At 64.4% G+C, this 56,943-nt stretch carries 50 protein-coding genes and 2 pseudogenes (2 of these 52 only partly in view); 29 read left to right on the top strand and 23 right to left on the bottom strand.

Annotated features, from left to right (window positions below; genetic code table 11):
• The 6 genes from ACLFKU_RS17820 to garD form a co-directional block, all read right to left on the bottom strand.
• Positions 1-847: the 5' portion of a TRAP transporter large permease gene (locus ACLFKU_RS17820; RefSeq protein ID WP_368585324.1), read on the bottom strand. The gene continues 506 nt to the left of window position 1, outside the view; 847 of the gene's 1,353 nt are visible here — the first part of the coding sequence; the start codon lies at positions 845-847; its stop codon lies beyond the left edge, outside the window.
• 13 nt (positions 848-860) lie between these two features.
• Positions 861-1,370, bottom strand: a complete 510-nt coding sequence (locus ACLFKU_RS17825) for a TRAP transporter small permease (RefSeq protein ID WP_368585323.1) — start codon at positions 1,368-1,370, stop codon at positions 861-863.
• 172 nt (positions 1,371-1,542) lie between these two features.
• Positions 1,543-2,535: a TRAP transporter substrate-binding protein gene (locus ACLFKU_RS17830; protein WP_176105711.1), complete on the bottom strand. Its 993-nt coding sequence runs from the start codon at positions 2,533-2,535 to the stop codon at positions 1,543-1,545.
• A gap of 611 nt (positions 2,536-3,146) precedes the next feature.
• Positions 3,147-4,076 carry an SMP-30/gluconolactonase/LRE family protein gene (locus ACLFKU_RS17835; RefSeq protein ID WP_368585322.1) on the bottom strand — a complete coding sequence of 310 codons (930 nt, stop codon included), beginning with the start codon at positions 4,074-4,076 and terminating at the stop codon, positions 3,147-3,149.
• Positions 4,076-4,927: an NAD-dependent epimerase/dehydratase family protein gene (locus ACLFKU_RS17840; protein WP_018433107.1), complete on the bottom strand. Its 852-nt coding sequence runs from the start codon at positions 4,925-4,927 to the stop codon at positions 4,076-4,078. Before ACLFKU_RS17840 ends, ACLFKU_RS17835 begins: the two co-directional genes overlap by 1 nt.
• Before the next feature lie 99 nt (positions 4,928-5,026).
• Complete coding sequence (gene garD / locus ACLFKU_RS17845; RefSeq protein WP_410849935.1) at positions 5,027-6,616, bottom strand: galactarate dehydratase; 1,590 nt, start codon at positions 6,614-6,616, stop codon at positions 5,027-5,029.
• A 254-nt stretch (positions 6,617-6,870) separates the two neighbouring features.
• On the opposite strand from garD, the gene kdgD reads away from it, so the two are divergent.
• The 3 genes from kdgD to ACLFKU_RS17860 all read left to right on the top strand — a co-directional run bounded on the left by kdgD (position 6,871) and on the right by ACLFKU_RS17860 (position 10,304).
• A complete protein-coding gene (gene kdgD / locus ACLFKU_RS17850) occupies positions 6,871-7,788 on the top strand; it encodes a 5-dehydro-4-deoxyglucarate dehydratase (RefSeq protein WP_368585319.1) in 918 nt (305 codons plus the stop codon).
• A gap of 190 nt (positions 7,789-7,978) precedes the next feature.
• On the top strand, positions 7,979-9,337 hold the full coding sequence (locus ACLFKU_RS17855) for an MFS transporter (protein WP_410849936.1): 1,359 nt from the start codon (positions 7,979-7,981) through the stop codon (positions 9,335-9,337).
• Positions 9,338-9,560: 223 nt separating this feature from the next.
• Positions 9,561-10,304 (top strand): FadR/GntR family transcriptional regulator, encoded by a 744-nt coding sequence (locus ACLFKU_RS17860; RefSeq protein ID WP_410849937.1) that lies wholly within the window; start codon positions 9,561-9,563, stop codon positions 10,302-10,304.
• A 146-nt stretch (positions 10,305-10,450) separates the two neighbouring features.
• On the opposite strand, the gene ACLFKU_RS17865 is transcribed toward ACLFKU_RS17860, so the two are convergent.
• The gene (locus ACLFKU_RS17865) at positions 10,451-12,034 is read right to left on the bottom strand and encodes an aldehyde dehydrogenase (NADP(+)) (RefSeq protein ID WP_410849938.1); all 1,584 of its coding nucleotides are present in this window, start codon (positions 12,032-12,034) and stop codon (positions 10,451-10,453) included.
• 242 nt (positions 12,035-12,276) lie between these two features.
• Here ACLFKU_RS17865 and garL point away from each other — a divergent pair, with 242 nt between their 5' ends.
• The 4 genes from garL (at position 12,277) to ACLFKU_RS17885 (ending at position 15,524) form a co-directional block, all read left to right on the top strand.
• Positions 12,277-13,077 carry a 2-dehydro-3-deoxyglucarate aldolase gene (gene garL, locus ACLFKU_RS17870; RefSeq protein ID WP_368585315.1) on the top strand — a complete coding sequence of 267 codons (801 nt, stop codon included), beginning with the start codon at positions 12,277-12,279 and terminating at the stop codon, positions 13,075-13,077.
• Positions 13,074-14,003, top strand: coding sequence for a 2-hydroxy-3-oxopropionate reductase (locus ACLFKU_RS17875; RefSeq protein ID WP_410849939.1), 930 nt, complete (start codon positions 13,074-13,076; stop codon positions 14,001-14,003). Before garL ends, ACLFKU_RS17875 begins: the two co-directional genes overlap by 4 nt.
• 387 nt (positions 14,004-14,390) lie before the next feature.
• Complete coding sequence (locus ACLFKU_RS17880; RefSeq protein WP_410849940.1) at positions 14,391-15,224, top strand: RNase A-like domain-containing protein; 834 nt, start codon at positions 14,391-14,393, stop codon at positions 15,222-15,224.
• 9 nt (positions 15,225-15,233) lie between these two features.
• Positions 15,234-15,524, top strand: a complete 291-nt coding sequence (locus tag ACLFKU_RS17885; RefSeq protein ID WP_368585312.1) for a contact-dependent growth inhibition system immunity protein — start codon at positions 15,234-15,236, stop codon at positions 15,522-15,524.
• Between the two features lie 379 nt (positions 15,525-15,903).
• Here ACLFKU_RS17885 and ACLFKU_RS17890 read toward each other — a convergent pair.
• The 4 genes and pseudogenes from ACLFKU_RS17890 to ACLFKU_RS17905 all read right to left on the bottom strand — a co-directional run bounded on the left by ACLFKU_RS17890 (position 15,904) and on the right by ACLFKU_RS17905 (position 19,300).
• Positions 15,904-16,879, bottom strand: a pseudogene (locus ACLFKU_RS17890) (MFS transporter).
• A 72-nt stretch (positions 16,880-16,951) separates the two neighbouring features.
• Positions 16,952-17,749, bottom strand: a complete 798-nt coding sequence (locus tag ACLFKU_RS17895) for an NAD-dependent epimerase/dehydratase family protein (RefSeq protein WP_410849941.1) — start codon at positions 17,747-17,749, stop codon at positions 16,952-16,954.
• Between the two features lie 365 nt (positions 17,750-18,114).
• Entirely contained in the window at positions 18,115-18,936 is an 822-nt protein-coding gene (locus ACLFKU_RS17900) for an alpha/beta fold hydrolase (protein ID WP_368585310.1), read from the bottom strand.
• On the bottom strand, positions 18,893-19,300 hold the full coding sequence (locus ACLFKU_RS17905) for a hypothetical protein (RefSeq protein WP_410849942.1): 408 nt from the start codon (positions 19,298-19,300) through the stop codon (positions 18,893-18,895). The genes ACLFKU_RS17900 and ACLFKU_RS17905 overlap by 44 nt, the downstream gene beginning before the upstream one ends.
• A 166-nt stretch (positions 19,301-19,466) precedes the next feature.
• On the opposite strand from ACLFKU_RS17905, the gene ACLFKU_RS17910 reads away from it, so the two are divergent.
• The 4 genes and pseudogenes from ACLFKU_RS17910 to ACLFKU_RS17925 all read left to right on the top strand — a co-directional run bounded on the left by ACLFKU_RS17910 (position 19,467) and on the right by ACLFKU_RS17925 (position 23,216).
• Positions 19,467-20,879, top strand: a complete 1,413-nt coding sequence (locus ACLFKU_RS17910) for a cytochrome ubiquinol oxidase subunit I (RefSeq protein ID WP_410849943.1) — start codon at positions 19,467-19,469, stop codon at positions 20,877-20,879.
• Between the two features lie 22 nt (positions 20,880-20,901).
• Positions 20,902-21,905: pseudogene (cydB, locus tag ACLFKU_RS17915) on the top strand (cytochrome d ubiquinol oxidase subunit II).
• On the top strand, positions 21,880-22,083 hold the full coding sequence (locus ACLFKU_RS17920; protein ID WP_410849944.1) for a hypothetical protein: 204 nt from the start codon (positions 21,880-21,882) through the stop codon (positions 22,081-22,083). The pseudogene cydB and the gene ACLFKU_RS17920 overlap by 26 nt, the downstream one beginning before the upstream one ends.
• Positions 22,084-22,472: 389 nt before the next feature.
• Complete coding sequence (locus ACLFKU_RS17925) at positions 22,473-23,216, top strand: response regulator (protein ID WP_410849945.1); 744 nt, start codon at positions 22,473-22,475, stop codon at positions 23,214-23,216.
• A 38-nt stretch (positions 23,217-23,254) separates the two neighbouring features.
• Here the strand turns inward: ACLFKU_RS17925 and ACLFKU_RS17930 are convergent, their stop codons facing one another.
• Positions 23,255-25,150: an ATP-binding protein gene (locus tag ACLFKU_RS17930; protein WP_410849946.1), complete on the bottom strand. Its 1,896-nt coding sequence runs from the start codon at positions 25,148-25,150 to the stop codon at positions 23,255-23,257.
• A 236-nt stretch (positions 25,151-25,386) separates the two neighbouring features.
• Complete coding sequence (locus tag ACLFKU_RS17935; RefSeq protein ID WP_410849947.1) at positions 25,387-25,545, bottom strand: hypothetical protein; 159 nt, start codon at positions 25,543-25,545, stop codon at positions 25,387-25,389.
• On the opposite strand from ACLFKU_RS17935, the gene ACLFKU_RS17940 reads away from it, so the two are divergent.
• Positions 25,544-26,335: a hypothetical protein gene (locus ACLFKU_RS17940; RefSeq protein ID WP_410849948.1), complete on the top strand. Its 792-nt coding sequence runs from the start codon at positions 25,544-25,546 to the stop codon at positions 26,333-26,335. The genes ACLFKU_RS17935 and ACLFKU_RS17940 overlap by 2 nt on opposite strands.
• Before the next feature lie 266 nt (positions 26,336-26,601).
• Complete coding sequence (locus ACLFKU_RS17945) at positions 26,602-30,018, top strand: alpha/beta fold hydrolase (protein ID WP_410849949.1); 3,417 nt, start codon at positions 26,602-26,604, stop codon at positions 30,016-30,018.
• Positions 30,019-30,076: 58 nt separating this feature from the next.
• On the opposite strand, the gene ACLFKU_RS17950 is transcribed toward ACLFKU_RS17945, so the two are convergent.
• Positions 30,077-31,513, bottom strand: coding sequence for an FAD-binding oxidoreductase (locus tag ACLFKU_RS17950; RefSeq protein ID WP_410849950.1), 1,437 nt, complete (start codon positions 31,511-31,513; stop codon positions 30,077-30,079).
• A gap of 11 nt (positions 31,514-31,524) precedes the next feature.
• On the bottom strand, positions 31,525-32,499 hold the full coding sequence (locus tag ACLFKU_RS17955) for an isopenicillin N synthase family dioxygenase (protein ID WP_368585300.1): 975 nt from the start codon (positions 32,497-32,499) through the stop codon (positions 31,525-31,527).
• A 239-nt stretch (positions 32,500-32,738) separates the two neighbouring features.
• On the opposite strand from ACLFKU_RS17955, the gene ACLFKU_RS17960 reads away from it, so the two are divergent.
• From ACLFKU_RS17960 to hutC (ACLFKU_RS17980), 5 genes are read left to right on the top strand one after another with little or no spacing between them, the layout of a single operon-like run.
• Positions 32,739-33,566, top strand: a complete 828-nt coding sequence (locus tag ACLFKU_RS17960; RefSeq protein WP_176105688.1) for a transporter substrate-binding domain-containing protein — start codon at positions 32,739-32,741, stop codon at positions 33,564-33,566.
• A gap of 55 nt (positions 33,567-33,621) precedes the next feature.
• Positions 33,622-34,272, top strand: coding sequence for an amino acid ABC transporter permease (locus tag ACLFKU_RS17965; RefSeq protein ID WP_368585299.1), 651 nt, complete (start codon positions 33,622-33,624; stop codon positions 34,270-34,272).
• Positions 34,273-34,300: 28 nt separating this feature from the next.
• Positions 34,301-34,963, top strand: coding sequence for an amino acid ABC transporter permease (locus ACLFKU_RS17970; protein ID WP_410849951.1), 663 nt, complete (start codon positions 34,301-34,303; stop codon positions 34,961-34,963).
• Positions 34,964-34,976: 13 nt separating this feature from the next.
• Positions 34,977-35,876 (top strand): amino acid ABC transporter ATP-binding protein, encoded by a 900-nt coding sequence (locus ACLFKU_RS17975; protein ID WP_410849952.1) that lies wholly within the window; start codon positions 34,977-34,979, stop codon positions 35,874-35,876.
• On the top strand, positions 35,873-36,685 hold the full coding sequence (gene hutC, locus ACLFKU_RS17980) for a histidine utilization repressor (protein ID WP_368585296.1): 813 nt from the start codon (positions 35,873-35,875) through the stop codon (positions 36,683-36,685). The genes ACLFKU_RS17975 and hutC (ACLFKU_RS17980) overlap by 4 nt, the downstream gene beginning before the upstream one ends.
• Positions 36,686-36,705: 20 nt before the next feature.
• Here the strand turns inward: hutC (ACLFKU_RS17980) and hutC (ACLFKU_RS17985) are convergent, their stop codons facing one another.
• From hutC (ACLFKU_RS17985) to ACLFKU_RS18000, 4 genes are all read right to left on the bottom strand, one after another.
• Positions 36,706-37,485: a histidine utilization repressor gene (hutC, locus tag ACLFKU_RS17985; RefSeq protein WP_368585295.1), complete on the bottom strand. Its 780-nt coding sequence runs from the start codon at positions 37,483-37,485 to the stop codon at positions 36,706-36,708.
• 112 nt (positions 37,486-37,597) lie between these two features.
• On the bottom strand, positions 37,598-38,278 hold the full coding sequence (locus ACLFKU_RS17990) for a methyltransferase family protein (RefSeq protein ID WP_368585294.1): 681 nt from the start codon (positions 38,276-38,278) through the stop codon (positions 37,598-37,600).
• Positions 38,279-38,301: 23 nt separating this feature from the next.
• Positions 38,302-39,138, bottom strand: a complete 837-nt coding sequence (locus ACLFKU_RS17995) for an arylamine N-acetyltransferase family protein (RefSeq protein ID WP_410849953.1) — start codon at positions 39,136-39,138, stop codon at positions 38,302-38,304.
• An 88-nt stretch (positions 39,139-39,226) separates the two neighbouring features.
• Complete coding sequence (locus ACLFKU_RS18000; protein WP_410849954.1) at positions 39,227-39,904, bottom strand: hypothetical protein; 678 nt, start codon at positions 39,902-39,904, stop codon at positions 39,227-39,229.
• Positions 39,905-40,140: 236 nt separating this feature from the next.
• Here ACLFKU_RS18000 and ACLFKU_RS18005 point away from each other — a divergent pair, with 236 nt between their 5' ends.
• Complete coding sequence (locus tag ACLFKU_RS18005; RefSeq protein WP_410849955.1) at positions 40,141-41,664, top strand: carbohydrate porin; 1,524 nt, start codon at positions 40,141-40,143, stop codon at positions 41,662-41,664.
• 68 nt (positions 41,665-41,732) lie between these two features.
• On the opposite strand, the gene ACLFKU_RS18010 is transcribed toward ACLFKU_RS18005, so the two are convergent.
• The gene (locus tag ACLFKU_RS18010; RefSeq protein WP_176368242.1) at positions 41,733-42,590 is read right to left on the bottom strand and encodes a LysR family transcriptional regulator; all 858 of its coding nucleotides are present in this window, start codon (positions 42,588-42,590) and stop codon (positions 41,733-41,735) included.
• A 102-nt stretch (positions 42,591-42,692) separates the two neighbouring features.
• On the opposite strand from ACLFKU_RS18010, the gene ACLFKU_RS18015 reads away from it, so the two are divergent.
• Positions 42,693-43,625, top strand: a complete 933-nt coding sequence (locus ACLFKU_RS18015) for a DMT family transporter (protein WP_410849956.1) — start codon at positions 42,693-42,695, stop codon at positions 43,623-43,625.
• A 21-nt stretch (positions 43,626-43,646) separates the two neighbouring features.
• Here ACLFKU_RS18015 and ACLFKU_RS18020 read toward each other — a convergent pair whose 3' ends face one another.
• Entirely contained in the window at positions 43,647-44,945 is a 1,299-nt protein-coding gene (locus ACLFKU_RS18020; protein ID WP_410849957.1) for an MFS transporter, read from the bottom strand.
• Between the two features lie 205 nt (positions 44,946-45,150).
• Here ACLFKU_RS18020 and ACLFKU_RS18025 point away from each other — a divergent pair, with 205 nt between their 5' ends.
• The 9 genes from ACLFKU_RS18025 (at position 45,151) to ACLFKU_RS18065 (ending at position 53,676) form a co-directional block, all read left to right on the top strand.
• The gene (locus ACLFKU_RS18025) at positions 45,151-45,921 is read left to right on the top strand and encodes a GntR family transcriptional regulator (protein WP_368585288.1); all 771 of its coding nucleotides are present in this window, start codon (positions 45,151-45,153) and stop codon (positions 45,919-45,921) included.
• 20 nt (positions 45,922-45,941) lie between these two features.
• On the top strand, positions 45,942-47,612 hold the full coding sequence (gene mdcA / locus ACLFKU_RS18030; RefSeq protein WP_410849972.1) for a malonate decarboxylase subunit alpha: 1,671 nt from the start codon (positions 45,942-45,944) through the stop codon (positions 47,610-47,612).
• 2 nt (positions 47,613-47,614) lie between these two features.
• Positions 47,615-48,583, top strand: a complete 969-nt coding sequence (locus tag ACLFKU_RS18035) for a triphosphoribosyl-dephospho-CoA synthase (RefSeq protein WP_410842527.1) — start codon at positions 47,615-47,617, stop codon at positions 48,581-48,583.
• Positions 48,584-48,588: 5 nt separating this feature from the next.
• Entirely contained in the window at positions 48,589-48,909 is a 321-nt protein-coding gene (locus ACLFKU_RS18040; protein WP_176123180.1) for a malonate decarboxylase subunit delta, read from the top strand.
• Positions 48,906-49,790 carry a biotin-independent malonate decarboxylase subunit beta gene (locus tag ACLFKU_RS18045; RefSeq protein ID WP_410849958.1) on the top strand — a complete coding sequence of 295 codons (885 nt, stop codon included), beginning with the start codon at positions 48,906-48,908 and terminating at the stop codon, positions 49,788-49,790. Before ACLFKU_RS18040 ends, ACLFKU_RS18045 begins: the two co-directional genes overlap by 4 nt.
• Positions 49,787-50,602 carry a biotin-independent malonate decarboxylase subunit gamma gene (gene mdcE / locus ACLFKU_RS18050; protein WP_410849959.1) on the top strand — a complete coding sequence of 272 codons (816 nt, stop codon included), beginning with the start codon at positions 49,787-49,789 and terminating at the stop codon, positions 50,600-50,602. The genes ACLFKU_RS18045 and mdcE overlap by 4 nt, the downstream gene beginning before the upstream one ends.
• Positions 50,602-51,300, top strand: a complete 699-nt coding sequence (locus ACLFKU_RS18055) for a malonate decarboxylase holo-ACP synthase (protein WP_410849973.1) — start codon at positions 50,602-50,604, stop codon at positions 51,298-51,300. Before mdcE ends, ACLFKU_RS18055 begins: the two co-directional genes overlap by 1 nt.
• Positions 51,300-52,232 carry a malonate decarboxylase subunit epsilon gene (gene mdcH / locus ACLFKU_RS18060; protein ID WP_410849960.1) on the top strand — a complete coding sequence of 311 codons (933 nt, stop codon included), beginning with the start codon at positions 51,300-51,302 and terminating at the stop codon, positions 52,230-52,232. Before ACLFKU_RS18055 ends, mdcH begins: the two co-directional genes overlap by 1 nt.
• 634 nt (positions 52,233-52,866) lie before the next feature.
• Complete coding sequence (locus tag ACLFKU_RS18065; protein WP_368587470.1) at positions 52,867-53,676, top strand: class I SAM-dependent methyltransferase; 810 nt, start codon at positions 52,867-52,869, stop codon at positions 53,674-53,676.
• Between the two features lie 20 nt (positions 53,677-53,696).
• Here the strand turns inward: ACLFKU_RS18065 and ACLFKU_RS18070 are convergent, their stop codons facing one another.
• Both ACLFKU_RS18070 and ACLFKU_RS18075 read right to left on the bottom strand, forming a co-directional pair.
• Complete coding sequence (locus tag ACLFKU_RS18070; RefSeq protein WP_410849961.1) at positions 53,697-56,453, bottom strand: HAD-IC family P-type ATPase; 2,757 nt, start codon at positions 56,451-56,453, stop codon at positions 53,697-53,699.
• 45 nt (positions 56,454-56,498) lie between these two features.
• Positions 56,499-56,943 carry the 3' end of a polyphosphate kinase 2 family protein gene (locus tag ACLFKU_RS18075; protein WP_410849962.1) on the bottom strand. It continues 503 nt past the right edge of the window, so only the last 445 of its 948 coding nucleotides appear in the window; its start codon lies off the right edge, out of view; the stop codon is at positions 56,499-56,501.

Genomic DNA, 56,943 nt, shown 5'->3' on the forward strand with positions numbered 1-56,943 from the left:
TTTTCAGCGTCAACGTGCGGTACACGACGATGGTCAATATCAGCGAGTAAGCCACGGCGATCGCGGCCGCCTCTGTCGCAGTGGCGATACCGCGCGCCACGCAGAACAGAATGATCGCGATGACCATCAGGCCCGGCACCGCGCCGATGAACGTACGCAGCACCGCCATCCAGCCCGGGAAACGCTGCAGTTGGGTCGAACCGTCGGGACGGCGCGGATAGCCGAACTTGACGGCCTGCCAGTATGCGGCGACCAGCACGAGGCCCATCACCCACAGTACCGGCAACAGACCGGAGAACAGCAGATCGCCGATCGACACGCCGCTCATCTGCTTGCCGTTCAGCACGCCGCTCACGCCTTGCGCCGCGAACGCGTAGATGATCATGTTGGTCGACGTCGGCATCAGCGCGCCGGCGAGCGACGAGTGCGTGGTCACGTTGACCGCGTATGCGGCGCTATAACCTTCGCGCTTCATCAGCGGGATCACGACGCCGCCCATTGCCGACGTATCCGCGGTCGGCGAACCCGACACGCCGCCAAACAGCGTGCAGGCGACCACGTTGGCCATGCCAAGGCCACCGCGGAAATGGCCGACCGTAGCCTGCGCGAAACGCAGGATGCGGTCAGCGATGCCGCCGTGGAGCATCAGCTCGCCGGAGAAGATGAAGAACGGCACCGCGAGGAACGAGAAACCGTTCATGCCCGAGATCATCGCCTGCATCGCGGTCGCGGTCGGCAGACCTTCGAACAGATAGGTCAGGACGCAGGACAGCCCCAGCGCGAATGAAACCGGAACACCTAAAAAAAGGAAAACTAGAAAACTGACGGTGAGGAGGGCAAGTTCCATGATGGCTCTACTTTTATTCCGTGACGGAGAGTTCGAGCGCTGGCTCTTCCCGCTTCCCGGCGAAGAGCTCGAGCAGATGCTCGATCGAGAACAACGCGATGCACACGCTCGCGAAGATCGGAATGCAGTAGCGCACGCCTTCCGGCACGCCGATGATCGGAATGCGGTCGCCCATCGTGGTTTCCGCCATCTCGAAGCAACCGACGAAAACGGCCACCGCGAAAGCAAACAGGCAGAGGTGCTGAATCCCTTTCGCGATCACCTGGCCCTTCTCGGGCAATTTCTTGACGAGCGAGTCGAGTCCGATGTGACCGCCCTCGCGAACCTTCAATGCGGCGCCGAACATCGCGATCAGAATCACCAGCAACAATGCGATGGGCTCCACGTAATCGGGTGCATCGCTAAACACGTAGCGCATCACCACGCTATAAATCACGAGCAGGCAAAGTGCGGCGAGGCTAACCGACGCAACGACCAGCAGCACGCGAAAAAGAAAATCATTTGGGCGTTTCAGGAAACTCATGACCCTGTCCTTGCTTACGTCCGACCTGTGCTTAAAATTCAGCCGTCCCGAAGCGACGCGATCCGCGCGCGCGAAACTGCGCGGCGGAAGGTCTCGCGAGTTTCCTCGCGGACCATTCACGCCGCTGCTGCGACAAACGTTGCTATTGCTGATTGCGTCCGGGACGCGAGACTTACTTGATTGCCTGGATCTCGTCGACGATCTGCTTCATCTGCGGGGTCTTTTCGTACTTCGTCCACACAGGCTGCATCACCTTCACGAAAGCCGCACGGTCGATCTGCGAAGCCGCGACCACCGTTGCGCCGCCCTTCGTGACGGTCTTCTGCGCGTCGGCTTCACGCGCGGTCCACAGCTTCTGGTAGTACGGCACCGAGTCGGCAGCGGCCTTCTTGATGATCTGCTGCTCTTGCGGCGACAGCGTGTCCCACACCTTCTTCGAGAACACCAGCACTTCGGGGGTCATCGAATGCTGGGTTTCCGAGTAGACCTGAGCGACTTCGAAGTGCTTGGTTTCTTCGTACGACGGGATGTTGTTTTCGGCGCCGTCGACGAGGCCGGTCTTCAGGCCCGTATAGACTTCCGAAAACGGCATCGGGGTCGGCGTGCCGCCCATTGCCTTGATTTCGTCGACCATCAGGTCGGACGGCTGCACGCGAACCTTCAGGCCCTTCATGTCAGCCGGCGACTTGATCGCCTTCTTCGCGTACATCGAGCGTGCGCCGCTCTCGTAGAACGTCAGCGCGATCATGCCCTTCGCGGTGAACGCGTCGAGGATCTTCTGGCCTTCCGGACCGTACATGACCTTGCGGAAATGGTCGACGTCGCGGAACAGGAACGGCAGCGACGGGATCATCGATTCCGGCACGATTTCGTTGAACGCAGCACCGTTGGCGCGCGTCATGTCGAGCGCACCGATACGAACCTGGTCGATCGTGTCGTTTTCCGAGCCGAGCGCGCTGTTGCCGAACACCTTCACGGAGTCCTTGCCGTCGGTCGCCTTGCTGATCTGCTCGCCCATGTACTTCACGGCCATGTTGGTCGGGAAGGTGTCGCCGTGCACATCGGCAACGCGGAACACGCGCGCTTCAGCCGACATCGTGCTGAACGCCAGCGCCGCGGCTGCGACGATCATCGAAACACGGGAAGAGGCAAACTTCTTGTTCATCGTGACATTCCTTGAAAAATAGACCATCCCAGCAACAGCGGATGTGACATGGTTTTGACGCGTCTCCGGCTTCGCGCCCGCTACCTTCTCAGGCGCGGGCGCTGGCCGTACTGGCTGTGCAATTTCCCCGGCACAGTTGCCCCAGCACTCCAGTCGACAACTCGACTACTTACTTCAATCACGGCGGCCGGCTTCGGACATGCATGCGGCATTGACCACAGCCGCACCACTCGCCTGAAACCTGCCGAATTGCGCTTGTCACACATACATAGAAAGCCGTTTGTTTGGGCTTATATGTTGTACGACGACATACGAAGTCTATAAAAGGGGTTTTAACTTGTACAGACGGTATTTACCCGCATCAAGAAAAGCTCCTGCAGCTATCGGCGAAATGGCACGCCGCCAAGCCCCACGCCGTCTGGCACTGAATGAGCGGAAACCGGCCTAGTCTGCGGAACTGTTGTATTTTTGCCGAACAAAGATGCGGGAATGGGGTCCTTACGTCAAATGTTGTATGACGAGTGACGAATAAAGGGCCACACGAATGACCCTGAGAAATGAAAACGCCGGGCGAAAAACTTCGTCCCGGCGCATGTCTTATGTAAGCAAGATTACAGTTGTCCTGCAAATTCGGGCTCAGGCAGCCCGCGCACGCCTGGCCGCAGCGCGAACACATGGCCGTCGTGCTCGCTCGCGCCGTTGGCCGGGCGAATCGACGTGACGAACAGCGTATCCAGGTCGCGGCCGCCGAATGCGCACATCGCAGGCTTGATGGCCGGCACTGGAATCTGCCGGTCGAGCTTGCCTTGCGGCGTGAAACGCAGCAGCAGACCGGCGTCGTTCGCGCAAATCCAGTAGCAGCCGTCGGCATCGACCGCCGCGCCGTCCGGACGGCCCGAATAGTGATGCAGATCGGCGAACACGCGACGGTTGCGCGGCTCGCCGGTTTCGACGTCGTAGTCGAACGCCCAGATCAGCCGGCGCAGCGGATGCGAGTCCGACAGATACATCGTCGTCCCGTCCGGCGACCAGCCGAGGCCGTTCTGCGTGATCAGCGAATCGACGACCGGTGCCGACAGCACGCCCTTCTCATCGAAGCGGTACAGCGCGCCGCCCGGGATCGCCGCCGCCATGTCCATCACCATGGTGCCGGCCCAGAAGCGCCCTTGCCTATCGCAACGGCCGTCGTTGAAACGCATGCCGCCGTGCGGGAATTCTGGCGCCGCGAGCTTGCGCAGCGACGCTGTCAGCGGCTCGCCGCCCGGCGCATTCGACGCGTCGGCGAGCGTGACCGCGAACAAGCCGGTCTCGCAGCCGGCGAGCACGGTGCCGGCGTGATCGAACGCGATGCAGGCAACCTGCTCCGGCAGCAGCCATTCGGTGCGCTTGCCGGTTTCGAGCGAGCCGCGCACGATCTTTTTCGCCGGAATGTCGACCCAGTACAACGCCTGCCCGGCCGCGCGCCAGACCGGGCTTTCACCGGTGGCTGCGGGCAACGGACCGGCCGCTTCGAAGCGTTCCACTTGCGGATTCGCACTCATTATTTAGGCTCCCGCTTCGGCTCCATCGGACCGGCGAGTACGAACGGGCCGCCCTGGTACAGCTGGGTCGGATCGTCGAAGCGCGTGTCGGGGGCGCTCGGCGGGAACAGATGTTCGAACTGCGCCGAGCTGTCTTGCGGACGGTAGCCGAGGAACGCGGCGTTGGTGTTGTCGACCCACGCGGTGCGGTTGTTCGACACGCCGTAGACGATCGCGTGGCCGACGCGATTCGTGAACAGCGAGCAGCGCACGAGCTCGATGAAGTCGCGGTAGCTCAGATACGTGACGAGCATGCGCGCGGTCTTCGGCTGCTCGAACGACGAGCCGATCCGCAGACACACGGTTTCGAGGCCAAAGCGGTCGAAGTAGTAGCGCGACAGCGATTCGCCGAAGCACTTCGACACGCCATACATGCCGTCCGGACGCAGCGGCGCGTCGGTGCCGAGCACCGACGTCACCGGATGGAAACCCACCGCGTGATTCGAGCTCGCGTAGACGATGCGCTTCACGCCGTGCTTCTGCGCCGACGAGTACACGTTGTACAGGCCGCGGATATTCGCTTCGAGGATGTCTTCGAACGGCGCTTCGACGGAAATGCCGCCGAGATGCACCACCGCGTCCACGCCTTCGAGCAGCGCGTGCACGGCCGCTCCATCGGCGAGATCGACGACGGCGGCTTCCTCGTGCGCGGCGACTTCGCCGAGCGGCGCGATATCGGATACGCGCACGATGTCGGCCCATTGCGCGAGCGCGGGACGCAGTTGCTTGCCGAGGTTGCCCGCGGCGCCGGTGAGCAGCAGACGGCGGAAGGGTTTCTTTGCCGCGGAGCGGTCAACGTTCAAATCGGTCATGTCTCTTTGCTGTTGTGATGCGATCGGGTCTTCTGAACGGAAAAGCGAGCGCCGGTTGGACCGGCGCTCGCCTGAGATTGGATGGTGCGGGTTGCCTGATCAGGTCACCGGCGCCGGGTTGAAGAGGGTCAACGCATTGTGCAGCCCGAGCTTCTCCGCGCAGGTTTCCTTGCGGCCGCTCGCGACATCGAGCATCAGGCGGAACAGTTCCCAGCCCACCTCCTCGATACTGGAGTCGCCGGTCGCGATCGTGCCGGCGTTGATGTCCATCAGATCATGCCAGCGGCGGGCGAGATCGGAACGCGTCGCCACCTTGATGACCGGCACTTCGGCGAGGCTGTACGGCGTGCCGCGGCCGGTCGTGAAGACGTGCAGCGTGATGCCCGAAGCAACCTGCAGCGTGCCGCAGATGAAGTCGCTGGCCGGCGTCGCCGCGTAGATCAGGCCCTTCTGATTGACCTTCTCACCGGGCGACAGCACGCCGGAGATCGCCGAGTTGCCCGACTTGATGATCGAGCCCATCGCCTTTTCGACGATGTTCGACAGGCCGCCCTTCTTGTTGCCGGGCGTCGTGTTCGCGCTTCGGTCCGCGCCGCCGCGCTTCAGATAATCGTCGTACCACTGCATCTCGCGGATGATCGCCGCCGCGACGTCCGCGTTGGCCGCGCGCGCGGTCAGCTGATCGACGCCGTCGCGCACTTCGGTGACTTCCGAGAACATCACGGTCGCGCCGGCGCGCACCAGCAGGTCGGTCGCGAAGCCGACGGCCGGGTTCGCGGTCAGTCCCGAGAACGCGTCGCTGCCGCCGCACTGCACGCCGACCACCAGATCCGACGCCGGACAGGTTTCGCGACGGCGGTTGTTCAGGCGCTTCAGATGCCCTTCGGCCATCCTCATGATCGACGTGATCATCGACTGGAAGCCGACGTGCGATTCGTCCTGCAGCACCACGACGTCGCCGTTCTGATCCAGCGCGACATCGCCGATGTCCGCGACGTCGTCGACCACCGCGGCCGCGGCGATCGGAATCGTGCCCGGCGGCATCAGACGCTCGGGCTGCAGCTTTTCGCAGCCGAGGCTCACCATCATCACTTCGCCGCCGAAGTTCGGGTTCAGCGCGATGTTGCGCACGGTGCGGATCGGCACCATCGCGTCGGGCGCGTCGATCGCGACGCCGCAGCCGTAGGTGTGGCCGAGGCTCACGACGTCGTCGACATTCGGATATTTCGGCAGCAGCTCGGCCTTGATGCGCGTGACCGCGTGTTGCACGACGTCGGCGACGCACTGCACGGTGGTCGTGATCGCGAGGATGTTGCGCGTGCCCACCGAGCCGTCCGAGTTACGGTAGCCCTCGAACGTGTAGCCTTCGAGCGCCGGCATGTCCGGCACTTTGGTCGTGGCGATCGGCAGGTCCTCGAGTCCCGGCGGGCTCGGCATGCGGATCACGTGCTCGTTGATCCAGCTGCCCTTCGGCAGCGGCTTCAGCGCATAACCGATCACGACGTTATAGCGGATGACCTCGTCGCCTTCGGCGAGATCGGCCAGCGCGACTTTGTGGCCCTGCGGCACACGCTCGCGCAGCCTGAGCCCATCGGCAAATACCGCGCCCTCGCCCAAACCGCCGTCGTTGACGACGATCGCGACATTGTCATTGGGATGAACGCGGATGTAGAGCGGGGTTTGTTCCATTGATAAATCCTTGAGGCGCGTAGGCCTGCTTCGCCAGAAATCATACGTCATCCTACAACGCCGGCGTTTGCCCGGGTGTTCCGTATTTACCCTATAGACAGCATTATGCCGTGAAAACCCCGTTGAGTTACGGGATTCATTGTTGTACGATGACGTATAAGAAATCTGATTTCAAAGATTTTCTACTAGTACGACGTCCGTCGTACTAGTTGGATCCTACTAACGACCCCATCCGACGCCTGGATATTTAGATCATGACGACACCGCAGGAACTCAAGCAGATCGTTTCGGAAGGCCTCCTGTCCTTCCCCGTCACCGACTTCGACGCTAAAGGCGATTTCCGCGCCAACACTTACGCTGAGCGCCTCGAATGGCTCGCTCCGTACGGCGCTTCGGCGCTGTTCGTCGCCGGCGGCACGGGCGAATTCTTCTCGCTGACGCAAGACGACTACACGCAAGTCGTCAAGACCGCGGTCGAAGTCTGCAAGGGCAAGGTACCGATCCTCGCCGGCGCAGGCGGCCCGACCCGCGTGGCGATCGCCTACGCGAAGGAAGCGCAGCGCCTCGGCGCGCACGGCATCCTGCTGATGCCGCACTACCTGACCGAAGCGAGCCAGGACGGTATCGCCGCGCACGCCGAAGAGGTCTGCAAGGCCGTTCCGGGCATGGGCGTGATCATTTACAACCGCGCGAACTCGAAGCTCAACGCCGACATGCTCGAGCGTCTGGCCGACCGTTGCCCGAACCTGATCGGCTTCAAGGACGGCGTGGGCGAGATCGAAAACATGGTGACGATCCGCCGCCGCCTCGGCGACCGCTTCTCGTACCTCGGCGGCCTGCCGACCGCGGAAGTCTATGCTGCTGCGTACAAGGCGCTGGGCGTGCCGGTGTACTCGTCGGCGGTGTTCAACTTCATCCCGAAGACGGCGATGGAGTTCTACCGCGCGATCGCCGCCGACGACCACGCAACGACCGGCAAGCTGATCGACGAATTCTTCCTGCCTTACCTGAAGATCCGCAACCGCCGCGCAGGCTACGCGGTCAGCATCGTCAAGGCTGGCGCGAAGCTGGTCGGCCACGACGCAGGTCCGGTGCGCGCACCGCTGACCGATCTGACTCCGGAAGAACTCGAACAGCTCGACTCGCTGATCAAGAAGCTCGGACCGCAGTAAGGAACCGGCGTCGGGGCTTCGAGCGAAGAAGCTCGCGAGCCTCATCGACGAGGGCTGCATAGACGGCCCCGTTGCGAACGCCCGGCACGGCAACGTTGCCGGGCGTTCGTGCATTTGCGCGATAGGCAGGCGGTCTGCGGACCGCCCGGCGTAGAGACCACACCTCGCCCAACAATACAGGAGATGACCCATGGACTTGAGCCGCACGGCCAGTTCCACCGACGCCGCCTCTAGCGCGGCACGCACCAAGGTCCGCTACGGGATCCTGGCGCTGATCTTCGTGATCACCACCCTCAACTATGCCGACCGCGCGACGCTGTCCGTCACCGGTTCCGCGATGCGCACCGCGTTCAGCCTCGACGCGATCCGCATGGGCTATATCTTTTCCGCATTCAGCTGGGCCTACGTGCTGTCGCAACTGCCGGCCGGCTGGCTGCTCGACCGTTTCGGCGCGCGCCGCGTGTACGCGGCGAGCATCTTCTTGTGGTCGCTGTTCACGCTGCTGCAAAGCTCGGTCGGCCTGCTCGGCAGCGCCGGCGCGGCGATCACCGCGCTGTTCGCGCTGCGCTTCGTGATGGGCGCGGCCGAGTCGCCGGCGTTTCCGGCGAACGCAAAGGTGGTCGCGAGCTGGTTCCCGACCAACGAGCGCGGCACCGCGTCGGCGATCTTCAACGCCGCGCAATACTTCGCCGCGGTCGTGTTCACGCCGCTGATGGCGTGGCTCACGCATGCGTTCGGCTGGGAGACGGTCTACGTCGTGATGGGCGTGGTCGGGCTGCTGCTCGCGCTGACGTGGCTGAAGGTCATGAAGAATCCCGCCGATCACCCGGGCGTGTCGCGCGCCGAGCTCGAGTACATCGAGCAAGGCGGCGGCCTCGTCAGCGGTGCGCGCAAGACGGGTCCGGACGACGTGTCGAAGAGCGGCGGCTGGACGCTCGTGCGTCAGTTGCTCGGCAACCGCATGCTGCTCGGCGTCTATCTCGCGCAGTACTGCATCAACGTGCTGACCTACTTCTTCCTGACGTGGTTTCCGATCTACCTCGTGCAGGCGCGTGGGATGACGATTCTGAAGGCGGGTCTCGTGGCCTCGCTGCCGGCGATCTGCGGCTTTCTCGGCGGCGTGCTCGGCGGCGTGTTGTCGGACGGGTTGATCCGCCGCGGCTGGTCGCTGACCGTCGCGCGCAAGGTGCCGATCGTCGGCGGCATGCTGCTGTCGACCTGCATCATCGGCTGCAACTACGTGTCGACCGACTGGATCGTCGTCGCGCTGATGTCGCTCGCGTTCTTCGGCAAGGGCATCGGCGCGCTCGGCTGGGCGGTCGTCGCCGATACGGCGCCGAAGGAAGCGCTCGGTCTGTCCGGCGCGATCTTCAACATGTTCGGCAACATCGCCGGCATCGTGACACCGATCGTGATCGGTTATCTGGTCGCGCGTTCGGGCTCGTTCAATGGCGCGCTGGTGTTCGTCGGCGCGAACGCCCTGATGACGGTGATCAGCTATCTGGTGATCGTCAAGGACATCCGGCGAGTCGAGTTGCGCTCAGCGTGAGCCCGCTATAGGCTCAGTTTTCGTTACGGTTATCGTACTTCCGGCCGGCGGACGCCCGGCGCCTTGCGCGAGCCGTGCGCACCGAGGCGCCAAAGTTCAGGCATCCGCCGATACATGTGACAATCGCGCCGAATTCGATCCGGCGCTTATATAATCAGTCGTCAGACGACGATATAATAAAATGCAGGATTCCCAGCGATCTTCCAAACAAGGAGCGTTTTCGATGGCTACACCACTAGCATCCGCGGCACCGCCACGACGCGCTCGCAATCTTGCCGAGTTCGTCGTCAATTACGTCACCGAGCAGATCGCGGCCAACGTGCTGAAGCCGGGCGACAAACTCCCGACCGAATCGCAGCTGATGAACACGCTCAGCGTGAGCCGCACGGTGATCCGCGAGGCGATCTCCCGCCTGCAGGCAGGCAAAATCATCGAGACGCGGCACGGTATCGGCAGCTTCGTGCTCGAGCCGCAGCGCGAAAAGCTCGGCATCGACATGGTGCCCGCCACCACGCTGCGCGACGTGCTGTCCATTCTGGAGCTGCGCATCAGCCTCGAAACCGAATGCGCCGGTCTTGCCGCGCAACGCGCGAAACCGGACGACCTCGCGCACATGCGTACCGCGCTCGACGCGATCGAAGCCACGCGTCACAACGGGCTCGACAGCGTGGAGGCCGATCTGCAATTCCACATCTCGGTCGCGCGTGCAACCGGCAACCGCTATTTCGTCGACATCCTGTCGCAGATGGGCAGCGCGCTGATTCCGCGCAACCGGCTCGACTCGGCCGGCATTGCGCGCGCCGATCCTGATGCGTATCTGTCGCTCGTGAACCTGGAGCATGAAAGCATCCTCGAAGCGATCAGCCGGCACGACGCCGAAGGCGCGCGGGCGGCGATGCGCATGCATCTGTCGAATAGCCGCGAGCGGCTGCGTCGCGCGAATGAAGCGAACGACGCGAGCAGCTGATTTGCGCGAAGAAGCACGCGGGCGAAAAAAATGGCCGGGGAATTCCCGGCCATTTTTTTTTGTGATTGCAACCGCCCTTTCCTTCGATGCGCGCCCATGCCCATATCGGCACGACGCGCGCATCCGTTCAGGACGGCGTCACGCGATCAACCGCGCGTGAGTTCGCCATCGCGACGACGCCACAGTTCCAGCGGATTGCCGTCGGCCAGCGTTTGCGGCAGCAGCTCGGCCGGGAAGTCCTGGTAGCAGACCGGGCGCAGGAAGCGGTCGATCGACGTGGTGCCGACCGAGGTCGCGCGGCTGTCCGAGGTTGCCGGGAACGGGCCGCCGTGGACCATCGCGTGACACACTTCGACGCCGGTCGGGAAGCCGTTGACCAGAATGCGGCCGGCCTTGCGCTCGAGAATCGGCACCAGCTTCTTCGCAGCCGCCACGTCGGCGTTGTCCATCTGCAGCGTCGCGGTCAGTTGGCCCGCGAAGTGCTCGGCGACCTTCAGCATTTCCTGCTCGTCCTTGCAGCGGATGATCGTCGACACCGGGCCGAACACTTCGTCTTCCAGCGCCGGGTTCGCGAGGAACGTCTGCGCGTCGGTCACGAACAGCGCCGCGCAGGCCTGGGTCGGGCCGGTCGCGGGGACGCCGCGTGCCACGACTTCGACGCCCTTCGTTGCGGCCAGCTTGCCTTCGCCGTCTTCATACGCGGCGTGGATGCCCGAAGTCAGCATGGTCTGCGCCGGCTTGGCAGCGAGCGCTTCCGATGCCGTCGCGACGAAGCCCTTCAGCGCGTCGCTGTCGATCGCGATCGCGAGGCCGGGGTTCGTGCAGAACTGGCCTGCGCCGAGCACGAGCGAGTCGACGAAACCGCGCGCGATGCTGTCGCCGCGTGCGGTCAGAGCGTTCGGCAGCAGGAACACCGGGTTGATGCTGCTCATTTCGGCGTAGACGGGGATCGGCTCCGGACGTGCCGCCGCGACGCGCATCAGCGACGTGCCGCCCGCGCGCGAACCGGTGAAACCGACCGCCTTGATGGCCGGGTGCGCAACCAGCGCCTCGCCGACCGAGTTCCCCGCGCCGACGATCATCGAAAACACGCCTTCGGGCAGATCCATTTCCTGCGCGACGCGCTGGATCACACGACCCACCAGCTCCGAGGTGCCGAGGTGCGCGCGGTGCGCCTTCACGACGACCGGGCAGCCGGCAGCGAGCGCCGCAGCGGTGTCGCCACCCGCGACCGAAAACGCGAGCGGGAAGTTGCTCGCGCCGAACACGGCGACCGGGCCGAGCGCGATCTTCTGCATGCGCAGATCCGAGCGCGGTAGCGGCTTGCGTTCCGGCAGCGGCGAATCGAGCGTCGCGTTGAGCCACTGGCCCGCACGCACGGTTTGCGCGAACAGCTTCAGCTGACCGGTGGTGCGGCCGCGCTCGCCTTCCAGACGCGCTTTCGGCAGGCCCGATTCAGCCATCGCGCGTTCGATCAGTTCGTCGCCGAGCGCGGTGATGCCGTCCGCGATACGATCCAGAAACTCGGCGCGCACTGCGAGCGGCAGCTGGCGGTACGCGTCGAACGCCTGTTGCGCGAGCACGCAGGCCTGCTCGACGTTCTCGACGGTGCCGCTGCCGAACACCGGCTCGGCAATCTCGGAACCCGTGGCAGGATTGAACGCGCGCAGCGGTTTTTCTTCGCCGCGCACTGCTTTGCGACCGATCAGCATTTCACCGGTAATAGGCATTTTTTGGCTTTCCTTGAATGAAGGCTTCAGATATAGGTCATCCTACAACATTCCGGGGGCTCCATGCAACCCGAAACGCTTGTCGGACGGGGTCATTCGGGTATACACGACCGTTACAACGGAGGGGCTCGGTGCTAATCTGCCGTTAGTCATACGACGACTTATAACCTCGCGTTCTGCGCGGTTTTACTGCGGTCGTCGAAGCGCTATTCCCGATCCATCGTCGTTCGAGGAGACCCCGCATGCCCGCCGTCACGCCTTACGAATCCTTGCCGAACCGCTTCCGGCGCGCGGTGCGCGAGGGAAAAACCCAGATCGGCTGTTGGGCATCGCTTGCCAGTCCGATCGCCACTGAACTGCTTGGCACGGTCGGCTTCGACTGGATGCTGCTGGACGCCGAACACGCGCCCAACGACGTGCTCACGCTGATCCCCCAACTGATGGCGCTCAAGGACAGCGGCAGTGCGCCGGTCGTCCGACCACCGGCTAACGACAGCGTCGTGATCAAACGATTCCTCGACAGCGGCTTCTCGAACTTCCTCGTGCCGTTCGTCGACAGCGCCGAGGACGCCGCCCGTGCGGTCGCCGCAACGCGCTATCCGCCGCAGGGCATCCGCGGCGTGTCGGTCGGCCATCGCGGCAACCGCTATGGCACCGTGTCCGACTACTTCGCGCTCGCCAACGACAACATCTGCGTGATCCCGCAGATCGAAAGCCGCAAGGCGGTCGAGGCGATCGACAGCATCCTCGCGGTGGACGGCATCGACGCGGTTTTCATCGGTCCGTCCGACCTCGCGGCATCGTATGGCCACCTCGGCAACGCGAGCCATCCGGACGTGCAGCAGGCGATCGCGCATGTGTTCGAGCGCGCGCAGGCGGCCGGCAAGTCGAGCGGCATTCTCGCGCCGGTGCAGGCCGACGCGGAACGTTATCTGTCGATGGGCGCGCGCGTCGTCGCCGTCTGCGCGGATCTGGGGCTGCTCAAGGGCGCCGCTCAGGCGGCGCAGAAACACTTCATGCAGAAACCGGCGGGCGAAGCTTGAACGCGGCCGCCACGACATCTTCGGAGCATTCCATGAAAAAAGCAGGCTTTATCGGACTCGGCATCATGGGCAAGCCCATGGCCGCCAACCTTCTGAAAAACGGCGTACCGCTCGCCGCGTTCACGCGTAGCGGCGTGCCCGCCGAACTAACGCAGGCCGGCGCCGTCGCATGCGACAACCCCGCCGCGGTCGCCGCCAACGCGGACGTGATCTTCATCATGGTGCCGGACACGCCGGACGTCGAGCGCGTGCTGTTCGGCGAAAACGGCCTCGCGAGCGCGCTGCGCGCCGGCCATACCGTCGTCGACATGAGCTCGATCTCGCCGATGGCGACCCGCGACTTCGCGGCGCGCGTGCGCGAAACCGGCGCCGACTACCTCGACGCACCGGTGTCGGGCGGCGAAGTCGGCGCGAAGGCCGGCTCGCTGACCATCATGGTCGGCGGCGAACAGGCCACGTTCGACAGCGTGAAGCCCATGTTCGACATGATGGGCAAGAACGTCACGCTGATCGGCGCGGTCGGCGCCGGTCAGGTGTGCAAGGTCGCCAATCAGGTGATCGTCGCGGCGACCATCGAGGCGGTCGGCGAAGCGCTGCTGCTCGCGTCGAAGGCGGGTGTCGATCCGGCGCGCGTGCGTGAGGCGCTGATGGGCGGCTTCGCGTCGTCGCGCATTCTCGAAGTGCACGGCGAGCGTATGACCAAGCGCACGTTCGATCCGGGCTTCCGCATCGAACTGCACCAGAAGGATCTGAACCTCGCGCTGTCGACCGCGCAGGCGCTCGGCGTGTCGCTGCCGAACACCGCCACCTGCCAGGCGCTGTTCAACGCGTGCGTCGCGCACGGCGGCAAGGCGTGGGACCACTCGGCGATGGTGCGCGCGCTCGAAGTGCTCGCGAATCACGAGATTGGGCAGAAGACTGCGTGATTTGAGGTAGGTTCGAACATAGTTGCGATCGGGTTGTCCGTCGGTGTTCATGTGACCGATGGGCGGCTCGATTGCACTCTGCATTTCTGGGCGTCGTGCGTAGTTCGCGCATGCTGCCCTTTCCCTCTTCCGGCCGTAGAGTTCTTTCGCCGCCTAACGCGACACGTTCGTATCGTGCTTAGCGATGGCGACTCCCCGCCCCGTGTCTCCTCGGATTGCCGTCTGCTCCCGTGCGTTAAGCCGCGTGGCTAGTGCATGACTACGAGCGATATGCAGTCAATGACTCGCAGCCATCGGATTAATGGGACACAAGAATCATCCATCGCCCATTTCCTGTGCCTTTGGTCGACAGCTATCTTGGCGGCCTCAATCACAGAGGGATACCGAATGTCGGGCGAACAAGATGGAGACGGCGTGCGTGTCGTGGTGAGTGCGCCGCAACTAGCGGCGGTGCTGCCCCGTCAATCGATCAGCCACAGCGAAATGATTTCCAACCGGTTATGGGGCGGATTGCAACTTGTCGGCGGTTTGCTGGAAATGGTCGGGGCCGGCGCGCTGTGTGTGATGCCTGAACCGACCATGGCGAGCAAGACTGGATGCGTTGTGTTCGGCGTACATGGCTCGGACACGGCGGCCGCTGGCTTGCGTCAGATCTGGACGGCGCGAGATACGGCGACGCTGACCCAACAGGGCACGACGAAACTCGCGCAAGCGATGAAGGCCAGCCCCGATATGGCGAACAATATCGGTCTGTGGCTCGATATGGTCGTACCGTTTGGCTTTGCTAGTTCCATCAAGGCTATACGGGCTTCGCGTATCGCGATGGGCCGGATCAGTCTGGACATGCACGAAGCGAAGGCAGGGAGCGGGATTGGCGGACACACGCTCTTGAAGCATGTCGGACGGACCGAAGCGCAGTTGCGAGAAAGACTCAAACTCGAGCCGCGTCGAGAGAAGGTTTCGTCGTTCACGAACCTCGAGCGGGCCGAATCAGCCATCTCAGAAGTCATGCGTGCCAATGCGACCATCATTCGGGAATGGGCGCAGTCTTCGGGCAGAGGCGGCCCTCTCGCTTTGACGCGGCGCGTGGCGGGTAACGTCGGCTATGGCATAACGAGGGAGACAGGGAAACTGACGCCCATGAATGAGGTTGTAGTCGTTCTGAAATATCAAACCTACAACGGAATGCCATACTATATTGTTACTGCTTACATTAAATAGAGAGAATTTATGCTGTCAACTCGCTACCCCAAAATGTATCAGCTGTTTGGCGCATACCTGAATGAGGATTTCGATATATGGGGAGATACGATTCCCGAAATCATCGCTTGCTACAAGAGAGACTGCCCACGCGAGAGCCACCTCGAAATGGTTCACGAAATCAATTCATTCATGAGCGAGCACCGGGAGGATCTGGATTCGGCGTTCAGAAACGACTATGGCCAAGATTTTTCTCCGGAGTTATGGGGCTACACGACTGCCTCATTTCTTGACGAATTAAAAAGGCTTCTCAGCGAGTAATTTGTCGCGATGCTCGCACCACCGCTCTGCATCCGGTCAACCGCCTCAGATCCCTCAAATGACGAACGAAGAGTCATATCCTCAGTTCCACGCCCTGTTTGGTGGATATCTGAACCAGGGTAGCGATCTGTTAGGCGACAAAAATCTTACGAAGACTATGGATTTAATTTTTATCGGAAATTGTGGGGATACATAACCGCATTGTTCTTTGACGAATTAAAACGTCTGCTGGGCGATTAATCTGTTTGCGCCTGTAACGCTCGGGGCGCAAGACTGCAATCTCGCAATCGGCCGCAAACCTGACGAAAGAAACGGCACCTACTCTTGCGCGCCGCTTCTTTCGCCGGATCGGCCCACACGAGCCGACCGTACTTTCGCCTTACTTCGCCGTCACCGCATCCGGCGCGACCCACATCGGCTCCGGCCTCTTCTCCGAACTCCTGGCCAACAGACACACCACGACCGCGGCAATCAGATCAAACACTGCCAGCACGACGAACAGCGGGCTATACCCGATCTGCGTGACGAGCACACCGAACAGCGCAGTGAACGCGGCAGCGCCCAGATACCCTGCCATGCCGCCCATGCCCGTCGCGGTCGCGACTTCGTGCTTGCCGAACATGTCCGACGTGATCGCGTACAGCGCGCCCGACAGCGTCTGGTGCGCGAAGCCACCGACGCACAGCAGCGCCACCGCCATGTACGGGCTCTCGACGAGACCGACGCAAGCCGGCCCGATCATGAACAACGCACCGACCACGAACACCATCTTGCGCGACGTGAACAGCGACACTTTCGCGTACTTGTGAAACAGCGGGCTCAGATAACCGCCGAGCACGCAGCCGATATCAGCCGCAAGGAACGGCATCCACGCGAACATCGCGACTTCCTTCAGGTTCATGTGACGCTCGGTCATCATGTACAGCGGAATCCACGCATTGAACGTTTGCCAGGCGACGAGCCGATATTGAACCAGCCGATCGCAACCGACCGCTCCTTCGCCGGGAACCACTCGCTCGTCGCCTTCACGCCAGCCGGAATAGCCGCCGATTCGGCGAGTCCGAGGAGACCGCGGAACCCGCGAGGCTGCGCCAGCCCGTCGCCCATGCCGCCGCCGCGCAAGCCACCGACCATGCAAGCGCAAAGACCGCGAAGCCGATCTTGGTGCCGATCGTGTCGAGCACGAAACCGGCGACCGGCTGCATGAACACATAGCAGAGCTGCCACGCCACGACCACGTGCGCGTACTGCTCGGTCGTGATGTTGAGCTCCTTCATCATCGTCGGTGCCGCGACCGACAACGTGTTGCGCGCCAGGTAATTGATGATCAGGCCGACCGCGACCAGCGCGACCATCCACCAGCGAATACCCTTGATCTTCGTTACGCGATCTCCTCGTGATGCATTGCCCGTCGAACTGCCCGGGACTTATTCCTTGCGCGAGTAGTCGATGCCGACGAAGCTGCCGCCCTGAAAGCGCTGGCCCAGTTCATCGAGCGGATTCGGGCGCGACAGGATGTCTTGAGCGTAGTCCTCGGCGTTCTGCTTCGGCTCGTAGCCCAGACGCGCGGCGCCGACGCTGTTGTCCCACCAGCTGCGCGTATTGGCCGACACGCCCCAGATGGTCAGGAAGCCGACCTCTTCCGCTTCGATGCAGCGATCGAGGAAATGCATCAGGTCCTGATGGCCGAACCAGGTGCTCAGGTGACGCTGCTCGGTCGGACGCTCGAGGCAACTGCCGATGCGCACGCACACGCTTTCGATGCCGTGCTTGTCCCAGTACATGCGCGCGAGCGCTTCGCCCCACACCTTCGACAGACCGTAAAAGCCATCCGGGCGCAGTTCGCAGTCGAGGCTCAGATGCTCGGTGACCGGATACATGCCGATCGCGTGGTTCGAGCTCGCGAACACGATGCGCTTCACGCCGTTGCGGCGCGCGCCTTCGTAGACTTCGACGAGGCCGCGCAGGTTGTTCTCGATGATCTCGGGCAGCGGACGCTCGACGCTCGTGCCGGCGAAATGGATCAGCACGTCCACGCCGTTCAGCAGACGGTCGACAACCGCCGGATCGCGCAGGTCGCCGTTCATCACGTCTTCGCCGTCGACGAGCGGCGTCAGCACTTTCGAGCCAGCGGCCGAGCGCAACGGCACGCCGCGCGCGACGAATTCAGCACGTACCACGGAGCCGAGTTGGCCGCCGGCGCCACTCAGGGCAATCTTCTTCATAGGGGTTCCTTTAACTGCGCCGCGCGCGAGGTCTACAGAGAACAGACAGAGGGATCGAGCGGCCCGCGGATCGCGCTGTGCGCGTCGCATAACACACCCAGGTTGTACGATAACGTACTATCGATGATGAACCGGCGGATTTCAGCTCCGCATTTACCCTTAAATTGCATATGAGGCGTTTGGTAGCCTCTTAAAAAACAAAGACATACGGATATCGCCTTCATGCGACATCGTATGACCATGAGGGGTTTTTTGTTCGAGAAGTGAATCGCCTGACGCCCGCGGTCGCCCGGCATTCGGCGCGGGCGGCCTCTGTACGCCGCCCGCGCAGTCAGCAAATCACCTGATTACGCGTTTCTGATCGCTCAAGCGCCGATGAATTCGAGCAGGTCGGCATTGACCTTGTCGGCCTCCACGGTGCACATGCCGTGCTGGCCGCCCGCATAGACCTTCAGCGTCGCGTTCCTGACGATCTCCGCGGTGCGTCGGCCGGCTGCGTCGATCGGCACGATCTGGTCGTCGTCGCCGTGCAGCACCAGGGTCGGTACGTCGATCTTCTTCAGATCTTCGGTGTAGTCGACCTCGGAGAACTGCTTGATGCAGTCGTATAGCCCCTTGATCGAGCCGGCCATGCCCTGGCGCCAGAACGAATCGATCACGCCCTGTGACACCTTCGCGCCCTCGCGGTTATAGCCATAGAACGGCACGGCCAGATCTTTGAAGAACTGCGAGCGATCGTCGAGGACGCCCTTGCGGATGCCGTCGAACACGTCGATCGGCAGGCCGAGCGGATTATCGGCGGTCTTCAGCATCAGCGGCGGCACCGCGCCGATCAGCACGGCCTTCGCGACACGCCCCGTGCCGTGTCGGCCGATGTAATGCGCGACTTCGCCGCCGCCAGTCGAATGGCCGACCAGCGTCGCGTCCTGCAAGTCGAGATGTTCGATCAGTGCGGCAAGGTCGTCGGCGTAGGTGTCCATCTCGTTGCCGTCCCACGGCTGCTCCGAGCGTCCGTGGCCGCGCCGGTCATGCGCGATCACGCGAAAGCCCTTGCTGCCGAGAAACAGCATCTGCGCATCCCACGCATCGGCGGTCAGCGGCCAGCCGTGCGAAAACACGACCGGGCGACCCTTGCCCCAGTCCTTATAGAAAATCGAAGTACCGTCTTTCGTCCTGATCGTGCTCATCTGCTAACTCCTTGTCGTTGAAGTTTGCCGTCGCCGGCAGGTGGATGAAGCGGAAGCTGCTCACGAAGCATGCGCGCGACGCATGACAGAACGCCGTGCGAATACGGCAATGAATCACGGAACTACGGAAACGGCCGAATCGTAGAGATAAAAAAATCGGCTGACTAGCGCGCGAACCGACGAAGTCGGCTTGGATGTATCGATTGTCGGCTGACGACGGGCACCGCTCGCGACCTTGCCGCGCAAGGCTGCGCGACAAGCATTGCTGCAGCGCGGTCGATTGACGCAGCACATGCAACGACGCACACGCGGCCCTGCCTCGGCCGCTAAAGGAAACTTGAGACTCATCAACGGCTTGCCTCATCGACTCGTGCATTTCGCAGAAAACAAGGCGGTTTTTTGACGCACACCGCATTGCAACACATTTTGTTTCGATCCCCTACTCTTGCGCCATCTGCCAAGCGCAGTGCGCACCGACATCGGTCGACGCGCGTAATTCAGCTCACGCGGCAATCACGCACAACAGGATCATGAACTCGGCACTATCGGCATTCGATCTCGCGCGCATTCAATTCGCGTTCACGGTTTCTTTTCACATCGTTTTCCCCGCGCTCAGCATCGGTCTCGCCAGCTTCATTGCCGTTCTCGAATGGCGTTGGCTGAGAACCGGCAAGGCCTACTACAAAGATCTTTGTCTGTTCTGGTCGAAGATCTTCGCAGTGGCCTTCGGCATGGGCGTCGTCTCCGGTGTCGTGATGGCCTATCAGTTCGGCACCAACTGGTCCGGCTTCTCGAGTTTCGCCGGGCCCATCACCGGTCCGTTGCTGATGTACGAGGTGATGACCGCATTCTTTCTCGAAGCGGGCTTCCTCGGCATCATGCTGTTCGGCTGGCAGCGCGTGAGTCCGCGCGCGCACTTCGGCGCGACGCTGATGGTCGCGATCGGCACGCTGATCTCGACCTTCTGGATCCTCGCGTCCAATAGCTGGATGCAGACGCCGCAGGGTTTCGAGGTCGTCGACGGCCATGTCGTGCCGCTCGACTGGTTCAAGATCATCTTCAATCCGTCGTTCCCGTATCGGCTCGCGCATATGGCGCTGGCGGCGTTCATCGTCGCGGGGCTGGTGGTCGCGGCGGTCGGCGCGTGGCATCTGCTGCGCGGCCGACGCGATCCCGCCGTCAAGAAGATGTTCTCGATGGCGCTGTGGCTGCTGCTGATTCTGACGCCGATCCAGGCATTCATCGGCGATCAGCACGGCCTGAACACGCGCGAATATCAGCCGGCGAAGATCGCGGCGATCGAAGGCATCTGGGACACCGAAAAAGGCGGCACCGCGCTGAATCTGTTCGGCATCCCCGACATGAAGGCCGAAACCACGCACTACGCGGTGTCGATCCCGCACCTGGGCAGCCTGATCCTCACGCATAGCTGGGACGGCGAAATCCGCGGGCTGAAGGAATTCCCGCCAGAGGACCGGCCGGATTCGGCCGTGGTGTTCTGGAGCTTCCGCATCATGGCCGGCCTCGGCGTGCTGATGATCGCAATGTCGATCGCGGCCTGGGTGCTGCATCGCCGTGGACGTCTGTTCGAAGCGAAGTGGTTCCAGCGGCTGTGCGTCGCAATGGGCCCGAGCGGCTTCATCACGCTGCTGGCCGGCTGGGTCACCACCGAAGCGGGCCGTCAGCCGTGGGTCGTCTATGGCGTGATGCGCACGTCGCAGGCCGTGTCGCCGCTGACCACGCAGCAGGTCGGTCTGTCGCTGATGACCTTCGTGGTCGTCTACTTCCTCGTGTTCGGCACCGGCATCTACTACATGCTGAAGCTGATGCGCTCGGGTCCCGCGCTGCCTGGCGGCAAGCCGCACGACACACCGCAGCCGACGCCCGCGCAGACCGCGCGCCGCCCGCTGTCCGCCGCCGATCAGATAATCGACGTCGTCTAACCCACGCTACGAGAGAAAGAATATGGACGTAACCGTCGTTTGGGCCGCGATCATCGCGTTGGGCCTTTTCATGTACGTCGTGCTGGACGGCTTCGACCTCGGCATCGGCATCGTCTTTCCGTTCTTCCCCGACGAGAAAGAGCGCGACCTGATGATGAACACGGTCGCGCCAGTGTGGGACGGCAACGAAACCTGGCTCGTGCTCGGCGGCGCCGCGCTGTTCGCGGTGTTTCCGGTGGTCTACTCGACCGTGCTGTCGGCGCTCTATCTGCCGCTCGTGTTCATGCTCGTATGCCTGATCTTTCGCGGCGTGTCGTTCGAGATCCGCGCGAAGTCGCGTCGCACGAGGCACCTGTGGGACCTCGCGTTCATCGGCGGCTCGGCGGGCGCGACGTTTTTCCAGGGCATCGTGCTCGGCGCTTTCCTGCAAGGCATTCCGGTCGTCGATGGCGCGTATGCCGGCGACGCGTTCGGCTGGCTCACGCCGTTCAGCCTGCTGACGGGCCTCGGGCTCGTCGCGACTTACGCGCTGCTCGGCTGCTGCTGGCTGGTCGCGAAGACCGAAGGCGACCTGCAGCGCCGACTGCATCGCGTGGTCTGGCCGCTGACGCTGGTGCTGCTCGGCTTCATCGCGCTCGTGAGCCTGTGGACGCCGCTGATGGATGCGGGCATCGCGCAACGCTGGTTCCATGACGGGATCTTCTATCGTCTGCTGCCGGTGCCGTTCCTCGTCGCGATCTGCGCGTTCTTCATGCATCGCGCGGTGCGCGCGCGCCACCACAACACGCCGTTCGTGCTCGCGCTGGCGCTCGTGCTTCTCGGCTATCTCGGGCTGCTGGTGAGCCTGTGGCCGTACGCGATTCCGTCGAGCATCACGCTATGGGAAGCCGCCGCGCCACGCACGAGCCAGACGTTCACGCTGGCCGGCGCGGCTGTGATCCTGCCGATCATCGTCGCCTATACGACGATGGGTTATGGGTCTTTCGAGGCAAGGTGCGTCATGACGACCAACATCACTATCACTGAAAAGCGGGGTGTCCGCGCGTCGGCTCCCGCTGCCAATGCCAATGCGGCAGCGCCCGGCCGCAAGCTGCCGGGCTGGCTCTGGTTCATCGCGCTCTGGTGCTTCGGCGTGGCCGCGGCGATGTCGCTCGGTTTCGCCTTCAAGCTTCTGATGAAAGCGACGCTGTTCGCGGTCGGATAGCGGCGCGCGAACCCGCGCCGATCCGGCGGGCATAACCTGCCGGATCGCGCGCCAGCGCTTCAAAAAAGCTGCGCACGGCTCGTCTACGTAGCAAGCCGGAACCTATGCGCGGGAGACCTGCCTTAACATCACGAAGCGCATCGAACGATGCCGGCAGCCGGCCACGCGCGTCGCAGCCCAGCCGAGCGGCGCGCGGCACGGCAAGGGAGCGGGACCCTGGCGAGTTGGAACGTGCCGGGGTCCGTGGGATCGACCAAGAAGCGCGGAAAACCGGCCATGATGTGTGTCATGAGTACCGCAGTTAATTGCGCTGCAAGTGCGCAGCCCGCCAGGGCGGAATGTGCATCGGCGGCAGCCCTCAACGGACTGGCTCGACTCGCGGAGACATCATGAAGTTTCTTGTAGCCGACGACCATGAACTGATCCGGCAAGGCGTCAAAGGCATGCTGCTCGGCTTCGATCCCGACGCCCAGTTCGACGAAGCCGACAGCTGGGAAACCCTTGCGACCGCCGCGCGCCCCGACGCCAATCACGATCTGGCGATCGTCGATCTGCATATGCCGGGCATGAGCGGCGCGACGTCGCTCGAATCGCTGCTGAAGGCGAATCCGGCGCTGCCGGTGGTGGTGCTGTCCGCGGAGGAATCGCCCGACGAGATGCGCGCGGTGCTCGCGGCCGGCGCGCTCGGTTTCGTGCCGAAGCGCCAGCCCGCCAGCGTGATGCTGAAGGCCATCGAACTGGTGCTTTCCGGCGGCGCTTATGTGCCGATGGAAGCGCTGAGTCTGCTCGGCACGCGCGAAACCCAGGCGGCCGGCTGCGCGGGGGCCGAAGCGGATGCATCGGCAGGCGTGCCGCCTCCGAGCGTCGCCGCGCAGACCGAACCGCTCAGGCCGGCGCCGTCGCTGAAGCCGCACCAGCAGCATCTGCTGGAGAACCTGTCACCGCGTCAGCAGGACATCATGCGGCTCGTGCATCGCGGCTGGACCAACAAGATGATCGCGCGCGATCTCGGCGTCGCCGAGGGGACCGTGAAGGTGCATCTGTCGGTAATTTTTCGCGCGCTCGGCGTGCATAACCGCTCGACGGCGATCGCGGTAATCAATGGATGGCTGGAGGCGGGGAAAACGCTATAGCGCTGCGCCGCAGCGTCAACCATCTCTGCTTCCCGTTGCTAAGGCTGCGTTTCGCTTTGCGCCCCGGAGCCCGCTTCGGTTTGCGGCGAGCCGCCCCCTGCCGGCGACTGCGCTGAACCAACCTCTCCCGACGCGTCTCCCAACACGACTGCGCCCGCCGGCCGCCCCTTGTCGAGTTCGGCCTGTTGCCACAGCATTTCCAGCGTGCGCCGCAGCCGCGCCGGCGTGACCGGCTTGTGCAGCACTGGAATCCCCTGCAACGCGAGCGCCGCCAGCTCCGCCGACGCCATATCGCCGGTGATCAGCAGCGTAACCACATTGCCGTGCCCCTCGCGCGCGAGCGCGCCGCGCATCGCGCTGAGCGCCTGCGCGCCGGTGCGGTGATTGGCGAGCTGGTAGTCGCACAGCACCGCGTCGGGCACGAAGCCGTCCGCGAGCGCGGCGAGCGCACCGGCTTCGTCGCGCGCGCCGCGCACCTCGCAGCCCCAGCGCTCGAGCAGGCTCGCGAGGCCCTCTAGTATCGACGGCTCGTCGTCGATGCACAGCACACGCCGCCCCAGCGAAGCCGGGCCGCCCGCGACCGGATCGTTCAGACTCGCGACGATGCCGCTCGCGTCGCCCGCCTGCACCGCGAAGCGGAACACCGAGCCGCGCCCGGGCGCCGAGCGCAGCTGCAACTCGCCGCCGAGCAGGCCGACGAGCCGCCTGACGGTCGGCAGGCCAAGCCCGTGCCCCTGACGCGCGTCGCGCTGCGGATTCTCGACCTGGTAAAACTCCTCGAAAATACGCCCGTGCTCCTCCGGCGCGATGCCGACGCCCGAATCGCGCACCTCGATATAGCCGCCCTTTTGTCGCCCCGCGCGCCGGAAGCCGAGCCAGATCGCGCCTTGCTCGGTATAACGCACCGCGTTCGACAGCAGATTGCTCAACACCCGTTCGAGCAGCACAGGATCGTCGTAGACGACCATCGAAGTCGGCGCTATGCGCAGCGCGAGCCCCTTCGCCGCGGCCTGCGGACGATATTGGCTGCCGACCCGCTCGAACAGCTCGGAGAGCCGGAAGTGCAACCGGATCACCTGGGTCACGCCGCTTTCGAGCCGGGCGAGATCGAGCACCTGGTTGAACAGCTGATTGAGCGCCTCGACGTTATAGACGATGTGCCCGGCCGTCTTCGCGTGCTGCGCGGGCGTCGCCGCAGGGTCGTTCAGCGACGCCGCGAGCAGGCCGATCGCATGCAGCGGCTGGCGCAGATCGTGGCTTGCGGCCGCGAAAAAGCGCGTCTTCGCGAGGCTCGCTTCTTCGGCGACGCGCTTTTGCGCGGCCAGCGATTCCGCGAGGTACTGCTGATCGACACGCGCCTGCACGACCTGGCGAAACAGCTTGCGATAGCTCATCGCGTAGACGTTGATCGCGCAGAAGAAGAACGCGAGCACGATCGCAAGAATCGTGCGATCGAACGTATGCGAACCGAAATGCAGCACGATCGATGGCAGCAGCAGAAACGGAATCGACGTCGAAAAATTGAGGAGATCGAACCCATTCGACATGAACACGCCGGCCGCGAGCGTCACCAGCAGCACGGTATGCAATAGCGGCAGATCGGTTTGCGGACTCTGGAACGCGAACCACACCGCGAAGCCCGGCCCGCTGTACAGGAGCACGCCACGCAGCGCGTGCAAATAAATCCAGTCGCGCGGCGACACCAACTGCGGATAGCGACGATTGCAGATCCACAGCGCGAGGCCCGCGCAATTGGCGAGCGCATAAAAAACGAAACACGCGATAAACAACGGCGGCGCCGGCACATGCGGCCAGTAGATGGCCACCAGCACCGCGATCGAAAACCAGTGCGAAAAGAACGCGATCGGGTCCTGCGCGTAGAGCACGCGCACGAGGTCTTCGTCGATGGCACGCTGGATCGGGTCGGCCCGCATCGGGCGGTCTCCTCTGTCGGCGTTAGCGCGATAGCGCCTGATCCGATCCCGCGCAGCTTGATCGCGGGGGCATGGCAACTTCGTTGAGACGAAGCACTGGCCAGGCGGCGGTGCTCCGGGAAACCCGCGGGTCGGAACCGGGCGACCAGACGCGCCGCCCGAGCGGTTCATTCTACGGCGAATGCGCACGCTTCTGACGAATCGTCAGCATTCCGTCAGAAGGTTTACCCGGCGGTTTACCCATCGGCTAACACTTCTTCCATATAGGCGAAGGCCTTGCCGCGAACCATACTGCATTCACGTTTCAGCGCGGCATTACAGGCAACTTCCCTCGCTTCGCGGCCCACGCGCCGCGGCTCACCGCGCTCCCTGTCAACCGTGACGGAGGTTTCCATGGGCGCAGTCCCGAGCTACGAGTTCGCCCGCCAACTCGACGACGCGATCCTGCCCGACCTGTGGCGCAGACGCACCCGCCTCTCCGCGGACGAAATGGTGTCGATGGTCGAACTGGTCAAGCGCGCGTTGCGGACCTATCACCCGCTCGAATTGCAGGCGCTCGGCGAGGACAAGGAAGAACTGGTCGCGCAGTTCATCTACGCGAAGGTGTTGCGCCTCGCGCCCGGCCACACCGAAACGAACGCCTGCGCCGACAGCGCGCCGTCCAACAGCTACGCGGTGTGCGCGTATTTCCGCCGCTATCTGATCGACTGCCTGCGCAGCGCGTGCCATCAGCGCAACGTGTCGATGGAGACCGAGGGCGTCGCGCAGGAAATCGATCTGCACGCGCACGCGCTCGAAGACCCGGTGGAAAGCGTGCTGCTGCAATACGGCCTCGACGAACAAAGCGTGCGGCGCGCGGCGCGCGAGTTCATCGAAGGGCTCGACGAACCCGAGCGGATCGTGCTGGCCGGCAGTCTCGGCTGGTGCTCGGAAAGCAAAGGCGGGCTTTCGGCGGTCGCGGCGCAGCATCGGGTGCCCTCTTATCACTATCGCGCCGTCAAACTCGGCGTCACGATGAAAAAGACGGCCGGCGCCGCGGAATTTTCCAACACCAAGATCGGCCGCTGGCTCACCGACGCGCTCGGCATCGAGATCGACGTCGACAATCGCGCGGCGATTCTGGTTGCGCTGAATCTGCTCGCGGCGGAATCGAGCGATAGCGAATGCAATGAAGTGGCCGCGTAACAATTCGGAGAACCAACAGGCCACATAAGAAGCGAAGTAAGAGCGCATGCCCGTACGGGCGGGTACACCCGGCAACGGCCGGCGGGCATGCCGCTCTGAACGTCGCACGCTACGACTTCGGCGCGCCCCTCCATGGCGCGCTTTTTTTGCATCCGCTTTTTTTGCAGCGATATTCCGCCTACGATAAAAAAGCTGCCGCAGCACGCCGTCTTTGTTCCGAAGCCGCGCTTCCTTTCCCGCATCCGATTCCAGACGAGGTGGTCCTGATGAACCGCTTATCGAGCGCGCCGACGGCGCTGCAACGGCATTACGAGGTGGTGGTGATTGGCTCGGGCTACGGCGGCGCGATCGCCGCGAGCCGCATGGCGCGCGCGGGCCGTCGCGTGTGCGTGCTCGAGCGCGGCCGCGAATTCATGGCCGGCGAGTATCCGCGCACGCCCGTGCAGGGCGTCGAGAATATCCAGTACAACACCGCCGAGGCGCAGATCGGTTCACCGCTCGCGCTGCTCGAAGTGCACGTGAACGAGGACGTCAACGCGGTGGTGGGCTGCGGGCTCGGCGGCACCTCGCTGATCAATGCGAACGTCGCGCTCGAGGCCGATCCGCGCCTGTGGGACGACCCGCGCTGGCCGGCCGCGCTGCGCGCCGACAAAGCCGGACGCGACGACGGCTATGCGCTCGCCCGGACAATGCTGTCGCCGTCGCCGGTGCCGGACGACTTTCCGCCGCTGCCGAAGCTGCAGGCGCTCGAAAAATCGGCGCAGGCGCTCGGCATGGCCGACCGCTTCAGCCGTCCGCCGATCACGGTCACCTTCAGGAGCGGCCCGAACGCGGCGGGCGTCGAGCAGCAGCGCTGCGTCGGTTGCGGCGATTGCAACTCCGGTTGCAACTACGACGCGAAGAACTCGACTCACATGAACTATCTGCCCGACGCGGTCGCCCACGGCGCGCAGATTTTCACCGGCACGGCCGTGCATTCGGTGCTGCGCGATCCCGACACGCAGCAATGGAAGGTCAACTTCCAGCTCGTGAAGCTCGGCCGCGAAAGCTACGACGCGCCCGATCTGTTCGTGCTGGCCGATATCGTCATCGTCGCGGCGGGCACGATCGGCTCGACCGCGCTGCTGCTGCGCTCGCGCGACGCAGGCCTGAGCACGTCGGACATGCTCGGCCAGCACTTCACCGGCAACGGCGACGTGCTCGCCTTCGCGTACAACACGAAGGACCCGATCAACGGCGTCGGCTGGGGCGAGCACAAGCCCGGGCAGATTCCGCCTGTCGGGCCGACCATCACCGGCCTGATCGACAATCGCGCCGCCGAGAAAAACGTCAGGGATGGCTTTGTGATCGAGGAAGGCTCGCTGGCCGGCGCGGTCGGCGAAGCGCTCGTCGGCATGCTCGGCGCGGTCGCGCCGCTCGAAGGCGTGGATGCGGCGGGCGCCCCGTCGCTGCTCGAGCGCGCGGCCTACGACGCGCGCGCGATCGAGAGCCTGATCCGCGGCCCGTACCACGGTGCGCTCAATCACACGCAAAGCTACCTCGTGATGGCGCACGACGACGAAAGCGGCCGCATCAAGCTCGGTGATAAAGGCCGTGCGCGCATCGAATGGAAAAAGGCGGGTCGCCAGCCGATCTTCCAGACCGTCGAGGACGTGCTGATCGACGCGACCAGGCCCCTCGGCGGCAAATATCTGCGCAACCCGATTTCGACGAAGATCGCCGGCCGGCACACCGTGACCGTGCATCCGCTCGGCGGCTGCGGCATGGGCGAGGACGCCGCGCATGGCGTGGTCGATCATCTGGGCCGCGTGTTCAGCGGCACGGACGGCGCCGCGGTGCATGACGGCCTCTACGTGATGGACGGCGCGGTGATGCCGATGTCGCTCGGCGTCAATCCGCTTCTGACCATCTCCGCGCTCGCCGAACGCAATTGCGCGCTGCTGGCCAAAGCGCACGACTGGTCGATCGATTACGCGTCGAAGGGCACCGCCGCCGCGCCGCCCGCCCAGAAGATCGGCCTGCGCTTCACCGAGACGATGGTCGGCACCTACACGCCCAAGGTGGCGGGCGAAGCCGCCAAAAGCCCGATCGAATTCACGCTGACGGTCGAGTCCGACGATCTCGCCGACATGCTGAGCAACCCGAATCACCTCGCGCGCACCGCCGGCACGCTGAGCTGCCCCGCCCTCTCCGCGCAACCGCTGACGATCAGCGACGGCACGTTCAACCTGTTCGTCGTCGACGAGTCCGACGTCGACGAGCGCAACATGAACTACCGGATGACGCTCGACGCGGCCGAAGGCAACACCTGGTATCTGACCGGCAAGAAGATCATCACGCGCACGTCGCCGATCAACCTGTGGGAGCAGACCAACACGCTGTATGCGGAGATACGCGCGTCGGATAGGGACGATGCGCCCGCCGTCGGCACCGCCACGCTGATCATCACGCCGGAAAACTTCCTGAAGCAGCAGCGCACGCTCGAAGTCACGCACGCGCCCGACCTGAAGACGCGCCTCGAATGGACGCTGAAGTTCGGCAAATTCTTCGCGGGCGTGCTGTTCACCGAATACGGTGGCGTGGCCGCGCCGCTGCAGTTCTACGATCCCTACACGCCGCCGCGCGCCAAGCGCACGCTGCGCGCGCCGGCGCCGCAGGTCACCTACTTCGATACACCGGACCGTACGCGGCTCAAGCTCACACGCTACTTCGATCCTGCCGCGGACAAAGAGTCGAAGCCGATCCTGCTGATCCACGGCTCGGGCGTCTCGAGCCGCATCTTCTCGACCGATCTGATCTCGACCAACCTCGTCGAATATCTGTACGCGTCGGGCTACGACGTATGGCTCGTCGATCTGCGCGTCAGCATCGAACTGCCGAGCGTGCTCGTGCCGGCCAACGTCGACATGGTCGCGCGCGAGGATATTCCCGCCGCGGTCGCGAAGATTCGCGAGGTGACCGGCGCGCCGAACATCCAGGTACTCGGCCACTGCCTGGGCGGACTCGCGCTCAGCATGTCGCTGCTATATGGACTCGAAGGCGTGCGCTCGGCGGTGATCTCGCAGGTGTCCGTACATCCGGTGCCGGGCACGCTGCAACGGATCAAGGCCGGCTTGCATATTCCCGACCTGATGCAGCATCTGCGCATCCGCGACCTCACTGCCTATACGCAGGAAGACTCGTGGCCCGCGAACCTGTTCGACGAAGCGCTGCGTCTCTATCCGGTCGATCACGACGAGGGCTGCGGCAATCCGATCTGTCATCGCGCGACGTTCCTGTATGGCCTGCTCTATGAGCACGACAAGCTTAACGAGACGCTGCATGCGAACCTGCAGGAACTGTTCGGCATTCACGACATGGCCGTCTTCCAGCATCTGGCCACGATGGTGCGCGCGGGCCATGTCGTCGATGCGCGCGGCGACGACGTCTATCTGAGCGGCGCAAACGGCATGAAAGGACTCGAGGGGATGCGTCTGCCGATCGGCTTCATTCACGGCGAGAAGAACGAAACGTATCTGCCGGTCAGCACCGCGCACACTTACGACCTGCTGCGCGGGCGCTTCCCCGAGCAGCCGTACGAGCGGCATCTGATTCCGGGCTATGGGCATATCGACTGCATCTTCGGCAAGAACGCGGCGGTCGATGTCTATCCGCTGATCGTCAGCTATCTGAACGCGCACTGACGGCGCGGCATCGCCGATGCGCCACGCGTGATCCGCGCGTGGCGGGTGCTCGTCGCTATCAGAACAGCTTGCCCGGATTCAGAATGCCGTGCGGATCGAGCGCATGCTTGATCGCGACCATCGCGGCGAGCTCGGCTGGCGAGCGTGAAATCGGCAGGAACTCGCGCTTGAGCGAACCGATGCCATGCTCGGCCGACACCGACCCGCGCAACGGCCCCAGCATCTCGTAGACGAACGCATAGACCGCGTGATGATCGACGCCGGGGATCGAATGGCCATCGACGGTCAGATGCAGATTCGAGTCGCCGATATGCCCGAAGAAATACGCTTGGTTGCCGGGCCAGCGCTGATCGAGCGCCGCGCGGCAACCGTCGACGAACGTGCCGATCTCGCCGATCGGCAGACTCACGTCGAAGTTGATCGGATCGAGCTTGAGCGGAAACTCCGCGGTGCACTCGCGGATCGCCCATAGCGCGCGCGCATCGGCAACCGATTGCGCGATCACCGCGTCGCGCAGCGCGCCCGCCTGTAGCGCGTCGGTTAGCGCTTGCGCAAAACGTTCGCCAGCGTCGTCGGCATCGAAACCCGCGTGCTCGATCAATGCATAGAGCGGATGTGCGGCGTCGAACGGCGAGCGCGCGCCGGTCAGCTTCACGCCGAAATCATAGAAGTCCGGCCACATGATCTCGAACGCGCCGATGTCGTTGCCGAAGCGCGTCGCGAGACGGCGCAGCAGGCTCACCGCGGCATCGTAGTCGTTCAACGCGACGCGCGCCGTATGACGCGCCGCGCGTCGCGGATGCAGCCGCAACACCGCGCGGGTGATCACGCCGAGCGTGCCCTCCGAACCGATGAACCAGTGCTTCAGGTCATAGCCGGTGTTGTTCTTGACCATCTTGCCGAGCGAACTGAGCACGTCGCCATTCGCGAGCACCACTTCGAGACCGAGCACCTGATCGCGCGCGGTGCCGGACTGGATCACGCGATTGCCGCCCGCGTTGGTCGCCAGATTGCCGCCGATCTGGCATGAGCCGCGCGCGCCGAGATCGAGCGCGAGTTCGAAGCCCGCTTGCTCGGCGGCTTCCTGTGCGGCCTGCAACGTGGTGCCGGCACGCACGGTCAAGGTAGCCGACGCCGCGTCGAGTTCTTCGACGCCGCTCAAACGTTCCAGCGACAACGCGACATCGTTGGCGCGCGCGATCGCGCCGCCCGCGAGTCCAGTCATGCCGCCTTGTGGCACCACCGGCTGATGCGCGGCGTGGCAGATCGCAAGTGCGCGCGATACCTCGTCGGTCGTGCGCGGCAGCAGCAGCGCCGCCGGACGCGTCGGCTCGTGGCGCGTCCAGTCGGTCATCGCGTGTTCGCCGATCTGTTCGCCGACGCGCACCGCGTCGGCGCCGAGCGCGGCGCGCAACGCTTCGAGTGTCGACGCGAGCGGCGCGGTCGCGCTTGCGATCGGGGTCTTCTTCTCTTCGGTGATGCTCTGCTCTGTCATGCAGGATTTCCTTACTGTGCCGTAGCGGCGAGTTTCTTGCGATAGCCCATCGAATCGTTGATGCGGCCGAGGATATAGTCGCCCGCGGCGACCGGCTGATATTTGCTTTGTGCGTCGCTCGCGCCGAGCTCACGGGGATCGACGAGCGCGCCATAGGTCGGATCGTAGAACGTCGCGATCGAATAGCGCTCGCGCCCCGATGCATTGATCACGCGATGCAGCGTCGAGCGAAAGCGATCGTTGGTCCAGCGTGCGAGCAGATCGCCGACGTTCACGACGAAGCTGCCTTCGACGGGCGGCGCCTCGACCCACGTATCGTTGGCGATTTCGCGCACCTGCAGGCCGCCGACCTGATCCTGCCACAGCAAGGTGATGCAGCCGTAGTCGGTATGCGGCGCGACGCCGAACTGATCTTCATCCGATTGCGGCGGCTGTGGCGGGTAGTAGACCATTTGCGTGCGCTGCATGCGCTTCGTGTAGCGCGGCACGAAGAAATTTTCTTCGATGCCGAGACTCACCGCGACCGCGCGCAGCAGATCGGCGCCGCACGCGCCGACCGCCTCGTAATAGTCATACAGCACCGGCCGCAACCCGGGCATGAAATCCGGCCAGTTGTTCGGCCCGCGTAATGCCTGCCCCGCCAGCACGTCGGGATCGTCTTCCGGCAGTTCGAGGCCGATGCTGAAGAACTCCTTGTAGTCGGGGCGCTTGGCCTGGTACATCGTCGCGTCGCCGAGCGCATTGAAACCGCGATGCCGATGATTGACCGCCGCGCGTCGTTTCGTGTCGACCGGAAACTCGAAGAAGGTGCGCGCGGCTTGCGCGGCGGCATCGATCGTCGCTTGCGGCACACCATGGTTGACGATGTAGAAAAAACCGATCGTCGTACACGCTTCATGAATTTCCTTCGCGACGCGTCGCAGCGCCTGCTGATCGCCCGCGCGCACGCCGGCGACATCGATGATCGGAATGCGGGTCGCGGGCATCGCGCTGCTCCTTCGAGGGATCGGTATTGCAGTGGTATATACCGCCAAAAGCAGTGCTGCAAGTTGCTTCGCGCGCCTCAATATCAGGGCTTTTCTCTACTCGCGCGAGCATTTATTTTTCGCCGGAAACGCAGTATATACTGCCCAGCAGGGCCCGCACCTGGCGTCGGCGCGGCGGGTCCACAACGAAGACTTCGACACGCCGGCCACCCAACACCAATTCGCCCCCGGAGAACCCCATGCGTATCCTTGCAGGCTGGAAATGTGGTCTGGTCGTGCTGGCGCTGTGCGCGGCAAGCGTCGCAGCGCACGCCGAAGACCAGCTCGCCAAAGTGAAGAAAGCCGGCGAACTGGTGGTCGGCACCGAAATGCAGTTCGCGCCGTTCGACTTCCTCGAGAACGGTCAGCAGGCCGGCTTCAACAAAGACCTGTTCGCGGAGATCGGCAAGGAAATCGGCGTCAAGGTGCGCTTCATCGATCTGCCGTGGCCGAGCGTGCTGCCCGGTCTCGAAGCGGGCAAGTTCGATATGGTCGGCGGCCCGTTGACGGTCACGAAGGCGCGCATGGAACGCTACACGTACACGCTGCCCGTCGCCGATGCGACCGACGCGCTGCTCAAGCGCGCGAACGATGCGTCGATCAAGCAATCGGCGGATAGCGCGGGCAAAACGATCGGCGCGGGCAAGGGCTCCGCGCAGCTCGATCAGCTGAAGAGCTACGCGGCCACGCTGCCGAAGCCGCCGGAAATCCGCGAGTACGTCGACAACAATCAGGCTTACGCGGACCTCGCGGCAGGCCGCATCGCCGCGGTCGCGAACTCGATGACCAACATCGCGTATGTCGCCAAGCAGCGCCCCGAGATGTTCGCGGTCGTGCAGCCACCGTTCGGCGCGAAGGTGTACTTCGCATACGCATTGCGTAAGGACGCCGACAGCAAGCCGCTCGCCGACGCGTTCAATGCCGCGCTCGTGAAGATGCAGAAGGACGGCCGCCTCGCCGCGTTGCAGAAGAAGTGGTTCGGTGTCGCGATGGAGATGCCTTCCACGATGCCCACGCCGAACTACTGAGCGTCCTTAGCGTGGGCGCCACGCATCGCCCTTCCAGTTCCACCGGCCGCGATCCATGTTCAACACGACCGTCTTCGTTCAGGGCCTGCCGCTGCTGCTGCACGCGGCGCTCGCTACCGTCGGCATTTCGCTGACGGGGCTCGTGATCGGCTTCTTCGTCGGCATCGGCGTATGCACCGCGCGGCTGTCGCAGCATCGCGCCGCGCGGCTCGCGGGCGGCGCCTATGTGTTCTTCTTTCGCGGCGTGCCGATGCTCGTGCAGTTGCTGCTCGTGTACTACCTATTGCCGTTCGCCGGCATCAACGTGTCGCCGATCGTCGCTGCGATCAGCGCGGTGTCGTTGTGCTCGGCCTCGTATATTGCCGAGATTCTGCGCGGCGGCTTTCTGAGCATTCCGCCCGGACATCTCGAAGCCGCGCGCATGCTAGGGCTCTCCCGGCTCGATACGCTACGGCGCATTCTGGTGCCGCAAGCATTCCGTTTGACGCTGCCGTCGCTCGTCAACGAAATGGTGCTGCTGATCAAGGCTTCTTCGCTGATCTCGGTGGTCGGCGTCGCCGAGTTGACGCGCACCGCGCAGAACATCGCCGCGAGCACTTACCGGCCGCTCGAAGCGTATGTCGCGGCCGGGCTCATCTACTTCGTGATCTGCGGTTCACTCGCGCTCGTCGCGCATGCGGCCGAGCACCGTTTGCAGCACACCTGAATCGACTCACGTTTAAGCCAACCTCGCCATGCAAACGTTCGATCCGACCGTCATCACGCACAACCTGCAGCCGATCGCCGCCGGCCTCGCGACGACGCTCGGCAGCTGGGCCGCGGGCGTCGCGATCGGTCTCGTGATCGGCTTCCTGATCGCGGTGCTGCAACTGTTCTGCGGACGCTGGCTGCGCGCCGCGCTGCGCGTCTATATCGAACTGCTGCGCGGCACGCCGTTTCTGGTGCAGCTGTTTCTGCTGTACTACGGCGGCCCGTCGATCGGCCTCACGCTCGAACCGATGACGGCCGGCATCGTCGGCCTGGGTCTTTACGGCAGTGCGTATTTCGCCGAGGCGTTCCGTTCCGGCTTCCAGTCGGTGCCCAAAGGCCATCTCGAAGCGGCGTCGTGTCTCGGCCTCACGCGCTGGCAGGCGATCGTACGCATCCAGGCGCCGCAAATGCTGGTGCTGATCGTGCCCGCGCTGACCAATCTGATCATCGTGCTGAGCAAGGAAACGGCCGTGCTGTCGATCGTCACCGTCCCCGAACTGACGTTCGTGCTGACCGGCATCGGCTCGGCCACTTTCGCTTTCGTCGAAACGCTGCTGGTGCTGTGCGTGTGCTATCTCGCGCTGGTCGAGCTGATCTCGCGCGCGGGCATGTGGGCCGAAGCCCGCCTCGCACGCTTCATGGCATGATTCCGGGACCCCTATGAACGCCATCGCCGACATGCACTCCCCCGCGCAATCTTCCGCGCAATCTTCCGCGCCGTCCGCCAGCGCAACGGCGAACGCATCGAATGCCGCGCCGCTGATCGAAGTGCGCGATCTGCGCAAACGCTTCGGCGATGTCGAGGTGCTGCGCGGCATCGATCTCGAGATCGCGCGCTCGGAAGTGGTCTGCATCATCGGGCCGTCGGGCTCGGGCAAGAGCACGCTGCTGCGCTGCCTCGCCGCGCTCGAAACCTACGATCACGGCGACGTGCGCATCGAAGGCGAACTGCTCGGCTATACCGAGCGCAACGGCAAACGCGTGCGCGCGTCGCATGGCGAGATCAACCGCGTGCGCCGCAACGTCGGCATGGTGTTCCAGCAGTTCAACCTGTGGCCGCACATGAGCGCGCTCGGCAACGTGATGGAAGCGCTGCTGCGCGTGCGGCACCTGTCGAACGACGAAGCGCGCCGCCGCGCGAACGCGATGCTCGAGACGGTCGGCCTCGCGCACAAGGGCGATGCGTATCCGGCGAAGCTGTCGGGCGGTCAGCAGCAGCGCGTCGCGATTGCGCGCGCGCTCGCGATGGAGCCGCACATCATGCTGTTCGACGAACCGACTTCGGCGCTCGATCCGGAGCTCGTCGGCGAAGTGCTGCAGGTGATGAAGCAGCTCGCGCGCGACGGCATGACGATGGCGGTGGTCACGCACGAAATGGGCTTCGCCGCACAGGTCGCCGACAAGGTCATGTTCATCGACGAGGGCCGCATTGCCGTGCAGGGCAAGCCGCGCGACGTGTTTCACGGTGCCGCGCAGCCGCGTCTGCGGCAGTTTCTGCAAAACTATTTCGACCGCAATGCGTTCTGGACGCGCGGCCCCGACGACAGCCAGCCGCTATGAGCACCACCGCTCGCAACAAACCTCACGGCAAATTCTCAGCCAGCGCGGCCCGCGCCGCGGCCAGAACCGCGCGCGGCAGTGAGGAGGCGCCCGCTGCGCGCTACGAGCAGGTCAAGCAGCACATCCGCCAGATCATCGTCTCGGGCGAACGCCAGGCGGGCGATCGTCTGCCTTCTGAACTCGATCTCGTCGGGACGCTCGGCGTATCGCGGATGACGGTCAACCGCGCGTTGCGCGAGCTCGCCGACGCGGGGCTCGTCACGCGCGTATCGGGCGTCGGTACTTTCGTCGCGCCGAACAAGCCGCAATCCACGCTATTGATGATCGCCCATATCGGCGACGAGATCCGCTCGCGCGGCCACGCATATCGTTGCGACATGGTGCTATTGCAGCGCGAGACCGCGTCGGTCACGGTGTCGAACGCATTGGGACTGGCGCCGGGCGCTTCGGTGTTTCATGTGATCTGCGTGCATCGCGAGAACGGCCTGCCGGTGCAGCTCGAAGATCGCTATGTGAATCCGGCCGTCGCACCGGATTTTCTGCAGCACGATTTTTCGGCGCTGAAGCCGTCCGAGTATCTGCTGACGGCCGTGCCGATGCACGATCTCGAACACGTGGTGGACGCCGCGCTGCCGACGCCCGCCGAAGCCGAGCTGCTCGAAATTCACGCGGAGGAACCGTGCCTGACGCTGACGCGCCGCACGTGGACGAGCGGCGTCGCGGTGACGTTCGCGCGTTTCGTGCACCCGGGTTCGCGCTACCGGCTCGGCTGCCGCTTTTCGCCGAATACGTCGCAGCGCCAGGGATGAAGCGCGCTTCGGAAACCGGGCTACACGGTCCCCGCCAGATGAAACCGCGACGCCGGATGCCATAGCCGCACCGATGTCGCGACGTTTTCGCCGACCCACGTGCGCCGCCACAGCAGCAGACACGGCTCGCCGATATCCATCATCAGATGACGCCGCACATAGGCGTCTGGCTTCTGCGCATAGATGCGGAACTCGGCGCGCTGCACCGGCGCGAGCCGCACCATGTAGTGATTCGGCGTTTCGACCGAGAAGTCCTGCTGCAGATACTCGGGGAACACCTTCGGATTGACGTAACGGTCCTCGTACTGGATCGGCTCGCCCTCCTCGCTGTGCACGATGCACGAATGAAACGCGGGACCGCTCGCGAGACCGAGCGCTTCGAGCGCATCGGCGTCGTCGCTCGGTTCGAGCGTGAGCACGCGCGCCGAATGACGATGACCGCGTGCGGCGATTTCATCGGCGATATTGCGGATCTCCAGCACCGTCGATTCATACCGCTGCGGCGCGACGAAGGTGCCCGAGCCTTGCACGCGCGTGAGCACGCGCTCGGCGGTCAGCTCGCGCAGCGCGCGCGACACCGTCATGCGCGCGACGCCGAACTCCTTGACCAGCTCCGTTTCGGAAGGAATCAGTCCGCCCGGCTTCCATGCGCCCTCGCTGATGCGCTTGAGCACGTAGCGTTTGATCTGCTCGTAGGCGGGCATCGCCTTGACCGGCGTGTCGCGGTTGCGATCGGCGGCGTCCTGGTTCTGCTCGGTCTGTGCGGCGGGCGCGATGCGCGCCTGTGTAGTTGTTTTCACTCCAAACCTCGTCGGTGGTTCGCCGGTGTTACATCAGGTACACCGTGGCCGGTTCTCCGGCGGCCGGGAGCCATCTTACCCGCTTCGACGGCGGCGAGACCACCCGGACGCGCTACCAGATGAACGGCACTAAACGGTAACGCACGCGTTGCAGGTACGCCGTATAGCCGTCGAGCTGCTCGGTGAGCAGCCGCTCCTCGCGCACCGCGCGCCAGCCCATGCCGTACGCCATCACGGGCAGCGCCACGAGCCCCCACCAGGAGCCGAGCATCAGCGGCGTGCCGATGAAGAACACCAGCGCGGCCGCGTACATCGGATGACGGACGTACGCGTAGGGTCCGGTATCGGCGACCTTGTGCCCGCGGCTCGCCTGAACCTTGACCACCGGCGCGGCGTAGCTGTTCGCGCGAAACACGAAGCGGCACATGAAGATGCACAGGAACACGCATAGCGCGCCGAAGCCCATCAGCCACAAAGGCAGCGGCGCGGACCAGCGAAACCGCATCGCGTCGAAGCCCATCAGGATCAGCCAGCCGCACCACGCGGCTCCGATCGCGACCATGAACACGCGATCCCAGCGGCTCTGCTGCGCCTGCACGAGCGGCGCGAGCCGCTCCGCGAGCAGCGCGGGATCATGGCGCGCGAGCCACGAGCCGAGCCACAGGCTCAACACCGCGAGCTCCAGCAGATACCACCACGCGGCCGGCCACGCGAGCGTGCCGGCCGCGCCGAACAGCAGCACGCCCATGAACGCCAGCCAGGCCAGCGATTGCAGGATCATACGTGCGACCATCGCGGCTCCTTCATCGGCTCGGCTTATGCGGCCGCATCACGCGTGCGCACGCGCTCGAACACGGCGGCGATATCGATGTCCTCCAGGTTCAAGCCGAAGCGCTCGCGCAGGCAGTCGGCGAGTTCGGCGGCACTCGCGAGGCGCCGTTCGCTAACGATCTGCCCTTGCGCGTCACGCTCGTTCAACTGATCGTTGAATAGCGCGAGGCGCAGTTCGGGTAGCACGCGGCACGCCAGCAGGTTATTCACGAACTTCGAATCGGGCGACGTCGACGTGTACCAGTTCGAGAGTTCATAGTCGACCCACTCGACCGCGCGCAGATCGACGTGATAGACGCGCGACCAGGTCTCGTCAGGCGCCAGCACCTCGAGATACACGGTGTCGTGCCCCGCGTCGGCGAGACGGAACGTGCCGAGCGGAATTGGTTGCGCAAGGCCGGCGGTCAGGCGCAGCGGCGCGGTCAACGTCACGCCGCCGAAGCCGACGTCGGCGATCCATTCGTCGCCGTCGATCTCGACACGCAGCACCATGTGCGTGCGCGGCGAGATCGTGCCGGGCTCGCGGCCCCATACGACGCGCGCAAGCATCGGCGTGACCTTGAAGCCGAGTTGCATCAGCACGTTCGCGAGCAGAATGTTCTGCTCGAAGCAGTAGCCACCGCGCTTTTGGGTCACGAGCTTGCGTTCGATCGCTTCGAGCTCGAGCCTGACCGGCTGGCGTGTCAGCGGGTTCAGGTTCTCGAACGGAATCGCGGCGGGATGGAGCCGGTGAATCGCCCGCAGCACGTCGAGCGTGGCGGCGCGCGGGCCCTGATAGCCGATGCGGGCGAAGTAGTTTTCCAGATTGACGGCGTGGGACATCGGCGGAATTCCAGTTGAGTTGCGGGTTCGACGCGATCATAGCGGCTTTCGGCGCTGAATCGACCGCGCCGGGCGAAGCGAAACGCGCCTACATTCCCTTCAACGCCGACGTCGCGATCGACGGCACCGTAATGCCGTGGCTCGACGCGAACTGCACGGCCGAGCTCAGCGTCGACATCAGCGACTGCAACTGCCCCGGCGCCGACTGCGCGATATACGAAGCGCTTTGCGCGGTCTGCGGATTGAGGCCCGATTGCAGCAGCGACGACGGACTCATCTGACCCAGGCTGCCAAGCCCCGACTGCAAGCTCGCATACTGGCTCACTCCCTTGCCGAGCGACGACAGCCCCTGGGTGAACGCTTCCTTGTTGACCGGCGTCGCCGAGGCTCCGCCACTTGCATGATTTGCAAACGCATCGGTGAGCTTCTGCGACAGCGACTGCTGCGTGCTGCCGACCTGCGTCAACTGGCTGACCGACGGCGTGCCGCCGGTGAGGAGCCCCGCCGCCTGCTGCGCCTGGCCGGCCGCACTCGTCATGCCCATCGCCGACGCGAGGCTCGATTGCCCGCTCAGCACCTGCTGGTTCGCGCCCACATAGCTCTGCAGCAGCTGCGACACACCGCCCGACGCCGCCCCGGCACCCGCCGAGCTGTCACCGCCCCCGCCGATACCGAACTGCTTCAGATTCAACTGCGCGTGCGGGGCGCCGCCCAGCAACAGACCGCCACTCGCCAGCAACGAAACCAGAAGAATGCGCTTGCTCATTTCGACTCCTTACATTGACTTTCAGGGTTACTTCGAGCGCTTCGACAACTTGCCCTTTGTCGCGTTCGGTATGGCTACGTCAATTCGGTTTCGTTACGTTTTCGTTAACACCGGATGACGCGCCAGCGAGATTGATGCGAATCGTTCTCATTTGTTTGACTCTCGCAAGTCGCCTGCGTACGATCAGGCCATTACCTGCTTCGGCATCGGACGAAACAACACCAATAAGGATCTCGATGAAGTTCGCCCAACTTAAGGGACTGCGCGCCGGCGCGCGTCCGGTTTGCGACCCTTCAGCACGTACCGCTGCAATTCATCGTACGCTTTTGCCTTCTATGCGGCGCGTTGCACTGTGTACGGTCTTCGCGTCTGCCTCGTTGACCGGCCACGCGGCGCTGGCCGAAGCCAATCCCGATGCGAACCCGGAAGCGCCCGAAGCCGACGTGAACACTGAGGCGACGCAGACCAAAGAGTCGACCGGCTTCTGGGATCGTCAGCAAATGCTCGGCGACATGGGCGGCCTGCGTCCGTGGCTTGGCAAGTACGGCATGACCTTCACTCTGACCGAGACCAGCGAAGTGCTGGCCAATCTGCGCGGCGGTCTCGCGCGCGGCGCCGACTACGATGGCCTCACCACCGCCACGTTGCAGATGGATACGCAAAAGGCGTTCGGCCTGCAAGGCGGCCTCTTCAACGTCAGCGCGCTGCAGATTCACGGCGCCAACCTGAGCGCGAACAAGCTCGGCACGTTGAATACCGCGAGCGGCATCGAGGCCGACAACGCGACGCGTCTGTGGGAGCTCTGGTATCAGCAGTCGTTCCTGAACAAACGCGTCGACGTGAAGATCGGTCAGCAGAGTCTCGACCAGGAATTCATCACCAGCGCGTATGCGGCGCTGTTCCTCAACACGATGTTCGGCTGGCCCGCGCTGCCCTCATACGATCTGCCGTCGGGCGGTCCCGCCTATCCGCTCGCGGGTCTCGGCGTGCGCGTGCGCGGCCAGATCACCCCATCGTTGACCGCGCTGGCCGGTGTGTATTCGGGGGACCCGCTCGGCAACAACCCGAACAACATGAGCGGCACGAACTTCAACCTGCATAACGGCGCGTTGTGGATCGGCGAGCTGCAGTACGCGATCAACCAGCCGTCCGAAGGCGAAAGGGGCGGCACCGGCGGTGGCGGTCTACCAGGCACTTACAAGCTCGGCGTCTGGTACAACACCAACAAATTCGCCGATCAGCGTTTCGACAATATGGGACTGTCGCTCGCGAATCCTGCGTCGACCGGCATCGCCGCGAATCACAGCGGCAACTACAGCTTCTATGCGGTCGCCGACCAGATGGTGTGGCGCCCCGACCCCGACGAACCACGCAGCCTCGGCCTGTTCGCGCGCGTGATGGGCGCGCCGGGCGATCGCAATCTCGTGCAGGTCGCGGCCAACCTCGGCGTCGTGCTGAAGGCGCCGTTCAAGGGCCGTGACAACGACAGCGCCGGCCTCGCGCTGACCTACATCAAGGTCGGCGGTCACGTGAACGGACTCGACAGGGACTTCCTCGCATTCAACGGCAGCCCGTACGGCGTGCGCACCAGCGAAACCACGCTCGAGGCGACCTACCAATACCAGATCAATCCGTGGTGGCAGGTGCAGGCCGACGCGCAATACACGTTCAACGCCGGCGCGGGCCAGAACCCGAACGACCCGACGCAGCCGCTGCGCAATACGTTCGTCGTCGGCGTGCGGACCAATATCAACTTTTGATGCCGCCCGCCGCGTGCTGAGCGGATCGTCGTCCTTGGTGATGAAGTTGCCGACCGCGTCACGCTCGGCTACCGCAACGACAGATCCTGCACCATCTGCTGCGCCAGATAATCGCAGGTCGGCCGATCCGATTTCGCGCTGCGCGCGACCACGATTTCGAGCGGCGCGATTTTCGGCAGGCCTTGCGCGTCGCCGAGAATCGCGAGCCGCGGCGGCACGCTGCAACGCGTGAGCGCGATCACCGACAAACCGGCATCCACGGTCGCGACGAGTCCCATCAGGCTCGCGCTGCTGAATGCCGCGCGGTAGCGGATGCGCGCGCCATCCAGTGCGGCGAGCGTATGCTGGCGCGCGACGCAGCCTGGCTCGTACAACCCCACCGGCAACGGCGACGCCTTCAACACCGGCGTATCGACCGACGCTCCCACCCACACCATCGGCTCGCTGCGCACGAATTCGCCGCGCAGCTTGCGGTCGCGCGTGACGAATGCGAGGTCGATCTTGTTGTCGGCGAGCATCGGCGCAAGCGCCGTGCTTTGCGCGCAGACGATCTCTATCTCGACACGCGGGTACAGCGTCGCAAATCGCCGCAACACCGGAGACAGCAGCGACGACACGTAGTCGTCCGGCGCGCCGAGCACCACCCGCCCGGTCACCTCGGGCCGCACGATCGCCGACCACGCCTCCTCCTGCAACGCGAGCGCGCGCCGCGCGTATTCGAGCAGCGTATTGCCGGGCCGCGTCAGCGACAGATTGCGCGTGTTGCGCGCGAACAGCGTCGTGCCGAGCATTGTTTCGAGCCGCTTGATCTGCATGCTCACCGCCGCCTGCGAGCGATGCACGCTCGCCGCCGCCTTCGTGAAGCTGCCCGCCTCCACGACCGCGACGAAGCTGCGCAACAGATCGACGTCGAATTCAGGGTTCACGATTTATCAACTGAGCTTATGGAATTGCTCAATTTAATTCGTTTGTGATAAGCCCGCAAGCGGCGCAATACTCGCAGGCATGATCTAACGGAGCCGTTGCGCATGTCCCTCACCTCACGTCAACAAGGCGCGATCACGCTGGCGAGCGGCGGGCTGCTGATGGGCACGATCGGCGTTTTCGTCGAGGAGGCGCGGCTCGATGCGCTGACGCTCGTGTTCTTCCGCTGTCTGTTCGGCTTTCTGTCGCTGGCCGCCTATTGCGCGTGGAAGGGCTTTTTCACGCGCGCGCAGTTCACACGCCGCACGGTCGTGCTCGCGCTGATTTCCGGCGTACTAATGGTCACGCAATGGGTCGGCTTTTTTGACGCGATTCATCGCACCAGCATCGCGGTTGCCACCGTCGTGTTTCATGTGCAGCCGTTCTGGGTCGTGCTGATCAGCGCGGCGCTCTTTAACGAACGGCTCGGCGCGGATCGGCTCGGCTGGATCGCGACCGCGTTCGTCGGGCTCGTGCTCGCATCGGGGGTCATCGCGGCCGGCAATCTGCAGGGCCACACCAGCTATCTGATCGGTTTGGGCGAAGCGCTGTTCGGCTCGCTGCTCTATGCCAGCGTCACGCTGATCGCGAAAAGCCTCGGCGAAATGCGCCCGCACCTTCTGACGCTCATGCAATGCGCGGTCGGCGTGATCTGCCTGCCGCTGATCGCGCCGCTCATCGCGCCTTTGACGCTCACGCATATCGGGCCGATGCAGTGGGTCTGGCTGATCGGCATGGGCGTGCTGCACACGGGATTGTCGTACGTGCTGATTTACGGCGCGCTGCCGAAGCTCAGCACGCCGGTGATCGCGGTGCTGCTGTTCGTTTATCCGCTGACCGCGATCGTCGTGGATGCGCTCGTGTATGGCCGTGCGCTGTCGCTGTCGCAACTGGCCGGCATGGCGCTGATCGTCGCCGCGAGTCTCGGCGTCAATCTCGGCTGGCCGTTGCTGACGCTGCTGCATCCGGCCGGGCGGGCGCGCAGTCACGCGAAGTAACGCGCGCCGCCCGCCTGGTTCTCACTGCGGCAGCGTCTCGCCCTTCGTCTCCGGCGCGAACGGAATCACGAACAGGCCGAGCACGAACGCCAGTGCGGTCAACGCAATCGGTACGCCGAGGGTCTGCATGTGCAGCACCGCCGCGCCGAGCAGAAAATTGACGCCCGCGCCGACGAAGCGCCCGAACGACGTGCAGAACGCAAACGCGGTTGCGCGTACGCGGGTTTCGAACTGCTCGGGCAGCCACAGGCTGAACAACGCGAAGTTGCCGCCGAAAAAGCCCAGCACGAACAGCCACGCGATGAACGGCGCGAGCCCGTTCGGCAGATAGAACGCCCAGCCGAAGCTCGCCGCGATCGACACGGCCATCCCCGCGAAGTACACCGCCAACGTCATCTTGCGGCCGATGCGCTCGGCCAGCGGCGGCAGCGCGAGACAGCCGAGGATCGTGCCGATCGACAGCAGGCCGGTAGCCAGCGACGCCGTGCGCATCGAATCGCCCTTCGACATGCCCGCGCGCGTCGCGAGCTGGATCACCGCGGACGGCTCGTACACGGCGCCTGCCCACAAGCCAATGATGGCGATCGTCAGCAGAATGCACGCGACCCATGTGCGACGCCGGTAAGCCGGCCCCATGATCTCGCGCAGCGGCTTCACGCGCACCGTCTTTGCGTCGGCCTTCTGCCACTTCTCCGGCTCCTTCACGCGCAGCAGAATCAGAATCGCGACGACGACCGGCACCGCGCCGGTCAGGAACATCGCGCGCCAGCCGAAGTGCACGCCGATCGTGTAATTGAGTGCGGCCGCGAGAAAGAAGCCCGCGTAGTAGCCGGTCTGCAGATAACCGGCGCCCATCTTGCGACGATCTTCGGGCCAGGCCTCGGCGACGTAGGTGCCCGCGAGCGCCCATTCCCCGCCGATCCCGACGCCCGCGATGAAGCGAAAAATCCCCAGCTCCCAAACGTTGCTCGCGGTAGCGGACAGTCCGGTGAAAATCGCGAACGTGAAGATCGTCGCGGCGAGCACCTTGGTCCGGCCGAAGCGATCGGCAAGCGGTCCCCAGATGAAGGACAGCCCCCAACCGACCAGGAACAGCGCAAACAGGATCGATCCCGCGAGGCCGACATTCGACGGCGTCGCCGCAAAGCCCGAACGCGGCAGCAGCTCGGTCAGCGCGGGCGTGAGCACCAGCGCGTAAATGAACGAGTCCATGCCGTCGAGCGTCCAGCCGGCCCACGCGCCCCAAAACCCTGCGATCTGCGAACGATTGAGTGGTGTGCGCTGACGCGCGACCGCTCGTCGGTCGGTCAATGTATTCATCTTGCTCCTCCAGCCTACGATGGTTGAACGTAACGAAAAACGACGGGCGCGCTTGGGGTTGGATCGACGACGTTGATTGATCGGCGATGTCCTCGTACAACTAATTCAGAGGACGACGCGGGGAAATTGCCGGATTGTGGTTGCGGCCCCGTCCGGGTTTGCCCGCGCTGAAATACGCGTCTTTTCATATATAATATTTGATACTATGACCGACGCAACTGAAGGTTTTCCCCTGGACGCGCCCGTGACCGGCTCGTTTCTTCCGGCCGCGGCACCTCGCGAAAGCACTTCGCACATGATTGCGGAGGCGCTGCGCGCGGCGATCGTCGACGGCACCCTCGCGCCCGGCGCACCATTGCGCCAGGACGCGATCGCCCGGCATTTCTCCGTCAGCGCGATTCCCGTGCGCGAGGCGCTGCGCCAGCTCGAAAGCGAGGGCTGGGCGCGCGCGGCAGTCCACAAAGGCGCGACCGTCGCGCCGCTGTCCGCCAACGAAGCGCGCGAAATTTACGAGATCCGCTCGGCGCTCGAAAGCCTCGCGCTCGGCCTCGCGATTCCGAATCACACCGCCGCGACGCTGCGCGAAGCCGCGCAGTTGTGCAGCGCCGCCGAGCGCGAGGAGGACCCGTCGCTGTACGTGACGCGCAATGCCGCGTTCCATATGTGTCTCTACGCGCCCGCCGGCCGGCCGCAGCTGGAGGACATGATCGGCTTGCTGCACCGGCGCGGCGAACGCTATCTGCGGCTGAAGTTCGGCTTGCCGTCGTACAAGGGCGAGTCCGACAGTGAGCACGCCGCTCTGCTCGAAGCCGTCGAGCGCCGCGATATCGCGACCGCGCAGTCGCTGGTGGTCGCGCATCTGCTCGGCACCGGCGAGCTTCTGCATCGTTTCCTGACCGAGCGCGCGCGCGAAGAAGCGCTCGCGCATCAACCGAAGCCGCGCGGCCGACGCCCGCGCGTCCACACCGGGAGCTGACCGCACCGATGACCGAGCCGATGAACCACCTCGCCGAAGCCGCCTCATCGCGGTCCACTGCCCGCTCATGGACGACTCGACGCGACGAAAAGAACCGCCGCCTCGCGGCCATCGCGCCGTGGCTCGAAGACGGCGTGCTGCCTACGCACCGCATCGTCGATGCGCTCGAAACGCTGATCCAGCCCGGCGAGCGCGTCGCGCTCGAAGGCGACAATCAGAAACAGGCCGACTTCCTGTCGCGCTCGCTCGCGAAGGTCGATCCGCAGAAGCTGCACGACGTGCATCTGCTGATTTCGAGCATCAGTCGTCCTGAGCACCTGACGCTGTTCGAGCGCGGCATCGCGCACAAGGTCGATTTCTCGTTCGCGGGGCCGCAGAGTCTGCGCGTCGCGCAACTGCTCGAAGACGGCCAGCTGGAAATCGGCGCGATTTATACGTATGTCGAGCTGTACGCGCGCATGTTCGTCGACCTGACGCCGCACGTCGCGCTGCTGTGCGCGGACAAGGCCGACCGTCACGGCAATCTGTACACCGGCCCGAACACCGAGGACACGCCGACCATCGCCGAGGCCGCCGCGTTCCGTCACGGCATCGTGATCGTGCAGGTCAACGAGATCGTCGACGACTTGCCGCGCGTCGACATTCCGGGTTCGTGGGTCGACGTGGTCGTGCAGGCGGACCGGCCGTTCGCGGTCGAGCCGCTGTTCACGCGCGATCCTCGTCATATCGGCGACTTGCAGGTGCTGACCGCGATGATGGTGATACGCGGCATCTACGAACCGTACGGCGTCACGTCGCTCAATCACGGCATCGGTTTCGATACCGCGGCGATCGAATTGCTGCTGCCCACCTACGGCGAATCGCTCGGCCTCAAAGGCAAGATCTGCCGCAACTGGACACTCAATCCGCACCCGACGATGATCCCCGCGATCGAATCGGGCTGGGTCGACAGCATCCATTGCTTCGGCAGCGAGGTCGGCATGGAGGCGTATATCGAGGCGCGCCCCGATGTGTTCTTCACCGGCAACGACGGCAGCCTGCGCTCGAACCGCGTGCTGTGTCAGTTGGCCGGCCAATACGGCGTCGATCTGTTCATCGGCTCGACGCTGCAGATCGACGCGGACGCGAATTCATCGACGGTCACGCGCGGACGGCTCGCCGGTTTCGGCGGGGCGCCGAACATGGGCCACGATCCGCGCGGCCGGCGTCATGCGAGCGAGGCGTGGCTGAAGCTGTTGAAGGGCGACGGCGCGATATCGCGCGGCCAGAAGCTCGTCGTGCAACTCGCGGAAACGTACAAGAAAGGCGGCGAGCCGACCTTCGTCGATGAACTCGACGCAGTCGCCGTCGGCGCGAAAAACGGCATGCCGATCGCACCGGTGATGATCTACGGCGACGACGTGAGCCATGTGGTCACCGAGGAGGGCATCGCGCATCTGCATAAGGCCGAAGGCATCGACGAGCGGCGCGCGGCGATCGCGGCGGTGGCCGGCGTCACGCCGATCGGCCTGCGCGCGAAGCCCGAGAAAACCGCCGAGTTGCGCCGGCGCGGCATCGTCGCGTATCCGGAAGATCTCGGCATCCGGCGCGGCGAAGCGAAGCGTTCGCTGCTCGCGGCGCGCAGCATCGACGATCTGGTCACGTGGTCGGGCGGACTGTACGCGCCGCCCGCGCGCTTCCGGAGCTGGTGACGATGGCGTCCGCTGCTGCTGTTCTCGAACGGTTGGACGCGCCACTTGCTCCAGTCCTGCGCAATGATGCGCGTGACACTTCACCGATCGCGCCGTTTTCCGACGCGCAACTCGCGCGCGACGCGATCACCGCGCTGATCGACGAGGCCGAACTCACGCCGAAACCCGCGCTCGTCGACCGGCGCGGCAGCGGCGCGCATCGTGACCTCGATCTCGCGATCATGCGGCGCTCCGCGCACGCGCTCGAACCTACTTTCGCCGCGCTCGCGCGCACCGCGCGCCGCCGCGGCGAACCGTCTGCGCTGCTGCGCGCCGAACTCGCGCAGATCGGCCGCGCGGGCGAACAGGACATGCTGCAGGCGACCGGCGGCAGCAATGCGCATCGCGGCGCAATCTGGATCATCGGACTGCTCGTTGCGGGCGTCGCGCTCGAAACGTCTTCGAGTGCCTCGATGCGTACACACGGAGCCGGCGCGCCGAGCCCTCTGGATACCTCGCGCGTCTGCACTTTGGCCGCGCAGATCGCCTGCTTCCCGGACCGCTTCGCCGCTTCATCCGATAGCCACGGCGAACGCGCGCGTCGACGCTATCAGGTCGGCGGCGCGCGGCGCGAAGCGCAGGACGGCTTCCCCCACGCGCTCGACGTCGGCCTGCCCGCGTTACGCGCGGCGCGCGCACGCGGCCTCGACGAAAACACCGCTCGGATCGACGCCTTGCTCGCGATCATGAGCACGCTCGACGACACCTGCCTGCTGCATCGCGCGGGCCTCGCCGGCTTGCATGCGGGGCAGCGCGGCGCACGACGCGTGCTCGGCGCGGGCGGCAGTTCGACAGCCGCGGGCCGCGTCGCACTCGACGCGCTCGAACGCGAACTGCTGACGCTGAACGCATCGCCTGGCGGCGCGGCCGATCTGCTCGCCGCCACCCTCTTTCTCGACATGCTGGCGCATCGCGACGCCAGCCGGAGCTGAGCCTCATGGAACATCTGACCTTCGACTATCCGGCGCAACGCGCCGTCACGACCCGCGCGCACGTCGGCGTGGTCGGCTCGGGCGATCTGGAAGTGCTGCTGTCGCCCGCCGCCGATGCAGGCGGCTCGGCGCTTGCTGCGCACGTGGTCGTGCGCACCAGCGTCGACGGCTACAGCCACATCTGGAAGAGCGTGCTCGACCGCTTCTTTACGCGCTACGACGGCGCCGCGAACATCGAGATCAACGACTTCGGCGCGACGCCGGGCGTGGTCGCGCTGCGCCTCGCGGAGGCGGTCGAAGCGGCCGAGGAAGGAGACAGCGTATGAGCACGAGCGCCAGCATTCACCGCGCCCCGCTGCTGCACGAGAGCTTCATCGAACTGCCCGCGCGCGAGCGCGCCCGTTCGCTGCTCGACGCGGGCAGCTTCCGCGAACTGCTCGGACCGTTCGACCGCATCGCGTCGCCATGGCTGCCCATGCAGGGCATCGTCTGCCAGGCCGACGACGGCTGTGTGATCGCGCGCGGCACGATCGACGGCGAACCGGCCGTGGTCGCGGCGATCGAATCGGCGTTCCAGGGCGGCAGCATCGGCGAAGTGTCGGGCAGCAAGATCGCCGCGGCGCTGGAGATGGCGCGGCGCGACTGCGCGCGCGGCAAGCTCGTGCGCCCGGTCGTACTGTTCGAGACCGGCGGCGTGCGGTTGCAGGAAGCGAACCTCGGGCTCGCAGTCATCGCCGAGATTCAGGCGGCGATCGTCGCGTTGCGCCGGCACGTGCCGGTGGTCGGCGTGATCGCGGGGATGGTCGGCTGCTTCGGCGGCATGTCGCTCGCGGCCGCGCTGTGCTCGTATCTGATCGTGACGAAGCAGGGACGGCTCGGCATGAACGGACCCGAAGTGATCGAGCAGGAAGCCGGTATCGAAGAACTCGATGCGAGCGATCGCCGCCGCGTGTGGCAACTGATCGGCGGCGAGCAGCGCGTCGCGAGCGCGCTCGCCGATACCCTCGTCGACGACGATGCCGACGCGGTGCGCGCCGCCGTGCTCGCCGCGTTCGCGCAGGGCGTGCCGGCCGCGCATCGCAGCGAGCAGGTCGACACCTTCCTGCAGCGGCTCGCGCGGATCGATCCGGCGAGCGTCACGCCCGAGACAATGCGTGATGCGTACAACCCGCAGGCGGGCGATATATCGAACAAGGAGCAGCCATGAGCGACACGACACTCACGCGCGGCGCGCGCTGGTTCAACGCACTGGCCGGCGAATCGTCGAGTGCGGCGCCCGTCTGGAGCGGCGATGCGCCGCTCGGCGGCGACACTGCGCGCTTCATCGCGGTCGTGCCCGATGCCGCGAACCGCTTTCCGCGCGCGACCAGCAACGTGGTCGGGCTCGAACAAGGCTGGCAACTCGCGCGCGCGGTGCGCGAAGTCATGGACGCCGATCGAGGCGCCGGCACGCGCCGCCCGATCGTCGCGATCGTCGACGTGAAAAGCCAGGCGTATGGCTATCGCGAGGAAATGCTCGGCATCCACCTCGCCTGCGCGGCCGCCGTCGATGCCTACGCGAGCGCACGCGACGCCGGGCATCCGGTGATCGCGCTGATCGTCGGTCCGGCGATGTCGGGCGCGTTCCTCGCGCACGGCTATCAGGCGAACCGCATCGTCGCGCTCGACGTGCCCGGCACGATGGTCCATGCGATGGGCAAGGAAGCAGCCGCGCGCGTCACGCGCCGCACTGTCGAAGAACTCGACGAACTCGGCGAGACGATCGTGCCGATGTCGTATTCGATGGCGTCGTTCGGGAAGCTGGGGCTGCTCGATCAGCTGATCGACGGCGTAGACGCCGATGCGCCCGACGCGGCGCAGATCGAGCGCGTGCGCACTGTGCTGGTCGAACAGATCCGCAACGCGCGCGACGGCGATCGGACGCTCGCGCGTCGGCTGGAATCGGCGGCGGCGCGGCAGACTCGCGCGGCGTCGATCGAGGTGCGGCGGCGTCTTGCCGAACAGTGGGACGCCGTCTGATGCGCGTGTGCGCGGCTGCGCCCTTCCCGACCGCTTGCGCCGCGTCGTGCGACCCGCGCTGGCGGCCGCATGATCTGCTGCGCTTGCGACGGCTCAATGCGCTCGATGACGAACCGGCGTGGCTTCGCGAAGCATTCGAACGCGCACCGTACGCGGTCGTCCGACGCGCGCTCGCCGCCGAAGGTTTCGTCGCGATCGGCGTGCGCGGCGCGGAGCGAGCGCAGCGTTACGGCACGTGGGTGCATGCGGACGATATCGTCGGCGTCGTATCGCCGGAGTCCCTGGCGCAGGCGCGACCTGATCCCGGACGTGATGCATTGCCTTCTTTCGTTGCGCTGAATTCGTTGCAACGTGACCGCAGCGGTCCGCTTTCTGGATTCGTTTGGGGTCCTTCTGGCAGCACGGGATTCGAACTCGCGACGCACGTTCCCGCCGTTAGCGAAGCCAGCGATCTCGATCTGTTGATCCGTGTGTCCGAACCATTGGCGATGAATGTCGCGGGTGCTTTGCTGGACCAACTGCAAACTCTCTCAGCGCGTCTTGGTGTACGCATCGATGCACAACTCGAAACGCCCGCCGGCGGCGTCGCGCTCGCGGAGTGGGCTGCGGGCAAGGCGCGCGTGCTGGTCCGCCATGCGAGCGGTCCCCGCTTGATCGCCAATCCGTGGGCCGATGTTGCGCAGGATGGCGCCATCTGATGCTCGCGCTTATCTTCCCCGGGCAGGGTGCGCAAAGCGAAGGCTTTCTGAATCGACTGCCGCGGCCTCGTGCGGTACAGGACACGTTCGCTGAAGCATCGGACACGCTCGGCATCGACGTACTGACGCTCGACTCACCCGACGCTCTGGATTCGACCGTCGCCGTGCAACTGGGCCTGACGATCGCGGGCGTCGCGATCACACGCGCGCTCGCCGATGAAGGATTGGTGGCGCAAATCAGCGCGGGGCTGTCGGTCGGCGCTTATCCGGCAGCGGTCAGTAGCGGCGCAGTGCCGTTTCGCGATGCCTTGATGATGGTGCGGCGGCGCGCCGAACTGATGGAAACCGCTTACCCGTCGGGCTATGGTCTGGCGGCCGTATCCGGCTTGAACGAGCAGCAGGTGGAAACGCTCGTCGCGCAGCAGGCGCAAGAGCTGCGGCAACGCGTGTATATCGGCAACGTCAATGCGCCGCGCCAGATCGTGATGGCCGGCGCAAACGATGCGCTCGATATGTTCATCGAACGCGCACTTGCGGCCGGCGCGCGCAAGGCCACCCGGCTCGCGGTCAGCGTGCCCTCGCATTGCGACTTGCTCGCGCATGCGAGCGGCGAACTGCTCGCGTACTCGCGCGAGTTGCGTTTTGAAAGACCGCGCGGCATCTATATCGGCAATCGCGGTGGACGGCCGTTGTATACGGCCGACGCGATCCGCGAAGACCTTGCGACGAACATGCGCTACACCGTGCGCTGGTTCGATGCGCTCACCGTGATGCAGGAAATGGGCACGCACGTGCTGGTCGAGGCGCCGCCGGGGCAAGTGTTGACGGATATCGTGAGGGAGCATTTTTCGGAGACCAGCGCGCTGGCTGCCAGTGCATTGCCGTTCGACAGACTGGTCGGGACCGTGCGCAGGCGCCTCGAGCGTGGCTAATGCGGCTGCTCATCAACCTTCCGGTCGACTCGTGAATGTGTCGGCCGCTGAACAACACAAGATTCGCCCCGCTGTCTGCCCGAACGCAACGCCGCCGCGCGTGAATCCATATTTCCGCCCGGATATTTCATTTGCATACCTTGCAGAGCCCATTTAGACCCGGCGGGACGGGTCTCGACCGCATCAACGGGCGCAGAGGGCGCAAAACCATCACAATAAGGCGCGAAACGTGGAGATTCCTGGCCAATTGCGGAGGGACCAACTGCTATCCTTGAAAGAAGTCGACCCGTTCTCGAGCGCACTCCCATGCGCGCGCACTCGGAAAGAGGGATCCATGAGTTGTCCCGCACTATCGCGGCATTTTTTTCTCCGTGGTTCCCTTGCCGGTTTGCCTGCGACACATGTCGCGTGCACCGCCCTCGAACGATAGTTCGGCTACACAAAGCTTTACACAAAACCTGAACCGCAACGCGGTTGGAGCAGCAGGTCTCAGCAAACGCGGTCCATCGGGATTCAAATTCAGACTGATCAACTTCCCGCGAATTTTTCGAGCTGATGTCACACATGTAGCAACAGCCGGCAGTCTGGAAACGAGTTGCGCAGAACTCCGCTTTCGCACCGATATGAGGGAGATATGCATAGACCCATCGACACTGAAACGATTCCGAGCAATGAATTGCAGCAGGTCAGGATGACTTATGCCAAGCTTTGCCAGGACTACCTTGCACATCGCGCCGATGGTGAATACCGGGACTATGTGCAATCGGTTATTGCCAACGACGCCAGTCTCGATCGCCATGTGCGCGCGTTCGAAATTTATGCACCGTATATCAAGCGTGGAATGAAAGTGCTCGACTGGGGATGCCGTCACGCCCCAGATTCGTGCATGCTTCGTACGCTCTACCGGGACATCGAGATATATGGCTGCGACCTATGCAACGATGGACAATTCGCGGAATTCCATCAGTACGCCGGATTATCTTTCGCAGCGCTCGATCATGAATTTCTGCTGCCGTACGAAGACAATCAATTCGATGTAGTGATTGGAAGCGGTGTACTCGAGCACGTGGCTCGCGAACAAAAGAGCATCGATGAGCTATGGCGCGTGCTGAAAGACAACGGTTTGCTGATAATCACATTTTTGCCTAACCGTTTATCGGCAACTGAAAACGCCTGCAGAGTGATGAAGAAGTACACGGGCCATAATCGGCTGTACAGTCTCAGCGACGCGAAGCGCCTGTTCCTCAGGTCGGGATTCGTACTGGAAGAATGCGGCTATCATCAGGTCTTTCCGACGTTCGCAAAAGGCATAAAGGGCGGCGGAGCGCTCAATGCACTGGCCAATATCGGCATGAAGCTGAACCGGCCTTTCGAGCGCATACCGATCGTGAATGCAGTCTCAGCGAATCTGTTTTTCATTCTCCGCCGCGTTCATGAGATGTAGCGGTAGGCCGCCAAGGCGGCCTACCCCGCCGGATCATTGCGCAAGGCCGCGCCGCCCTCCTGTTGCGAAGTCACGAATCCTCTCAATGCGGGGGTGAGTCGGAAGACGAGCTTCTCCAGTTCCACCACGAGGAAGAACAGGACGCCACCAGCAAAGAGCCACCCCCACGCCGACAACGGCAAAGCCTCGGTGTGGAAAACGGCCTGGAACGGGAACGTATAGGTGAACAGAAGCTGCAACACCACGACCCCGGCTATCCCGTACCACAGATGGCGATTGCCCATATGCGCGCGCACGGTCAGTGACGAATCGAGCAGATAGCGGATGTTGAGCAGATAGAACACCTGGCCCAGCGTAATCGCGTTGACCGCGGCCGTGCGCGCCAGATCATCCGACGCGCCGTGCGACTTCATCCAGAAGAAGGTCGATAGCGTATAGAGCACGAGCGCCGCGCCGACGAACAGGATGCGCCAGATGCCGAAACGCGTGACGATCGGCCGGTCGATTGCGCGCGGCGAGCGGCGCATCACGTCGGCCTCGTGCGGCTCGAACGAGATGGTTAGGCCGAGCGCGACCGAAGTCACCATGTTGACCCACAGGATCTGCGGCGCCGTGATTGGCAGCGTGAAGGCAAACAGGATTGCCACCGCGATCACCGCGCCTTGCGCGATGTTGGTCGGCAGCATGAACAGCATCGCCTTCTCGATGTTGTTGTAGACCGTGCGCCCCTCCTTCACCGCCGCGGAAATCGACGCGAAATTGTCGTCGGCGAGGATCATCCCCGCCGCCTCTTTCGTCACCTCGGTACCCTTGATCCCCATCGCGACGCCGATGTCTGCCTTCTTCAGCGCGGGCGCGTCGTTGACGCCGTCGCCCGTCATCGCGACGATCTGCCGATTCGCCTGGATCGCCTTGACGAGCCGCAGCTTGTGCTCGGGACTCGCGCGCGCGAACACGTCGACGCTGCGCACGCATTCCTGCAGCGCCGCGTCGTTCATCGCCTCGATCTCGGTGCCCGACACCGCAGTCTTGCCGTCGCCGATGCCCAGCATTCTTGCGATTGCCGCCGCCGTGATCTTGTGGTCGCCCGTGATCATCGTCACGCGGATGCCCCCGCCGTGGCATTCGCGCACGGCCTCGATCGCCTCTTTGCGCGGCGGGTCCATCAGGCCCACGAGGCCGAGCAATACGAGGGTGCGCGGCAGGTCCTGCGGCCCGAGAGTTCCTGTGCGCAGGCCCGGGTCCGGCAGCCACGCGAGCCCGAGCACGCGCTCGCCTTGCGCGGCGAGCCGGTCGCCCTCTCTTGCGAAATGCTCGCGATCGAGCGGCATCGGCCCTTGCGCCGTCTGCTGCCGGTCGCAATGATCAATGATCACCTCCGGCGCGCCTTTGACCAGCAGCATCTCGCCGTCGGCCGAGCGGTTCAGCGTCGCCATGAACTTGTGCTCGGACTCGAAGGGAATCACGTTGACCCTCGGCGCGGCCGCGGTCTCGGCCGCACGGTCCATCCCCAGCTTGGAGGCGAACGGATAGAGCGCGCCCTCGGTCGGGTCACCCTCCACTTTCCATTTCCCTTCTTCCTCGAAAAGCTCCGCGTCGTTGCACAACAGCGACACGCGGCCCATCAGCTTCAGCACGTCCGGCGCGGCGCCGAGCGGCTTGCCATCGGCGCTGACCTGTCCTTCGCTGGCGTAGCCGTCGCCGGTGACGGAATAGCCCGCTTCCGCCGTCACGGCGGAGGTCACCATCATCTCCATCAGGGTCAGCGTGCCCGTCTTGTCCGAGCAGATGCGCGACACGGCGCCCAGTGTTTCGACCGCCGGCAGGCGGCGAATAATGGCGTTGCGCTGCGCCATCCGCTGCACGCCGATGGCGAGCGTGATGGTGATCAGCGCCGGCAGGCCTTCCGGGATCACCGACACCGCAATCCCCACGATGGCCTGGAACAGCTCGACGAACGTCATGTGTCCGAGCCAATGCCCATAGGAGAACAGCAGCACGCTGACAACGGCGATCACTGCCGTGATCACATAGCCGAATTTCTTGATCTGGCGCAGCAGCGGCGTCTCGAGCGCGCTGACTTCGGCGAGCATCTGGTTGATCCGGCCGAGCTCCGTCTGGCTGCCGGTCGTCACCACGACGCCGGTTGCCCGGCCCGACAGGACCATCGTGCCGCAGAACGCCATGTTCTCGCGGTCGCCGACCGTCGCTTTGGCCGGTACCGGCGCGGTGCTCTTCTCGGCCGGGAGGGATTCGCCCGTGAGAGCCGCTTCTTCCGTGTGCAGATTCCTCGCGTCGACGAGACGCATGTCCGCCGGGATTTTGTCGCCCGATTCCAGTAGCACGATGTCGCCAGGAACAAGTTCATCGGCGGGGATCAAGCGAACCGCTCCGCCACGCATCACACGCGCCTCGGCGGACAGCATGTTGCGAATCGAATCGAGCGCCTTCTCGGCGCGTCCTTCCTGAATGAAGCCGAGCAGCGAGTTGAGAATCACGACGGCCAGAATGACCGTGCCATCGAGCCACAGGCCCATCATGAACTTGATGAAACCGGCCACCAGCAGCACGTAGATCAGGATATTGTGGAACTGCATCAGGAAGCGTACGACCGGCCCTCTCTTCTTGCCCTGCGGCAGGCGGTTCGGCCCATAGGTGGCGAGCCGCCCGGCCGCTTCCGCGGCATCCAGGCCCTGCGCGGGATCGACGTTGAACTGCCGTTCGATGTCACCGGCCGGCATCGCATGCCACGGCGTCGCACTCTCAACTGAGCTCATCCTCGTGTCTCCCGGTTCCAGTGATTTCGGGTCAGGGGGCCGCTCTCAATGATCTGAATCGTCCCCGGGTTGATCGGGTCTCGTCTCGTCCACCACTTCAGCGCCGAGTTCCTCCCTCGCGGCGGCGAGATCCTTCATCTGCTCTGGCGTCGCTTTCGGATAGGCGAGGTCGAGCTTCTCGACGGCCTCGACGATCGCGGCCGCGACGATGAGGCGCGTGAAAGGCTTGTTGTCGGCGGGCACGACGTACCACGGAGCCGCTTCGGAGGCCGTCGCGCGGATGGCCTCTTCATAGGCGCGCATATAGTCGTTCCAGTAGCGACGCTCGCGAACGTCGGATGCGGAAAACTTCCAGTTCTTGTCGGGATTGTCGAGGCGTTCCATGAATCGCTTCTTCTGCTCCCCGTACGACAGGTTCAGATAGAACTTGACTATGACCACGCCCTGGCGCGTCAGATAGTCTTCGAAGCGCGCGATGTCGGCGAGCCGC

Origin of the sequence: Paraburkholderia sp. EG304 (assembly GCF_046543485.1) — a bacterium.
Lineage (GTDB): Bacteria > Pseudomonadota > Gammaproteobacteria > Burkholderiales > Burkholderiaceae > Paraburkholderia > Paraburkholderia youngii.

Excerpts from the sequence above, each read along its gene's own strand:
- ACLFKU_RS17825 (WP_368585323.1), bottom strand. The coding sequence starts at position 1,370 with ATGAGTTTCCTGAAACGCCCAAATGATTTTCTTTTTCGCGTGCTGCTG.
- ACLFKU_RS17830 (WP_176105711.1), bottom strand. The coding sequence starts at position 2,535 with ATGAACAAGAAGTTTGCCTCTTCCCGTGTTTCGATGATCGTCGCAGCC.
- ACLFKU_RS17835 (WP_368585322.1), bottom strand. The coding sequence starts at position 4,076 with ATGAGTGCGAATCCGCAAGTGGAACGCTTCGAAGCGGCCGGTCCGTTG.
- ACLFKU_RS17840 (WP_018433107.1), bottom strand. The coding sequence starts at position 4,927 with ATGACCGATTTGAACGTTGACCGCTCCGCGGCAAAGAAACCCTTCCGC.
- garD (WP_410849935.1), bottom strand. The coding sequence starts at position 6,616 with ATGGAACAAACCCCGCTCTACATCCGCGTTCATCCCAATGACAATGTC.
- kdgD (WP_368585319.1), top strand. The coding sequence starts at position 6,871 with ATGACGACACCGCAGGAACTCAAGCAGATCGTTTCGGAAGGCCTCCTG.
- ACLFKU_RS17855 (WP_410849936.1), top strand. The coding sequence starts at position 7,979 with ATGGACTTGAGCCGCACGGCCAGTTCCACCGACGCCGCCTCTAGCGCG.
- ACLFKU_RS17860 (WP_410849937.1), top strand. The coding sequence starts at position 9,561 with ATGGCTACACCACTAGCATCCGCGGCACCGCCACGACGCGCTCGCAAT.
- ACLFKU_RS17865 (WP_410849938.1), bottom strand. The coding sequence starts at position 12,034 with ATGCCTATTACCGGTGAAATGCTGATCGGTCGCAAAGCAGTGCGCGGC.
- garL (WP_368585315.1), top strand. The coding sequence starts at position 12,277 with ATGCCCGCCGTCACGCCTTACGAATCCTTGCCGAACCGCTTCCGGCGC.
- ACLFKU_RS17880 (WP_410849940.1), top strand. The coding sequence starts at position 14,391 with ATGTCGGGCGAACAAGATGGAGACGGCGTGCGTGTCGTGGTGAGTGCG.
- ACLFKU_RS17885 (WP_368585312.1), top strand. The coding sequence starts at position 15,234 with ATGCTGTCAACTCGCTACCCCAAAATGTATCAGCTGTTTGGCGCATAC.
- ACLFKU_RS17895 (WP_410849941.1), bottom strand. The coding sequence starts at position 17,749 with ATGAAGAAGATTGCCCTGAGTGGCGCCGGCGGCCAACTCGGCTCCGTG.
- ACLFKU_RS17900 (WP_368585310.1), bottom strand. The coding sequence starts at position 18,936 with ATGAGCACGATCAGGACGAAAGACGGTACTTCGATTTTCTATAAGGAC.
- ACLFKU_RS17905 (WP_410849942.1), bottom strand. The coding sequence starts at position 19,300 with ATGAGGCAAGCCGTTGATGAGTCTCAAGTTTCCTTTAGCGGCCGAGGC.
- ACLFKU_RS17910 (WP_410849943.1), top strand. The coding sequence starts at position 19,467 with ATGAACTCGGCACTATCGGCATTCGATCTCGCGCGCATTCAATTCGCG.
- ACLFKU_RS17920 (WP_410849944.1), top strand. The coding sequence starts at position 21,880 with ATGACGACCAACATCACTATCACTGAAAAGCGGGGTGTCCGCGCGTCG.
- ACLFKU_RS17925 (WP_410849945.1), top strand. The coding sequence starts at position 22,473 with ATGAAGTTTCTTGTAGCCGACGACCATGAACTGATCCGGCAAGGCGTC.
- ACLFKU_RS17930 (WP_410849946.1), bottom strand. The coding sequence starts at position 25,150 with ATGCGGGCCGACCCGATCCAGCGTGCCATCGACGAAGACCTCGTGCGC.
- ACLFKU_RS17940 (WP_410849948.1), top strand. The coding sequence starts at position 25,544 with ATGGGCGCAGTCCCGAGCTACGAGTTCGCCCGCCAACTCGACGACGCG.
- ACLFKU_RS17935 (WP_410849947.1), bottom strand. The coding sequence starts at position 25,545 with ATGGAAACCTCCGTCACGGTTGACAGGGAGCGCGGTGAGCCGCGGCGC.
- ACLFKU_RS17945 (WP_410849949.1), top strand. The coding sequence starts at position 26,602 with ATGAACCGCTTATCGAGCGCGCCGACGGCGCTGCAACGGCATTACGAG.
- ACLFKU_RS17950 (WP_410849950.1), bottom strand. The coding sequence starts at position 31,513 with ATGACAGAGCAGAGCATCACCGAAGAGAAGAAGACCCCGATCGCAAGC.
- ACLFKU_RS17955 (WP_368585300.1), bottom strand. The coding sequence starts at position 32,499 with ATGCCCGCGACCCGCATTCCGATCATCGATGTCGCCGGCGTGCGCGCG.
- ACLFKU_RS17960 (WP_176105688.1), top strand. The coding sequence starts at position 32,739 with ATGCGTATCCTTGCAGGCTGGAAATGTGGTCTGGTCGTGCTGGCGCTG.
- ACLFKU_RS17965 (WP_368585299.1), top strand. The coding sequence starts at position 33,622 with ATGTTCAACACGACCGTCTTCGTTCAGGGCCTGCCGCTGCTGCTGCAC.
- ACLFKU_RS17970 (WP_410849951.1), top strand. The coding sequence starts at position 34,301 with ATGCAAACGTTCGATCCGACCGTCATCACGCACAACCTGCAGCCGATC.
- ACLFKU_RS17975 (WP_410849952.1), top strand. The coding sequence starts at position 34,977 with ATGAACGCCATCGCCGACATGCACTCCCCCGCGCAATCTTCCGCGCAA.
- hutC (WP_368585296.1), top strand. The coding sequence starts at position 35,873 with ATGAGCACCACCGCTCGCAACAAACCTCACGGCAAATTCTCAGCCAGC.
- ACLFKU_RS17990 (WP_368585294.1), bottom strand. The coding sequence starts at position 38,278 with ATGGTCGCACGTATGATCCTGCAATCGCTGGCCTGGCTGGCGTTCATG.
- ACLFKU_RS17995 (WP_410849953.1), bottom strand. The coding sequence starts at position 39,138 with ATGTCCCACGCCGTCAATCTGGAAAACTACTTCGCCCGCATCGGCTAT.
- ACLFKU_RS18000 (WP_410849954.1), bottom strand. The coding sequence starts at position 39,904 with ATGAGCAAGCGCATTCTTCTGGTTTCGTTGCTGGCGAGTGGCGGTCTG.
- ACLFKU_RS18005 (WP_410849955.1), top strand. The coding sequence starts at position 40,141 with ATGAAGTTCGCCCAACTTAAGGGACTGCGCGCCGGCGCGCGTCCGGTT.
- ACLFKU_RS18015 (WP_410849956.1), top strand. The coding sequence starts at position 42,693 with ATGTCCCTCACCTCACGTCAACAAGGCGCGATCACGCTGGCGAGCGGC.
- ACLFKU_RS18020 (WP_410849957.1), bottom strand. The coding sequence starts at position 44,945 with ATGAATACATTGACCGACCGACGAGCGGTCGCGCGTCAGCGCACACCA.
- ACLFKU_RS18025 (WP_368585288.1), top strand. The coding sequence starts at position 45,151 with ATGACCGACGCAACTGAAGGTTTTCCCCTGGACGCGCCCGTGACCGGC.
- mdcA (WP_410849972.1), top strand. The coding sequence starts at position 45,942 with ATGAACCACCTCGCCGAAGCCGCCTCATCGCGGTCCACTGCCCGCTCA.
- ACLFKU_RS18035 (WP_410842527.1), top strand. The coding sequence starts at position 47,615 with ATGGCGTCCGCTGCTGCTGTTCTCGAACGGTTGGACGCGCCACTTGCT.
- ACLFKU_RS18040 (WP_176123180.1), top strand. The coding sequence starts at position 48,589 with ATGGAACATCTGACCTTCGACTATCCGGCGCAACGCGCCGTCACGACC.
- ACLFKU_RS18045 (WP_410849958.1), top strand. The coding sequence starts at position 48,906 with ATGAGCACGAGCGCCAGCATTCACCGCGCCCCGCTGCTGCACGAGAGC.
- mdcE (WP_410849959.1), top strand. The coding sequence starts at position 49,787 with ATGAGCGACACGACACTCACGCGCGGCGCGCGCTGGTTCAACGCACTG.
- ACLFKU_RS18055 (WP_410849973.1), top strand. The coding sequence starts at position 50,602 with ATGCGCGTGTGCGCGGCTGCGCCCTTCCCGACCGCTTGCGCCGCGTCG.
- mdcH (WP_410849960.1), top strand. The coding sequence starts at position 51,300 with ATGCTCGCGCTTATCTTCCCCGGGCAGGGTGCGCAAAGCGAAGGCTTT.
- ACLFKU_RS18065 (WP_368587470.1), top strand. The coding sequence starts at position 52,867 with ATGCATAGACCCATCGACACTGAAACGATTCCGAGCAATGAATTGCAG.
- ACLFKU_RS18070 (WP_410849961.1), bottom strand. The coding sequence starts at position 56,453 with ATGAGCTCAGTTGAGAGTGCGACGCCGTGGCATGCGATGCCGGCCGGT.